This window comes from Streptomyces sp. NPDC047869 (assembly GCF_040704065.1).
Lineage (GTDB): Bacteria > Actinomycetota > Actinomycetes > Streptomycetales > Streptomycetaceae > Streptomyces.
Genome location: NZ_JBEYRK010000002.1, coordinates 200,486 through 255,770 on the forward strand (window position 1 = coordinate 200,486; position 55,285 = coordinate 255,770).

Sequence of the window (55,285 nt, forward strand, 5' to 3'; positions counted from 1 at the left end):
CAGCAGCTCGACGACCATGTGGCTGAAGTCCTTGCCGGCCACCCGGCCCTCCGCGACCGCCCAGGCGCCGGAGGCCAGCAGGCCGTACAGCGCCTCGGTGAGCCAGGCCGGGGTGAGGTCGATGCGGAACTCGCCGCTCTCCTGACCGCGCCGGAACAGGTCCGTGAGGCGCTCGTCGAGGCGGGTCCAGCCCTCGTTCTGCTCCTCGCCCTCGAAGAGCTGGTTCTCGGTGTAGAGGAAGGCGAGCAGGCCGGCCGCGGGCTCGATGGCGCGGACCAGGCGGCGGACCGCCTCGCCCGCCGGGCCCTCGTCCAGGCGGGCCGCGTCCAGGGCGGCCTCGCACTCCGCGATGCCGAGCGCCTCCAGGGCCCGGACGAGGGCGTCGCGTCCCGCGAAGTGGCGGTGCAGGGTGGCCCGGCTGATCCCGGCGGCCCTGGCCACCTCGTCCATGGTCGCGGTGGACTTGCGGGTCAGCAGGGCGGCCGCGCTGCGCAGCACCTGGTCACGATCGAGGGCCATGAGACAAGGATAGCCCAAGTGAGACACTAATGTCTCACTGTGGGCATGCGTGACTCATGACCGCTGGTCGGAGCCGGTTCGGGGCGGGTGTCGGTCAGTGCCAGGGGAGCTGTCCGCGCCGCTCCCAGTAGGCGTGCGGGTCCTCCACCAGCGTGGCGAGCCGGGTGAGCTGGTCCACGTCGAGGTCCACGACTGCCGCGTGCAGGTTGGAGGCGAGCTGGTTGAGTGTCGCGGCGCCGGAGAGGACGACCCCGGCCCAGGGCTGGCGCAGGATCACGGCGAGGGCCACCGCGTCGCAGCCGAGGCCGGTCTCCTCGGCCACCGACTTCAGCATGTCCGGAGCGTGCGGCGCGGCGAGCCGGCCGTTGGCCATGCCCTCCTTGACGATCACGGTCAGCCCGGCGTCGTGCGCCTCGGCCAGCGCGGGTCCGGCCGAGGTCTCGAGGGCGTTGTACGTCGACTGGACGGTGCGGAAGAGGGGCTCGCCCTCGACCGTCACCTCGAGCGCGGCGCGGATGGCGTCGGCCTGGGCGGGGCCGCTGGTGGAGAAGCCGACGGTGAGTCCGCCGGCGGCGGCCTCGGCGAGTCGGGCGTGGAGTTCCTTGTCGGTGAGGGCCGGGCTGTCCGGGGTCACCGAGTGGATCTGGTAGAGGTCCAGCCGGCCGCCGAGCAGTTCTCCGGTCTCGGCGCGCTGGCGCTCGTATGTCGCCAGACTGTGGTCCTTCACCTCGTGCCGTTCGGCGTCGGTGGACCAGCCGGCGGTATAGGTGTAGCCCCACTTGCTGCCGACGACCACGTCGTCGATCTCGGGGCGGGCGGCCAGCCAGCCGGCGAGGAACTCCTCGGAGCGGCCGTAGGAGCGGGCCACGTCGAAGTAGCGCACACCCTGCGCGTAGGCGGCGTCGAGGAGTTCGTGGGTGCGCTCGCGCAGTGCCTCGACGCTGCGGTTCTCCCCGAGGTCCTGCTCGCGGCCGAGGTTGATGTAGCCGGGGCGGCCCACCGCGGCCAGGCCGAGCCCGATGTGGCTCGTCGGCGTGGTCGCTGTCGCGAGGCGGGCGAAAGGCATCGCAGGCTCCGTTCGGTCGGCTCCGGTACGGCTTCGACGACCAACGTAACCCGCGATGACCTCCGGGTCCGCCCGGCAACTCGGCCGGATAGCTGCTCAGGTGAGGGCGGGGTGCCCTACGACGCGGCGCTCGGCCGTCCGTACGCCTTGCGGGGCTCCGCCGCCCACGCGTGCTGCGCCGCGACGTCCGTCTTGAGCTCGGCGAGCTGGACGGCGACCGCGCTGGGCGCCGTACCGCCGCGGCCGCTGCGGGAGGCGAGGGCGCCGGGGACGTCGAGGACCGAGCGGACCTCTGGGGTGAGGTGGGCGGAGATCTTCGCGAACTGCTCGTCCGTGAGCTCGTCCAGCTCCTTGCCCTCGGCTTCGGCGACCTTCACGCACTCCCCCGCGACCTCGTGGGCCACGCGGAACGGCACGCCCTGCTTGACCAGCCACTCGGCGATGTCGGTGGCGAGCGAGAAGCCGGCCGGGGCCAGTTCCTCCATGCGCTCGCGGTTGACCGTGAGGGTGGCCATCATGCCGGTGAAGGCCGGGAGCAGGACCTCGAGCTGGTCGCAGGAGTCGAAGACCGGCTCCTTGTCCTCCTGGAGGTCGCGGTTGTAGGCGAGGGGCAGGGCCTTCAGCGTCGCCATGAGACCCGTCAGGTTGCCGATCAGCCGGCCCGACTTGCCGCGCGCCAGCTCGGCGATGTCCGGGTTCTTCTTCTGCGGCATGATCGACGAGCCGGTGGAGAACGCGTCGTGCAGGGTCACGAAGGAGAACTCCTTCGTGTTCCAGATGATGATCTCCTCGGCGATCCGGGACAGGTTGACCCCGATCATCGCGGTGACGAAGGCGAACTCCGCCACGAAGTCGCGGGAGGCCGTGCCGTCGATCGAGTTGCCGGCGCTGCCGCGCTCGAAGCCGAGGTCCTTCGCCACCGCCTCCGGGTCCAGGCCCAGCGAGGAGCCCGCCAGGGCGCCCGAGCCGTACGGCGAGACGGCCGTGCGCTCGTCCCACTGGCGCAGCCGCTCGGCGTCCCGGGACAGGGACTGCACATGCGCGAGCACGTGATGGGCGAAGAGCACCGGCTGGGCGTGCTGGAGGTGGGTGCGGCCGGGCATCGCCACGTCCGGGTGGGCCTCGGCGAGGCCGATCAGCGCGTCCTGGAGTTCGGCGATCAGGCCGCCGATGATCCGGGCGTGGTCCCGCAGGTACATCCGGAAGAGCGTCGCGACCTGGTCGTTCCTGGAGCGGCCGGCGCGCAGCTTGCCGCCGAGGTCGGGGCCGAGGCGCTCCAGCAGGCCGCGCTCGAGGGCGGTGTGGACGTCCTCGTCGGCGATGGTGCCGACGAAGGAGCCGTCCGCCACGTCCGCCTCCAGCCGGTCGAGACCGGCGATCATGCGCGTCAGCTCGTCCTCGGTGAGGAGCCCCGCCTGGTGCAGCACGCGCGCGTGGGCGCGGGAGCCGGCGATGTCGTAGGGCGCGAGCCGCCAGTCGAAGTGGACGGACGCGGACAGCTTCGCCAGGGCCTCGGCGGGACCGTCGGCGAAACGGCCGCCCCAGAGCCGTACGTCACCGCTGTTGCTGCTCACTTGCGTTGCTCCTCGGAAGTCGTCTCTGTGCGACCGCCTCCCCACCCTTGCAGGCGAGGAGGCGGCTGTCAGGCGATGCGTGCGAGGTGACCCGTACGAGGTCCCCCGCTCCGGCTCAGGCCAGGTCGCGCTTGGCGGCGATCTTGGACGACAGGCTGTAGATGTCGATGAAGCCCTTGGCCGCGGCCTGGTCGAAGGTGTCGCCGGTGTCGTAGGTGGCGAGGTTGAAGTCGTACAGCGACGACTCCGAGCGCCGGCCGGTGACGACGGCGCGGCCGCCGTGCAGGGTCATCCGGATGTCGCCGGAGACGTGCTGGTTGGCCTCGTTGATGAAGCCGTCCAGGGCGCGCTTGAGCGGGGAGAACCACTGGCCGTCGTAGACCAGCTCGCCCCAGCGCTGCTCGACCTGCCGCTTGTAGCGGGCCAGCTCGCGCTCGACGGTGACGTTCTCCAGCTCCTGGTGGGCGGTGATCAGGGCGATCGCGCCGGGGGCCTCGTACACCTCGCGGGACTTGATGCCGACCAGGCGGTCCTCGACCATGTCGATCCGGCCGATGCCCTGGGCGCCGGCCCGCTCGTTGAGCTGCTGGATGGCCTGGAGCACACTGACGGGCTTGCCGTCGATGGCGACCGGGACGCCCTCCTTGAAGGTGATGACCACCTCGTCGGCCTCACGCTGGACGGCCGGGTTGGAGGTGTACTCGTAGATGTCCTCGATCGGGGCGTTCCAGATGTCCTCCAGGAAGCCCGTCTCGACGGCGCGCCCGAAGACGTTCTGGTCGATGGAGTACGGGGACTTCTTGGTGGTGGCGATCGGGAGCTGCTTGGCCTCGCAGAAGGCGATCGCCTTGTCCCGGGTCATCGCGTAGTCGCGGACCGGGGCGATGCACTTCAGGTCGGGGGCGAGGGCGACGATGCCGGCCTCGAAGCGGACCTGGTCGTTGCCCTTGCCGGTGCAGCCGTGGGCGACCGTGGTGGCGCCGTGCTTCTTGGCGGCGGCGACCAGGTGCTTCACGATCGTAGGCCGGGACAGGGCGGAGACCAGCGGGTAGCGGTCCATGTAGAGGGCGTTGGCCTTGATCGCCGGGAGGCAGTACTCGTCGGCGAACTCGTCCTTGGCATCGGCGACCTCGGCCTCGACGGCACCGCACGCGAGGGCGCGCTTGCGGATGACGTCCAGGTCCTCGCCGCCCTGGCCGACGTCGACCGCAACGGCGATGACCTCGGCGCCCGTCTCCTCGGCGATCCAGCCGATGGCGACGGAGGTGTCCAGACCGCCTGAGTAGGCGAGTACGACGCGCTCGGTCACGGGTTTCTCCTCACAGTGCATTCGCTGATATGCATGAGTATGCAGAACCCCGCATGATTCGTCAATCGCCGGTCCGGCGAGCCGGGAGTTCCGGGGAGTCCGGGCACCCCGTTGAACGAATGAAACCGCTTTCCCGTGATCCCCTCCGAACGCAGGCGCCGCGTTGCCCGATCCGGTCGCCGCGACCCGCTTCCACCATCGACCGCATCGCCATCGCCATCGCCTTAGGCCGCACCTCCACCAGACCCACCCGCCTCGGCACCCTCGCGGCCCGCACGCTCACGTAGTGAGGCGACAGGCGGCCGCGGCCACCCCGCAGACGCCGGCCGGGGTGGCCGCTGCCGGGCGAAAGCCCGTACCACGAACGGCAATTAGTTAGACAAGCGAAGGAATCGCGTCGATAATCGACGGACATGGGAAAGACCTACGAACGCATAGACGGCAGGCTCCGGACGTTCATCGAGGAGCAGCCCCTCTTCTTCACGGCCACCGCTCCCCTCTCCGGCGACGGCACGATCAACCTCTCCCCCAAGGGGCTGCGCGGCTCCTTCGCGGTGCTGGACGAACTCACCGTCGCCTACCTCGACTTCGCCGGTTCCAACGCGGAGACGATCGCGCACCTGCGGGAGAACGGCCGCATCACCCTCATGTGGTGCGCCTTCCAGGGACCGCCGAACATCGTCCGGGTGCACGGCCGGGGCGAGCCGGTCTTCCGCGACGACCCGCGCTTCGCCGCTCTGCTCGCCCGCTTCCCGGACATCGACCCGAGCACGCACGGACTGCGCGCCATCGTCGTCGTGCACGCGGAGCTGATCCGGGACACGTGCGGCTACGCCGTTCCCCACATGGCGTACGAGGAGGACCGCGACCTGCACGGGAAGCGGTTCGCGCGGGAGGACGACGCCTCGCTGAGCGCGTACTTCACCAAGAAGGAGCACGTGGCGACGAGCCTGGACGGACTACCCGGGCTGCCGTTGCCGCTCCCCCCGTCTAGCGTCTGAACCATGCGCCAAGGTGTCGTCCTCGCCCTCGTGTCCGCGTCCGTCTGCGTACTCGGTCTCTCCCCCGGCCACGGCCCGGAGCCGCTGCCCGCGCGGATGGCGGACACCGGCGGCGGCACCCAGCTGATCACCGCGTCGGCACCGGGCACCGGCTCGACGTCGGGGACGGTGACGTGGTGGGACCTGCGGGACGGGCAGTGGACGCAGGCCGGTTCCGCTCCCGCCCGGTTCGGGGCGAACGGGCTGGTGGAGGGCGGCACGCGCGAGCAGGGCACGAACACCACGCCGACCGGGCTGTACGGCATCCCGTTCGGCTTCGGCATCAAGGCCGCCCCGGCCGGGACCCGCGTCGAGTACCGGCCGGTGACGGCCGCTTCCTGGTGGTGCCAGGACAACGACTCCACGTCGTACAACCGCTGGGCCGAGCCGCTGCCCGCCGACTGCCGGGCCTCGCAGTCCGAGAAACTGAGCTCCTACGATCCCCAGTACGGGTACGCGCTCGTCATCGGCTTCAACTACGACCGGCCGGTGCGCGGGCGCGGCGCCGGGATCTTCCTGCACGTGAACGGCAAGGCCGCGACGGCGGGTTGTGTGTCCGTGCCCGAGGACGCGATGCGGAAGATCCTGAGCTGGGCGGACCCTGCGCGCAAGCCGCATGTCGCGATCGGGACGGCGGACGGCGCCACGGCCGTCACGCGGTACTGAGCAGCACCGTGAAGGTCGTCGATCCCGGCTCGCTGTCCAGCTCCACACTCCCGCCGTGCGCCTCGACCACGGCCGCCACGATCGACAGCCCGAGCCCCGCGCCGCCGCCGGATGCGTCCGCGCGGCGGCGGTGCTCGGCGCGGGTGAACCGTTCGAAGACGCCCGGCTGCACGTCCTCGGGGACGCCGGGGCCGTCGTCGTGGACCGAGAGGCGGGCCGTGCCGTCCCCGGCCGTCAGGGTCACCGTCACCTCGGTGCCGTCGGGGGTGTGCAGCCGGGCGTTGGCCAGCAGGTTGGCCAGCACCTGGTGAAGCCGGTGGGCGTCGCCCGTCACCGTCAGCGGTTCCTCGGGCAGGTCCAGTGTCCAGCGGTGGCCGGGTCCCGCGGCCCGGGCGTCCGTCACCGAGTCCAGCACCAGCCGGGTCAGGTCGACCGGGCGGCGCTCCAGGGGGCGGCCGGCGTCGAGGCGGGCCAGCAGGAGCAGGTCGTCGACCATCTCGCCCATGCGGGAGGACTCGGCGGCGATGCGCTCCAGGGCCCGGTGCACCTCCGCCGGCACCGGGCCGGGGTGCAGCAGGGCCAGTTCGGCGTGGCCGCGGACCGAGGCGACCGGGGTGCGCAGCTCGTGGCTGGCGTCGGCGGCGAAGCGGCGCAGCCGCTCCTCGCTGGCGTGCCGTTTGGTCAGGGCGCCCTCGACATGGCCCAGCATGCGGTCGAAGGCGGCCGCCACCTGTCCCACCTCGCTGCGCGGGTCGGATACCGGGGCGCGGGGCGGCAGGGCGACCTCGCCGCTGGCGAGCGGGAGTTCGCTGACCCGGGTGGCGGTGGCGGCGACCCGGCTGAGCGGGCGCAGCGACCAGCGGACCCAGAGCGCCCCGGCCACGCCGGTGATCACGAGGGCGAGGCCGAAGACGACGCCCGCCACCCGTTCCAGGCGGTGGACGGTCGCCTCGACGGGCTCCAGCGGGAGGCCGACGATCAGGACGTCCCCGTCCCGGCCCGGGAAGGCGGTCACCCGGTAGTCGTGCAGGGCGGACAGCTCGATGGTGTGGGGGCGGCCGTCGGCCGGTACCCGGGCCAGCCGCCGCTGGTCCTCGGCCGTCAGATCGACGTTCAGGTCGGCGGACGGGTCGCCGGAGCGGATGAGGCCCTTGTTGGTGACCTCGCCGTTCAGGAGGCGGGCGCCGAAGGTTCCGGTGGCCTGGCGGCGGGTGTCGCCGTGCTCGTCGCCGTCGTGGTCCGGGAGCGGCGCGTCGTGCTCCATGCTCTCCGGGAACCGGGTGCCGACCTGGACGAGCTGTTCGTCCAGGCGCTGGGTCAGGAAGCCGTTCAGCTCGACGACCGCGGCGAGTCCCACGGCGGCGCAGCTCACCGCGAGCAGGACCACGAGGCCGACGGTGAGCCGGGCGCGCAGCGTGCGGGGGCGGGGCAGCCGGCGTACGGCCCTCACCGGGTCACCGGCTTCAGTACGTAGCCGGCCCCGCGCACCGTGTGGATCATGGGTTCGCGGCCCGCGTCCACCTTTTTGCGCAGGTAGGAGATGTACAGCTCGACCACATGGGCCCGGCCGCCGAAGTCGTAGGACCAGACCCGGTCGAGGATCTGGGCCTTGCTGAGCACCCGGCGCGGGTTGCGCATGAGGAAGCGCAGCAGCTCGAACTCGGTCGGGGAGAGTTCGACCAGCTCACCGGTCCGGGTCACCTCGCGGGCCTCCTCGTCCATGACCAGGTCGCCCACGACCAGCCGGGGCCCGTCCTCCAGCTGGCGGGCCATGCCGGCCCGGCGCAGCAGGCCGCGCAGCCGGGCGACGACCTCTTCGAGGCTGAAGGGCTTGGTGACGTAGTCGTCGCCGCCCGCGGTGATGCCCGCGATGCGGTCCTCGACCGCGTCGCGGGCGGTGAGGAACAGCACGCAGACCTCGGGCTTGACCTCGTGCAGACGGCGCAGCACGGCGAAGCCGTCGGTGTCGGGCAGCATCACGTCGAGGACGACGGCGTCGGGCAGCAGTTCGCGTGCGGCGCTGACCGCGGCGGCGCCGTCGCCGGCCGCGCGCACCTCCCAGCCCTCGTAGCGCAGGGCGCCGGTCAGCACCTCCGCGAGGTCGGGATCGTCGTCGACGACGAGGACGCGCAGCGGGGTGCCGTCGGGCCGGGTGAGGGCGGGGCGGCCGGAGCGAGTGGTGTTCATGGCGTCTACCAGCATCACCCCTCGGGGGGCCGGCTGTCCGCCCCGCCCGCTCTGAGTTTCCTCTGAGCGGGCGGGCAGCTCCCTGAGATTCCTCTGAGAAAGCCCTCCGGGACCCCTGCGAAGCGGGTTTTCAGAGGTGCCCCAGAACTTCGGCCCGCACAGTGGCATGGCTGACGGACGAAGGGAACGGCACTGATGACCACCGTGGATACGAGGCGGGCGGCCCCGCCCCTGCCGGGGACCGCGCGGCGTTCCCCGGCGGGCTGGGTGCTCGCCGCGCTGTGGGCAGGGGTGGCGGCCGTGATCGCGCTCTGGTGGGCGGACACCGGGTCCGTGGTCGGCACGGCCGGCCGGCTGACCGGGGCCGGGCGGATCGCCGGGCTGCTGTGCGGGTACGCCTGCGCGGTGCTGGTCGGGCTGATGGCCCGGGTGCCGCTGCTGGAGGTGCGGATCGGCTCGGACCGGGTGGCGCGCTGGCACGCGATGGCCGGCCGCTACACGATCTGCCTGCTGCTCGCGCACGTGGTGTTCATCCTCGCCGGGTACGCGGCGCAGGACCGGGCCTCACTGTGGCACGAGACGGTGACGGTGGTCCTGGACTACCCGGACATGCTGAAGGCGACCGCCGGCACGGTGATCCTCCTCGCGGTCGGCATCACCTCGGCACGGGCCGCGCGGCGCCGCACCGGTTACGAGTTCTGGTACTACGTCCACCTGCTGACGTACGCGGCCGTGTTCCTGGCCTTCTTCCACCAGCTCGCGCTGGGCGACCAGTTCAACGGCAGGCCGGTGGCGACCGCCCTCTGGTACGCGCTGTACCTCGGGGTGGCGGCCCTGGTGGTGTGGTTCCGGATCCTCGCGCCCGTGCGGCTCAACCGGCGGCACCGGCTGCGGCTGGACTCGGTGCACCAGGAGGCGCCGGGCGTGTACTCGGTCGTCGTGCGCGGCCGGCACCTGGACGAACTCGGCGCACGGCCGGGGCAGTTCTTCCGCTGGCGGTTCCTGGGACAGGGTATGGGCTGGACGTCCACGCCGTACTCGCTGTCGGCGCCGCCGCGCCCGGACCTGCTGCGGATCACGGTCAAGGCGCTCGGCGACCACAGCGCCGCCGTGCCGCTGCTGCGGCCGGGCACCCGGGTGTGGGCGGAGGGCCCGTACGGCTCCCTGACCGCCGACCGGGCCACCTCGCACCGGTCCCTGCTGATCGCCGCCGGCGTCGGCATCACCCCGCTGCGGGCGCTGTTCGAGACGCTGCCCGGCGAGGTCACCCTGCTGTACCGGGCCCGCGGTGTCGAGGACCTGGCGCTCGGCGGCGAACTGGAGGCGATCGCCCGCTGGCGCGGCGCCCGGGTGCTGTACGCGCTCAACGGGCCGCACGGGCAGCGCCCGGACCTCACGGCCGAGTCGCTGCGGGCGGCCTTCCCGGACCTGGCCGGGCACGACGTCTACATATGCGGCCCGCACGGTTTCGCGCAGGACGTGTACCGGGCGCTGCGGGCGGCCCGGGTGCCGGACCGCCGTATCCACCACGAGTCGTTCGAGCTGTGAGGTCTCCTTCCGTGCACGCGCTGAACAAGAACCGCCCCTTCCGCCGCATCGTGCTGGCGAGCGCGGCCACCGTCTCCGGGATGGTGCTGCTGCTGTCGCTGAAGCCGCACGCGGCCCCGGCGCCGGCCGCCGGCACCCCCGCGCCCGCCCCGACGAGCAGCAGCGCCGGCGCCTCCCCGGGGACCACGAAGGCGCCCGCCACCGGGACGAGAACGGTCACCGGTGACTCCGTCCAGACCCGCTGGGGTCCCGTCCAGGTGCGTGTGACGATCAAGGGCGGCAAGCTCACCGACGTCACCGCGGTCGTCTACCCGACGGAGAACCCGCGCGACCGAGAGATCAACAGCTACGCCATCCCGCAGTTGCGGCGCAAGGCGCTGGACGCGCAGAGCGCGCGGATCGACTCGGTCTCGGGAGCCACGTACACCAGCGACGGCTACCGCCAGTCGCTCCAGTCCGCGCTGGACTCGGCGGGCCTCTGAACACTCGGCGCACGGGGCGCGTATCTCTGGGCCAAGGGTCAAGTCCCCACGGAGGAACCGTGACCACCACGCTCGCAGGCGGACGTGCCGCCCGCCGCCAGACGATGCGCCGCATCCGCCCGCGCCGCTCCCCGGCCGTTCCGCTGCTGATCGCGGTCTGGGCGGGCGCGGCCGCCGTGCTGTGGCTCTGGTGGCACAACACCCCGGCCATCGCGGACAACAACGGCAGGATCCTGAACGCGGGCCGCATCACCGGTCTGCTGGCCGGCTATCTGATGGCACTGGTCGTGCTCCAGATGGCGCGGGTACCGGCGCTGGAACGGCGGGTCGGCTCCGACCGGGTGGCCCGCTGGCACGCGATGAGCGGCCGTTACACGCTCTGCCTCATCGTGGCGCACGTGTTCCTCACCATGTGGGGCTACGCGCTGCAGGCGGGCAAGTCGCTCGGTGACGTGGTGCAGCAGACCGTCGACTCCGTCAACCAGCTCCCCGACATGGGCAAGGCCGCCATCGGCACGGGTCTGTTCGTGCTGATCGGGGTCAGCTCGGTGGGCGGGATCCGCCGCCGGCTGCCGTACGACGCCTGGTACCACGTGCATCTGCTGACGTACGCGGCGGTGTTCCTGACGTTCTGGCACCAGATCAGCACCGGCAACGACTTCGCGGTCGAGCCGGTCGCCAAGACCTTCTGGTACGGGCTGTACGGCGCCGTCACGGCGCTGGTGCTCTGGTACCGCGTCATCACCCCGGTCCGGCTGAACGTCCGTCACCGGATGCGTGTGGAGGCGGTGATCGAGGAGACGCCGGGCATCGTGTCGGTGCTGATCGGCGGGCGGAAGCTGCACCGGATGGGCGCGGAGGCGGGGCAGTTCTTCCGCTGGCGGTTCCTGGCCCCCGGGATGCGGTTCAGCTCGCACCCGTACTCGCTGTCGGCGGCGCCCCGGCCCGAAATGCTGCGGATCACGGTGAAGGCGATCGGCGACCACAGCTCCCGGCTGCGCGAGCTGGCGCCCGGCACCCGGGTGTGGGCGGAGGGCCCGTACGGGGCGCTCACCGCGCAGCGGCGCAGCCGGGGCAAGGTGCTGCTGGTGGCGGGCGGGGTCGGCATCACGCCGATGCGGGCGCTGTTCGAGACGCTGCCCGGGGCGGCCGGTGACATCACCCTGCTCTACCGGGCCAACACCACCCAGGACCTGGCACTGTGGGACGAGCTGGCCGCGATCGCCGAGGAGCGGGGCGCCCGCCTGATGTACGCGGTCAACAGCCCGGACGGTGAGCGGCCGGACATCTCCGCGGAGAACCTCCAGCGGAAGATCCCGGACGTCGAACGCCACGACGTCTTCATGTGCGGGCCGCCCGGGTTCGCGCAGTCCGTGTACGAGGCACTGCGCGGCGCGGGAGTCCCCGCGCGCCGTATCCACCACGAGTCGTTCGAGATGTGAGCGGGAGCTGCGAAGCGATGAGGAAGAGCCACCCCATTCGGCGCGTCGTGCTGGCCACCGCGGCCACCGTGTCCGGAGTCGTGCTGCTGCTGTCGCTGAAGCCCGCGTCGGACCCGGCCGCGGCGCCGGCCGCCGGTGCCGCCGCGCAGGCGGGCGGGGCCGCGCAGCAGGCACCGCAGGGCGGGCAGCAGGGCGGTGGCGCGGCGGCGGGCACCGTCACCGGTGACGCGGCGCAGACCCAGTACGGGGCCGTGCAGGTGCGGCTGACCGTCGCGGGCGGGAAGATCACCAAGGCGGAGGCGGTGCAGGCCCCCAAGGGCGGGGTCAGCGACCAGAAGACCGCGCTCGCCGTGCCGAAGCTCAACCAGGAGGCCGTGGCAGCAGGCAACGCCGACATCGACGCGGTCTCCGGGGCGACCTACACCAGCGCGGGGTACAAGAAGTCGCTGCAGTCGGCGCTGGACAAGGTGAAGGCGTCGTCCTCCGGGGCCGGTTCCGGCGCTGGTACCGGTGCGGGTTCGGGTGCCGGATCGGGTGCCGGTTCCTCGGGTGCTTCGGGGTCCGCGCAGGCGCGGACCGTCACCGGCCGGGTCGCGCAGACGCAGTACGGCCCGGTGCAGGTCAGGATCACCGTCAGCGGGGGCAGGATCACCCGGGCGGAGGCGGTGCAGGCGCCCAAGGGCGGGGTCAGCGGCCAGAAGACCGCGCTCGCCGTGCCGAAGCTCAACCAGGAGGCCGTGGCCGCCAGCAACGCCGACATCGACGCGGTGTCCGGGGCGACCTACACCAGCACCGGCTACAAGCAGTCGCTGCAGTCGGCGCTCGACCAGGCCGGTGGCTGACCCGGTGACCGGGCCGGACGACGCCCCCGCCGCGGTACGGCACGCGGAGGAGGTCATGGGCACCGTCTTCTCCTTCGACATCCGCGGCGGGCGGACCGACGCGGTGCGCGAGGCGCTGGCCGGGGCGGTCGCGGTACTGCACCGGGCCGACGCGCTGTTCTCCACCTACCGTGAGGACAGCGAGCTGTCCCGGCTGGCCCGGGGCGAGCTGACCGTGGCGCGGTGCGCGCCCGAGGTGGCCGAGGTGCTGGAGCTGGCGGCCGAGGCGGAGCGGGTCAGCGAGGGCTGGTTCAGTCCCCGGTACCGGGGCGACCTGGACCCGACCGGAATCGTGAAGGGCTGGGCGGCGGAACGGGCCGCCCAGCTGCTGGCGGCGGTGGACGGGGTGTGCGGGGTCAGCGTGAACGGCGGCGGCGACGTCCAGATGCTGGGCGCGCCGGAGGCGCATCGGCCGTGGCGGGTGGGAGTGGCCGACCCGCTCCGGCCGGGCGGGCTGGCCGCGGTGATCTCGGCGGCGGGCGTGGACGAGCTGTCCGTGGCCACGTCCGGCACGGCGGAGCGGGGCGCGCACATCCTGGATCCGCGCACCGGCCGCCCTGCGGTCACCGACCTGGTCTCGGTGACGGTGGTGGGCCCCAGGCTGACCTGGGTGGACTGCTGGGCCACGGCCGCGTTCGCGATGGGGTCGCGGGCGGGGCTGGCATGGCTGGAGTCGCTGCCCGGCGTGGAGGCCCTGCTGATCACGGCCGGGGACGAGGTGCGCTGCACCGGGGGTCTGGCGGACCGACTGGGCTGAAAGTTCAATTTTGGTCTTTTTACCTCCGAATGCCATCCGGCTCCAGCCATGGACCGTATCCCCTGTGAAGCAAGATTCAGGAGGAACGCATGGCCATCTTCAGCAATCTCATGCCGGCCAACGGCCATGACAACGGCGACGACACGTCGTTCGACGGCGGCTCGCGGAACGGCTTCGGCCACGACCACGGCGACCGTCACGACTTCGGCGACCGCCACGGACATGGTCACGGCCACGGCCACGGTGAAGGCCACGGGCACGGCCATGGCCACGGCGGCCACGGCGGCCACGGCGGCCACGGCGGCTACTGATCGCATCCCGAGGCGGGGCGGACCGGTGACCGGAGGACCCGGTCCGTCCCGCCGCCGACTTCCGAGGAACGCATGCCATGGCGCACCTCCTGCGGCGTCTGCTGTCGGTGGGCGAGACCTCCGACGCCGTGGTCGCCGCCGCGCCCCCGGTGCCCCTGCGTGAGGTGTTCCGGCGGTTCTGGCCGTACACCCGGGGCGGCCGGCGCTGGCTCGTTCCCCTGACCCTCTTCAGCCTGGCCGGGCCGGCCGTGGACGCGGCCGAGATCTGGCTCTTCAAGATCGTCGTGGACGATGTGCTCGTCCCCCGGGACCTGCGCCCCTTCCTCTGGATCGCGCCGGTCTATCTGGGGCTCATCCTCTGCTCCGGGATCCTGGGCTTCGGCGACAGCGTGACGTCCACCTGGGTCAGCGAACGCTTCCTGCTCTCCCTGCGCTCCGACGTCTTCCGGCACGTCCAGGGGCTGTCGCTCGGCTTCTTCGAGCGCCGGCGGCTCGGCGACGTGCTGTCCCGGGTCACCGGTGACGTCGACGCCGTCGAGACGTTCCTGCTCTCCGGGGTCGCGGACGTCCTCTACTACGTGATCCGCCTGGGCGTCTTCCTCGGACTGCTCTTCTACCTGCGCTGGGACCTGACCCTGCTCGCCCTCGCCATCGTGCCGCTGTTCTGGGGTGCCGCCCGGCACTTCTCGCGGCTGATCAAGGCGGCGTCGCGGGAACGCAGGCGGCGCAGCGGCTCGATCAGCGCGATCGCCGAGGAGTCGCTGGGCAACGTCGCCCTGGTGCAGGCGTACAACCGGCAGGGGTGGGAGGAGCGCCGGTTCGAGAAGGAGAACCTCGGCAGGTTCCGGGCGGCGATGACGTCGGCCCGGATCCGTGCCGTCTACGGACCCGTCGTGGAGATCATCGAGGTGGCCGGCGGTATCGCGGTGATGGGCCTCGGCACCTGGAAACTGGCCCAGGGACAGCTCACGCTGGGCGGCCTGCTGGTCTTCCTGGCCCTGATCGGCAAGCTCTACGGCCCGGTCCGCGGCCTGTCCCACCTGGGCACCACCTTCTACGCGGCCTCCGCCTCGGCCGAGCGGATCATCGAACTGCTGGACCAGCGGCCGCAGGTCGTCGAGGCCGCGCACCCCCGGCGCACCGGCCGGGCGCGCGGCGAGGTGGAGTTCGACGGCGTCTGCTTCCGCTACCCCGGGACCGGGTCCTGGGCCCTGTCGGACGTGTCCTTCGAGGCGGCGCCCGGTGAGACGCTGGCGCTGGTCGGGGCCAGCGGGGCCGGCAAGTCGACGATCGCCAAGCTGCAACTGCGCTTCTACGACCCCGACCGAGGAGCGGTCCGCCTCGACGGCAGGGACCTGCGGGAGCTCAGCCTGACCGACGTGCGGGACAGCGTCGCCGTGGTGCTGCAGGAGACGCTCGTCTTCCACGGCACCGTGCGGGAGAACATCGCCTACGGCCGCCCGGAGGCGACGGACGCGGAGATCGTCGCGGCGGCGCGCGCGGCGGACGCGCACGAGTTCGTCGAGCTGCTCCCGGAGGGGTACGACACGCTGGTCGGCCAGCGGGGCCGGACGCTGTCCGGCGGACAGTGCCAGCGGCTGGCCATCGCCCGGGCGATGATCCGGGACGCGCCCGTCCTGGTGCTGGACGAGCCGACCACCGGCCTCGACGTCCGCTCGGGACGGCGGATCATGGACCCGCTGCGCCGGCTCATGGCCGGGCGGACGACCGTGGTGATCTCGCACAACCTGCTGACCGTCCAGGACGCCACCCGCATCGTGGTCCTGGACCACGGCCGGGTCGTCGAGCAGGGCGCCCACGGCGAACTGCTCGGCCGCGACGGCGCCTACGCTCGGCTCCACCGGCTGAACGCCCTGAACGGCGTACCGTCCCCGGGACGGGTGCCCTCATGAGCGCCCCCGCCGCCCGGGAAGCGGCCCCGGCCGCGGCGCCGGCCCCGGCCCTGGCACCGGGCACGCGGCCGGTCCCCGGCTACGAGATCCTGGGCCATCTGACCCGCACCCGCTGCCTGGACGTCCACGACGCCTGGAGCGAGGAGCGGGACTGCCGGTGCGTGATCAAGGTGCTGCGTCCGGACCGGCGGGGCGAGGCCGGGCTGGGCGAGCGGCTGCTGCGGGAGGGACGGTGGCTGCGGGAGTTCAGCCATCCGCATCTGGTCCGCGGCTACGAGACCTTCGAGTCGCCCGAGCCGCTCGTGGTCCTGGAGACGCTGACCGGGGAGACGCTGTCCCACCTGGTGCGCCGGCTGCGGCACCGGGCGTCCGCCGCCGACGTGGCGCTCCTCGGGGTCCAGCTGTGCTCCGCCGTCCACTACCTGCACCGCCGTGGCCTGCTGCACCTGGACCTCAAGCCGTCCAACGTGGTGGTGGACCGCGGGTTCGCGAAGGTGCTGGACCTGAGTGTCGCGCGGCCTCCCGGCCCGGCCCCCGCGGGCGTGGGCACACTCCGCTACCTGGCCCCGGAGCAGGCCCGCGGGGGCCCGCTCACGACCGCCGCCGACGTGTGGGGCATCGGCGTCACCCTGTTCGAAGTGGCCTGCGGCGAGCCGCCGTTCGGCCGCGACGACAGCACGGGGGACCCGGACGGAAGGTGCTGCCCCCAACTGGAGCGGACAGCCCCGCCGGTGGCCTCCCGCCGGCGCCTGCCGCCCGCCCTCGCCGCCGCCGTCGACGCCTGCCTGCGTCCCGGTCCGCCGGCCCGGCCCACGCTCACCGACCTGTCCGCCGCCCTCGGCTCCGCCCGGCCCGGCGCCCGCGGCTGAGGCGGGTACTCAGGGCGGTACGGTCGCCCGGGTTCACGCCTCGCCGGTGCGGACCTGGCCGGTCTGCAGCGGGGCCGTGGCGAGGACGGTGCCGTCCGGGGCGGTCAGGCGGGCGCCCGACACCGCTCCCGGATCGATGGAAGCCGCCACGCCCCAGGCGCCGCGCCCCTCGTGCACCGGGAACTCGCCGAGCCGGACCGTCGTGCCGTCGGAGCGCTCCAGGAGACAGGTGACCTTGCCGTCGTACACGGCGCCGGGGGCCGTCAGATCGACGGACATGAACACCCAGCCGGGGCTCCCGGGGTGGGCGTAGACCTCGCCGGCGGGCCGGGCACCGGACCCGGCCGAGGTCAGATCGCCGACCAGCATGGTCTCGGTCCCGGCGGGCGCCGCGGGCGCGGCCGTGACCTCCTCGATGGCGGTGCCGATCCCCCAGCCGGCGAACCCGAAGGCGACGGCGAACGCGACCGCCACCGACGCGAGCCGCAGCCGGACCCGCCGGGCCCGGCCGCGCAGCCCCTCACGAGCGGACGCCCGCATGGGCGGGCGCCCCTCGTACGCGGTGACGTCCTGGGTCAGGGCGCGCGCCACCCGGGTCTCGAAGCCCAGCGGCGGTTCACGGTCCGGCAGCAGGCCGATCAGCCGGTCGCCGACCAGGGTCAGGTGCTCGACGTACTCGCGGCACTCCGCGCAGCCGTCCAGATGCGCGACGGCCGCGGCGCGCTCGCGGCCGTCGAGCACGCCCAGCGCCAGCTCGGCACCGAGCTCCCGCAGTCGCCCGCAGGTCACCTCACTGGACATGGTCGCCTCGCTTCGGAGCCGCGAGGGTGGTCCGCAGTTTGCCCATGGCCGCCCTGATCCGCGTCTTGGCGGTGCCCAGCGGGATCTTCTCCCGGTCGGCGATCTGCTGGGCCGTCATTCCGTAGACACCCGCCATCACCAGGGCACGCGCCTGTTCCCGCGGCAGCCGCGCCAGGGCGGCCCGGAGCTGGGACGAGGCCTCGTCGGCCAGCGCCCACCGCTCGGGGGTCTCGGTGACGACGCCCAGGAGCGCCTCGAGGTCCTCGGGCGCCACCGCCTGCGTCCGCCGGGCGCGGACGGCGTCGATGGCGAGGTTGTGCGCGATGGTCGTCAGCCAGGTCGTGACCGACCCGCGGCGCGAGTCGTAGATCTGGGCGTGACGCCACGCGCGCTCGAACGTCTGCTGGGCGATGTCCTCGGCGAGCTGCGGATCACCGGTGACGGCCATCGCGACACCGAAGACCCTGTGCTGGAACCTCCGTACGAAGGCGACGGCGAGTTCCTGGTCACCGGTGGACAGCCCGGACAGCAGAGCCTCGTCCGGAAGGCGGTCCACCGGTGTCCCGTAACCCGACACACCTCTGTATACGGCCGGCCGACGCCTGGGGATTGCGCCCCGGCTCCGGAAGATCACACGGCCATTGTCCGCCGGTCGGCCGGGGCCCGCACGCGGGTCACACCCCGTTCTGCGCCAGCCGCAGCAGATGGTCCGCGAGCGCCTGGCCGCCGTCCGGATTCCGGCTGATCAGCAGCAGTGTGTCGTCGCCCGCGATGGTGCCGAGGATGTCGTGCAGCTCGGCCTGGTCGATCGCCGAGGCGAGGAACTGGGCCGCGCCCGGCGGGGTGCGCAGCACCACGAGGTTGGCGGAGGCCTCGGCGGAGATCAGCAGCTCCTGGGAGAGCCGCCGCATCCGCTCCTCCTTCGCCGACTCCCCCAGCGGGGCGCGCGGAGTGCGGAAACCGCCCTCGCTGGGCACCGCGTAGATCAGGTCGCCGTCGTTGTTGCGGATCTTCACCGCGTTCAGCTCGTCGAGGTCCCGGGAGAGCGTCGCCTGGGTGACGCTCAGCCCGTCGTCGGCGAGCAGCTTGGCGAGCTGGCTCTGGGACCGCACCGGCTGCCGGTTGAGGATGTCCACGATCCGGCGGTGGCGGGCGGTGCGGGTCTGCGGGACGGCGGGTCCGGCACCCGCCGCCTGCTCGTGGTCCTGCGCCTGGCTCATCGTCTTCTCATTCCCCGGATCGTCCGTCCCCGTCGGCTGCGTCGAGGATGCCGGGCAGTGCCCGCAGCAAGGCACCCGTCTCGTCGTCGCGCAGGTTCAGCGGCGGCATGAGCCGTACGACGTCGGGAGCGGGCGCGTTCACCAGGAACCCGGCCTCCTGGGCCGCCTGCTGCACCTGTGGCGCGTGCGGCCCGGTGAGCACGATACCCAGGAGCAGGCCCGCGCCCCGGACACAATCGATCAGCGGGTGGCCCAGGGCCTCGATTCCGTCCCGCAGCTTCTCGCTCTGCCGCTTGACGTTCTCCAGCAGTCCCTCGTCCGCGATGGTGTCCAGGACGGCGAGTCCGGCGGCGCAGGCGACCGGGTTCCCGCCGAAGGTGGTGCCGTGCTGACCGGGCTGGAGCAGTTCGGCGGCGCGCCCGAAGGCCACGGTGGCACCGAGCGGCAGCCCGCCGCCGAGCCCCTTGGCGAGCGTGACGACGTCCGGCAGGACGCCTTCGTGGGCCTGGTACTCGAACCAGTTGCCGGTCCGTCCGACGCCGGTCTGCACCTCGTCCAGCACCAGCAGCGCGCCGGTGGCGGCGGTGATGGCGCGGGCCGCTTTGAGGTAGCCGGCCGGGGGCACCACGACCCCGTTCTCGCCCTGGATCGGCTCGATGACGACGAGGGCCGTCTCCTCGGTCACCGCGGCGGCCAGCGCCTGCGCGTCGCCGTACGGGACGTGGGTGACGTCGCCGGGCAGCGGCAGGAAGGGCTGCTGCTTGCCGGGCTGGCCGGTGAGCGCGAGGGCGCCCATCGTCCGGCCGTGGAAGCCGCCCTGCGTGGCGACCATGTGGGTCCGCCCGGTGAGCCGGCCGATCTTGAAGGCGCCCTCGTTGGCCTCGGCCCCCGAGTTGCAGAAGTAGACCTTGCCGTCCCGGCCGAAGAGCTGCAGCAGGCGCTCGGCGAGGGCCACCGGCGGCTCGGCGACGAACAGGTTGGAGACGTGGCCGAGGGAGCCGATCTGCCGGCTGACGGCCTCGACCACGGCCGGGTGGGCGTGGCCGAGCGCGTTGACGGCGATGCCGCCGACGAAGTCGAGGTACTCCTTGCCGTCGGCGTCCCACAGCCGGGCGCCCGCACCGCGCACGAGGGGCAGCCGGGGGGTGCCGTAGTTGTTCATGAGCGCGCCCTGCCACCGCGCGGTCAGCTCCTGGTTGCCCGTCATGACTGCTCCCCCTCGGTCTCGTCGGGCACGACCATCGTGCCGATGCCCTCGTCGGTGAAGATCTCCAGCAGGATCGAGTGCTGCACCCGGCCGTCGATGACGCGGGCGGTGCGCACACCGCCCCGCACCGCGTGCAGGCAGCCCTCCATCTTCGGGACCATGCCCGCGGACAGCTCCGGCAGCAGTTTCTCCAGCTGGGAGGCGGTGAGGCGGCTGATCACCTCGTCGGAGTTCGGCCAGTCCTCGTAGAGGCCCTCGACGTCGGTGAGGACCATGAGGGTCTCGGCCCCCAGTGCCGCAGCGAGTGCCGCAGCCGCCGTATCAGCATTGACGTTGTAGACATGTCCGTCGTCCTGTGACCTGGCGATCGAGGACACGACCGGGATGCGGCCGTCGGCGAGCAGTGCCTCGATGGCGCCGGTGTCGATCTCGGTGATCTCGCCGACCCGCCCGATGTCGACCAGCTCGCCGTCGATCTCGGGCTGGTGCTTGGTGGCGGTGATGGTGTGGGCGTCCTCGCCGGTCAGGCCGACGGCGAGGGGCCCGTGCTGGTTGAGCAGGCCGACCAGCTCGCGCTGCACCTGCCCGGCGAGCACCATCCGTACGACGTCCATGGCGTCCTCGGTGGTGACCCGGAGGCCGGCCTTGAACTCGCTGACGATGCCGTGCCGGTCGAGGGCGGCGCTGATCTGCGGACCGCCGCCGTGCACCACGACCGGCTTGAGACCGGCGTGGCGCAGGAAGACGACGTCCTGGGCGAAGGCGGCCTTCAGGTCCTCGTCCACCATGGCGTTGCCGCCGAACTTGATGACGACGGTTCTGCCGTGGTGCCGGGTCAGCCAGGGCAGGGCCTCGATGAGGATCTGGGCCTTGGGCAGTGCCGTGTGTTTCCGCGTCGTGGTCATGAGGAGTAGGCGCTGTTCTCGTGGACGTAGTCGGCGGTCAGGTCGTTGGTCCAGATGGTCGCGGTCTCGCCGCCCGCGGCGAGGTCGGCGACGATGTGCACCTCGCGGTAGCGCATGTCGACCAGCTCGCGGTCCTCGCCCACGGAACCGTTCTTGCAGACCCAGACGCCGTTGATGGCGACGTTCAGCCGGTCCGGTTCGAAGGCGGCCTTGGTGGTGCCGATGGCGGACAGGACGCGGCCCCAGTTGGGGTCCTCGCCGTGGATCGCGCACTTGAGCAGGTTGTTGCGGGCGATGGAGCGGCCGACCTCGACGGCGTCGTCCTCCGTCTCGGCGTTGATCACCTCGACCTTGATGTCCTTGCCCGCGCCCTCGGCGTCGCCGATGAGCTGCCGGCCGAGGTCGTCGCAGACCTGCCGGACGGCCTCGGCGAACTCGTCGTACCCGGGGGTGATGCCGGAGGAGCCGGAGGCGAGCAGCAGCACGGTGTCGTTGGTGGACATGCAGCCGTCGGAGTCGACGCGGTCGAAGGTGACCCGGGTCGCGGCGCGCAGGGCCTTGTCCAGCACCTCGCCGCCGAGGTCGGCGTCGGTGGTGAGGACGACCAGCATGGTGGCGAGGCCCGGCGCGAGCATGCCGGCGCCCTTGGCCATGCCGCCGACGGTCCATCCTCGCCCAGACTCCGTCCGGGGGGACCCCCTGGTGACCACGGACGTCTTGTGGACGGTGTCGGTGGTCTTGATGGCGATGGCGGCCTTCTCGCCGCCGTGCTCGCTGAGCGCGCCCGCGGCCGTCTCCACCCCCTTCAGGAGCTTGTCCATCGGGAGCAGCACGCCGATCAGTCCGGTGGAGCAGACGGCGACCTCGATGGCGCCCCGGCCGAGCACCTCGGCCGCCTTCTCGGCGGTGGCGTGGGTGTCCTGGAAGCCCTTGGGGCCCGTACAGGCGTTGGCGCCGCCGGAGTTCAGCACCACGGCCGACACCTGGCCGCTCTTGAGGACCTGCTCGGACCACAGCACCGGGGCGGCCTTCACACGGTTGGAGGTGAAGACGCCGGCGGCGGCACGGCGGGGCCCCTCGTTGACCACGAGGGCCAGATCCGGGTTGCCGTTCTCCTTGATCCCGGCGGCGATGCCCGCCGCCGTGAATCCCTTGGCTGCCGTGACGCTCACTGCATCTCCTTGTTCGCCCCGCCGCGGTAGCGGCTGATGTCACTGTCGCCCGCGCGGCGCGGCGGTGCGGCCATCGTCGTCGTCTGCGGCCCGGCGGCTGCACGTGCGTCGCTCACGGTGCGACTCCGATCGTGGAAAGTCCCGTGGTCTCGGGGAGACCCAGGGCGATGTTCATGCTCTGCAGGGCGCCGCCCGCGGTGCCCTTCGTCAGGTTGTCGATGGCGCTGATCGCGATGACGCGGCCCGCGGCGGCGTCGTACGCGACCTGCACCTGCACGGCGTTGGAACCGTACACGGACGCCGTGGCCGGCCACTGCCCCTCGGGGAGGAGGTGGACGAATGGCTCGTCGGCGTAGGCCTTCTCGTAGGCGGCGCGGACGGACTCGGCCGTCACCCCGGCGACGGCCCTGGCGCTGCACGTGGCGAGGATGCCGCGCGGCATCGGCGCGAGGGTCGGGGTGAAGGAGACCGAGATCCGCTCCCCCGCCACCCCGCTGAGGTTCTGGATCATCTCGGGGGTGTGCCGGTGGCCGCCGCCGACGCCGTACGGCGTCATGGAGCCCATGACCTCGCTGCCGAGCAGGTGCGGCTTGGGCGCCTTGCCCGCGCCGGAGGTGCCGGACGCGGCGACGACCACGGCCTCGGGCTCGGCGAGGTGGGCGGCGTAGGCCGGGTACAGGGCGAGGGAGACGGCGGTCGGGTAGCAACCGGGTACCGCGATGCGCTTGGACCCCTCCAGCGCGGCGCGGGCACCCGGCAGTTCGGGGAGGCCGTAGGGCCAGGTGCCGGCGTGCGGGGAGCCGTAGAACCGCTCCCAGTCGGCCGGGTCCTTCAGCCGGAAGTCGGCGCCCATGTCGACCACGAGGACGTCGGGGCCGAGCCGCTCGGCGACGGCGGCGGACTGCCCGTGGGGCAGGGCCAGGAAGACGACGTCGTGCCCGGCGAGGTTCTCCGGCGTGGTCTCGGCCAGCACCCGGTCGGCCAGCGGCAGCAGGTGCGGCTGGAGCGCGCCGAGCCGCCGGCCGGCGTTGGAGCTTCCGGTCAGGGCACCGATCTCGACCTCGGGGTGCGCGAGGAGCAGCCGCAGGACCTCACCGCCCGCGTAGCCGCTCGCTCCGGCCACCGCCGCACGTACCGCCATGTCCACCCTCCTCTGGATGGCATGACTATACGTATCGCTGCACGTTTATGCAATCGTCTTCCGCGTTCCGGGGACCGTCACCGGACGCGAGGAGCCACCCCCGCCGGGACGCACCGCCAGGCGAGGGCGGCCGCGGACAGGTAGGCGAGGGCGCCGATGGCCATGGCGGTGCGCAGGCCGGTGCCGTAGTCGGGGCTGGTGGCCAGCAGGCTGCCGCCCAGGGCGACCCCGGTGGCGCTGCCGATCTGGCGGGTGGTGTTGAAGAGGGCGGAGGCGGCGCCCGCGTAGGCCGGGGGCGCGGCGCCCATCACGGTGGCGGTCGAGCCGGTGAGCGCGAAGGACGTGCCGAATCCGGTGGCCATCATCGGGGCCACCAGCAGCGGGTAAGCCGGGTCGGGTCCAGCCGCGGCCCAGCCGGCCAGTCCGAGGGCGCCCAGGAGCATGCCGGTGACCACCAGCGGGCGGTCGCCGGTGCGGCGGGTCAGCCGGGCGGACAGCACGGAGGCGAACATCGTCATCGCCACCGCGGGGAAGAGGGCCAGCCCGGTCCGCAGGGCGCTGAAGCCGCGCTGGTGCTGGAAGTACAGGCTGGCGGTGAAGACCATGCCGTAGAAGCCGAAGTTGAACAGCAGTCCGACGGCGGCACCGCCGCTCATCGCGCGGGAGCGCAGCAGCCCCAGCGGCAGGGCGGGAGAGCGGGCGAGCCGCTCGCGCAACGCGAACGCCGCGACGGCGAGCACGGCCAGGGCCAGACCGGCGAGCACGGCGGGGTCGCTCCAGCCGCGCCGTCCCGCCTCGTTCAGCGCGGCGGTGAGCAGGGCCACCGCCGCCACGACGGCGCACTGCGCCGGCCAGTCCAGGGCCCGGTCCGGGTGCCGCGGTGACGGCGCGACGAACCGCGACGTGAGCACCAGGCAGACCAGGCCGACCGGCAGGTTGATCAGGAAGACCCAGCGCCAGCCTGCCGTGGACACCAGCAGCCCGCCCAGCAGCGGCCCGGCGGAGGCCGCGATGCCGGCCATCGACCCCCAGAGCCCGAAGGCGCGTGAGCGGGCCGCCGGCACCGGATAGGCCTCCTGGAGCAGCGCGAGGGAGCCGGGCACGATCAGGGCCGCGCCGAGTCCCTCCACCAGCCGGGCCGCGACCAGGAAGGGGGCGTCCGGCGCGAACGCGCACGCCGCCGAGGCCGCCGTGAACACGCCGACGCCCGCGCGGAAGACGCGCCGGTTGCCCAGCCGGTCGCCCAGCGCGCCCCCGGTCATCAGGAATCCGGCGAAGACCAGGGTGTACCCGTCCGTGATCCACTGGATGCCGGTGAGCGAGGCGCGCAGTTCCCGGCCCACCACGGGCACCGCCACGTTGATGATCGTGACGTCCAGGATGACCATGAAGTACCCGGCGCACACGGCCAGCAGCGGTGCCGAGGAGCGCGGCGCGGCCGCCGGGCCCGGGGCGCCGGGCTCACCGCCACCGGCGGACTCCGCGAAGGGCATGTCGCCGACCCCGTCCTGTCCGGAATCCCTGGGCGCTGAGCATGCTAGGCGGCGGCGGCAGGCGGTCCGGGGAACCCGGGCCGCCGGGCGGCCCGGGTTCCCCGGACGGGCCAACCGGACGCGGTCGGCCGCGGGCCCGGCGCGCGGCCGCCGCGGGTTCCTCACCGCCGCCCGCCGAACTCCCAGTCGTGGACCTCCACGGCGGCGTACTCGCCCGCGGCCAGGACGGCACGGGCGTCGTCCGGGTCCTGGGCCCGGACCAGCGCGGCCGTACCCAGCCAGGTGGCACCGTCGTCGGACAGCAGCGGCCCGAACGCGATCAGGTCGTCCCGGCCGGGCGGCACCGCGGGCCCGGTGGCCCGCCCGGGGCCGAGCCCGAGCACCAGGTACCGGTTGCCGCCGGCCGGGCCACCGGGGAAGTCCCACATGGTGCGCCCCAGCAGGTTGCGCCACCGGCGCAGCAGTACATCCCGGTACACGCCGGCCTGGTGGTTCGGCTCGTCGAAGGCGAACGCGCGGGCGGCGGCGGGATCGGGCAGGTCGACGATGTGCACGCTGCCGGTGGGCGTCTCGCCGTCGGCGCCGAAGGTCGGGCCGCGCGCGATCAGTTCCTTCGCGTACCGGTCCATGTAGGACCAGTGCTCCTCCAGCAGTTCGTCGCGCAGTGCCTCGGAGCCGGGCCGGTCACGGTGGTGGCAGAAGAACTCCATGCCGCGGACCCTGGCGCAGCAAGGGCCAATGCCTCAACCGGATTACGTCACGCGGGTGTTCCCGGCCGCTCCCGGACCTTCCTGCCGCCGGGCAGCATGATGCGGCGGGAGACGACGAACGTCACCGGGATCGCCGCCGCGGAGGCGAGCAGGGGGGCGAAGCGGTTCCCGGCGTGGAGGACGTCCACGATCACGTACACACCGGCGGTGGTGACGAGGAAATTGGTGGCGTTCGTCAGCGGGAACAGCAGGAATTTCCGCCAGGTGGGCCGCGTCCGGTAGGTGAAACGCGCGTTGAGGAAAAAGGATCCGACCATGCTGAGCAGAAATGCCAGAACGTGCGCGCCGAGATAGGGAATCCAGTGCAGGAACAACAGATAGAGGCCGTAGTACACGGCCGTGTTGACGGCACCGACCACGGCGAAGGTGACGATCTGTCTCGACGTCGCGGTCTGGCTCGACGTCGCGGTCCGTCTCGACGTCACGGTCTGGCTCGGTCCCACGGTCCGCTTCGGCATCAAGGAATGAGGTCTTTCGTTCGTTCCACGTTGGTCGCCTTCACCAGGAAGTGCGGACGCCCCTTCACCTCGTAGTAGATGCGGCCGGTGTACTCCCCGATGACTCCCAGCATGACCATCTGCACGCCGGCGAGGGCCGTGACGGCGGTGATGATGGTCACATAGCCGGGCGTGTCGACGCCGTGGACGAGGGCGGCGCCCACGATCCAGGCGGTGTACAGGCCCGCGCACAGCAGCAGTCCGGTGCCGAGCCAGAGGGCGGCGCGCAGCGGCCGGTTGTTGAAGGACAGCAGGCCGTCGAGGCCGTAGTTGAGCAGGCTGCGCAGGTTCCAGGAACTGCGGCCCGCCTCGCGCGTCGCGTTCTCGTACTCGAAGGTGGTGCTCGGGAAGCCGACCCAGGCGAACAGGCCCTTGGAGAAGCGGTTGTACTCGGTGAGGGCCAGCACCGCGTCCACCACACGGCGCGACATCAGCCGGAAGTCGCCCACGCCGTCGACCAGTTCGACGTCGACCAGGCGGTTGACGAGCCGGTAGTACAGCCGGGCGGTGAGGGTGCGGGTGAGACGGTCGCCGGTGCGGGTGCGCCGGGCGATGACCTGGTCGTGGCCCTGCTCGCGCAGCCGGACCATGCGCTCGATCAGGCCGGGCGGGTGCTGGAGGTCGGCGTCCATCACTACGACCGAGTCGCCGGAGGCGTGCCGGAGACCGGCGAGGAGGGCCGCCTCCTTGCCGAAGTTGCGGCTGAAGGAGACGTACCGCACCCGGGAGTCGCGCCCTGCGAGGTGCTTCAGCACGGCGAGGGTGCGGTCGCGGCTGCCGTCGTCGACGTAGACGAACTCCATGTCGTGCCCGAGTGGTAGCAGCGCGTCGGCGATCCGCTGGACCTCCTCGTGGAACCGCTCCAGGACGGCTTCCTCGTTGTAGCAGGGCGCGACGATCGATATCAGCATGACGGGTCTCCCCCAGGACGCGTTCGGAGTGCGGCGGTCACGCGCTCGAGTGGCGGTGTGGTCGGGTGCGGTGCCGGGACGCGCCGGCGGCGCACGGTCCCGAGCGTGCCGAGCAGGGCGAGCGTCAGGAGCGAGGCGGCCCCGACGGCCGTGCCCAGGCGCAGGCCGGGCGGGTGGAAGGTACAGGTGAGTGAGGTGGCGGTGCCGTCCAGGGGGACGGCGATCAGCCCGTGGAAGGACTCGGCGGGCCGGGGCCGGCCGCCGCCCGCTGCGCACCGCCAGCCGGCGGTCCGGGGTGCCGCCACGACGGCGACCCCCCGGCTGTGGGCGGGCAGTTCGGCGCGCAGGGTGCCGTCGGAGACGGTGACCTCCTTGGCGCCGGTGGCCTTCAGCCGGGCGGCCGCGGCACGCAGGCGGCCGGTGTCCAGGCAGCCGATGGCGCCGCCGGGGACGCGGCCGGGCCGGTCCGGGGTCAGCGTGACGCGCAGCGGCCCGGACAGCGGGGCCGGTCCGAGCGGCTCCATGGCGGCGCGGCTGCGCGGGTACGCGGACCGGAAGCGCGCGCCGGCGCGGGCGCCGTCCAGGCGCGCCGTGCCCGAGAAGCGCGGGGCCCACAGGTAGACCTGGCTGCCGGCCGGGCAGACGGCCGTGACCGTCGGACGGGCCAGGGCGTTCCCGACGCCGACCCGGCCGCCCCGGACGGCCCGCCCGGCGTCGCCGCGCACGGCGGTCCGGGGCACGGTGTAGACGCGGCTGCCGAGCAGCAGTTCCTGGTTGCGGTACGGCGACGGCCCGAAGCCCGTCCGGGCGGGGGCGCCGCGCACGGTCACCAGGGGCGGCACGTCCCGGCGGGTGACGGTCACCGGGCCGCCGTCGCCGTCCTGCGGCGGCTTCGACTGGTGCGGGTCCGGCGGGGAGTGCACCCGGGCGCCGACGGAGAGGACGACGTCGGTGACGGGGTTGTCCAGGCTCTGCACGCTCCGTCCGCGCGAGGTCCAGCCGCCGCCGAGCGCGGTGAGGGTACGGCTGAGCACGTCGGAGGTCAGGCTGCTGTAGTACTGGGCGCCCTGGCCACCGACCAGCATCGGGTCATTGGCGACGGTCTGCTCGCGGCCGGGGTCGGTGCGGTACCGGGGCCAGCCGTCGGCCCGGGCGGTCGCCGCCGCCTGTCGCTCCTGCCGCTGCCCCCAGGGCGCGTAGTCGTCCAGGTGGGCGAGGCGCGTCCGGGTGGCCACGGCGGAGGTGGCGGCGCTCTCACCGAGCTGGGATCCGATGAGGAGTACGGCGGCCAGGCCGGCCAGGGCCCGCGCGCGCCGTCCGGCGTCCGCGCGGCGCAGCAGGGCGAGGCCGCCGAGCGCGCCGGCGGTGGCGAGCAGCAGCACCGGCCAGGTGTGCGGGCGCACCATGTGGCTGCGGCTCGCGAGGGCCGTGATCAGGGCGAGCAGCCCGGCGGCCGCGGCCAGGACGCGCGGGGGCGGTGGGCCGTGCGACAGGGTCTGCCAGGCGGCGATGACCAGCAGCCCGCACAGCACGAAGGCCTGCCGGTAAGGGCTGCCTTGCGGAGTGGCGAGGGCGTGCCAGACGAGATGGGTGGGCGCCCACTGCAGCGACAGGGCCACCGCGAGCACGAGCAGGGTCCAGCCGGTGCGCACCCGGGCCGGGACCGCGCGGTGGAACGGCAGGGCGAGGGCGAGCAGCAGGGCGGTCATGCCGACGTAGAGGGCCGGGGAGCCGAAGCCGTAGGTGGCCGGCAGCAGCCGTGCCGACAGGTCCTCGGCGGGCACCGGGGCGAAATCGCGGATCCGGCCCGGGTAGGCGTGTGCGGTGCCGAAGTAGACGACCGTGACCAGCGGGGCGGCGAGGCCCACGCCGAGTGCGGCCGTGAGGGTGGCGCGGCCGGCGGCCGCGAGCGCCCGCCGGCGGGGCAGGTCCGCGAGCAGCATGCGGAGCAGCAGGACCAGGGCGGCGCCGAGGGTGGCCATGTAGGCGGTGTAGAAGTTGGCGGTCCAGGCGAGGGCCACGACGACGGCGCCGAGTACCCGGTGCCGGCCGGCGAGGGCCCATTCGCCGGCCAGGCAGAGCAGGGGCAGGGCGATGAGGCCGTCGAGCCACATGGGGTTGTACGAGGCGTCGGCCAGGCTCCAGCCGCACAGGGCGTAGGAGGCGCCGAGCAGGCCGGCCGCCCACCGGCGTCCGGGCCCGAGGGCCAGGAGCAGGCAGGCCATGGCGGCACCGGCCGACGCGGTCTTCAGCGCGGTGATCACGTACACCGCGAGGTCGATCTCGTGCCGGGGGAAGACGGCGACGAGCGGGGCGAACGGGCTGCCCAGGTAGGTGCCGAGGTCGGGCAGGAAGCCGGCGCCGTATCCGGACTGCCAGTTGACGAGGAGGCCGCCGTCGGCGTGGCCGTGCAGCAGGTCCCACAGGTGGGCGTGGAACGGCACGTACTGGTTGCCCAGGTCGTTGACGTTCCGGGTGCGGGGGCCGAACGGGTAGCTTCCCGCGAGGATGTCGGCGGCGCAGAAGGCGGTGAGGGCGACGGCCGCGGCGAGCAGGGCGGCTTGTGCCGTGGTACGCGGCCCAGGGGGCCGGGTGGAACGGTCCATTGATCGGCAGGCCCCCAGCGAATTCATTTCCTCGATTTCGCCGGATTAGACGGGGCGGATTTCCGGATGGTTGTGCGCTCACCGAAAAGTGATGACTCCCGCTCCGAATAGGGGAAACACGTTGTGAATTTCTCGGCGGGCAGGGAAACACCGGATTTCACAGAGGTGTTTTCAAGGTGAACCGGGTCAACGCGCGGCGCCACCGGGGCCGGGCTTGACCTGGAGTGCGCTCCAACTCCTAGCGTTCCGGCAACGGCGAACGGCCGCCGCGCCGAGCGGCGACCCGGAAGGGATGTACCGACATGAGCGAGAGCACCACCCGTGACGAGCGTTTCGCCCATGGCCTCGCGGTCCTGCGGAAGGTCGACGGCGAGGCCGGGCAGCGGGTCGTCGACTCGCTCGCGGACATCAGCCCCGAGCTGGGCCACCAGGTCGTGTCCTGGGCCTTCGGGGAGATCTACGACCGGCCCGGACTGGCGCCGCGCGACCGCCAGCTGGTCACGCTGGGCGTGCTCACCGCGCTCGGCGGCTGCGAGGCCCAGCTCGACGTGCACGTGGGCGCGGCCCTGAACGTGGGCCTCACCCCGGAGGAGATCACGGAGGCGCTGCTGCACTCCGCCGTCTACTGCGGCATGCCGAGGGCGCTGAACGCCACGTTCGCCGCGAAGAAGGTCTTCGCCGAGCGCGGGCTGCTGCCAGTGGGAGAGCGGCCCGCGCCCGGGGCACCCTCCGCCTGACCCCACGGGCCATCGGCGTGGGCCGTCCCGACGCCAAGGCCTCTCGCTCGGAGCGCGCCGGGCTCGCGAGCCCTGGCACCGCCCCTGATCCGGCCTGATCCGCACGACAGACCCCAACCGCGTCCGGCGCGGGGGCCGGTACGGGCACCCATGCCGCGGCCGTGTGCCCGCTCGTAGACTCGGGGCATGCATGCGCTGACGCCGTATCTGATCGTGCTCGGCTGCCTCGCCGTGGTGCCGCTGGTCCTGATGAGACTCGCGGGTGCGATCCGGCGCCGCGGCTCGGTCGGCGGCGGTGTGGGCGCCGCGCTTGCCGCCTGTGAGGAGGCCTTCCGGGCGACGGGTCACGCCGCGCACCACGAGATCCGGGCCCAGGCCGACCGGAAGTCGCCCACCGGGTCGCCGGACGGTCCGCGCCCGGGGTCCTGGAAGGGCCGGCGGTGAGCGGGGTGCTGCCCGTGCCCGATGTGCTGGCCCATCTGGCCGGGCGCTGGCGGGTGGAGCGGAGCGTGCGGGATCTGGCGGGCGGGGACGAGGGGCGCTTCGCGGGGGTCACCGTGTTCAGCCCGCTCGACGGCGGCGGGCTGCTGCACGAGGAGTCCGGGGAGTTCACCTGGCGCGGAGTGACACGGCCGGCGACGCGGACGCTGCGGTTCCTGCCGGGGCGGGAGCCGGGCACGGCGGACGTGCGGTTCGCGGACGGCAGGCCCTTCCACGGGCTGGACCTGACCTCGGGGCGGTACGTCGCCGGCCACCCCTGCGCGGCCGACTTCTACCGGGGCGAGTTCACCGTGACCGACGCCGACCACTGGCGCACGGTGTGGCACGTCGGCGGGCCGGCCAAGGACCTGGTGCTCACCACGGACTACGTGCGCGAGGGCTGAGCGAGGACGCCGTCGAGACGTAGGTTCCAGCGGCCCGAGCGGCCGGTGACGGTGGTCACCGACAGCGGGCGGACGTCGATGTTCCAGTACGCGGCGGGCGGTGCCTTCAGGGCGTACACCAGGGCCGCGCGGATCACGGAGGGCTCCGCGACCGCGACGATCCGGCCGCCGTCGTCGGCGGGACGCGTGTCGAGCCAGCCGCCGACCCGGGAGATGAAGGCGAGCAGCGACTCGCCGCCGTGCGGGGTGGAGCGCGGGTCGGCGAGCCAGGCGTCCACGGACTCCGGCTCGCGGGCCATCGCCTCGCCCAGCGTCAGCCCGCGCCAGCGGCCCATGCCGCAGTCGCGCAGGGCGAGCTGGACCAGCGGGGCGTAGCCGAGGGCGTCGCCGGTGGCACGACTGCGCGGGGTCGGTGAGCAGTAGCGCAGTTCGGCCGCCGACAGCGGCAGCAGGTCCCCGGCGGCGCGCTGCACCTCGTCCCAGCCGGCCAGGTCAAGCGGCCGGTCGTCCTCGAAGCGCTCCGCGAGCAGCGGGGAACTGCGCGCGGCGGCGACGAACGTCACCCGAAGTGGCATGCGGTGATGGTGGGCCTCGCGGGTACGCAGGTCAAGAGGCGCCGCCCCGTGGTTACCGAGGGTACGGGCGCGCTCACTCGAAGGTGTGCACCATCCACCGCTCCGGGTGGTCGACCGCCCGGAACCCGAGCCTGGCGTACACCGCCTGTGCGTCCTCGGTGGCCAGCAGGACGCGGCGCAGCCCGTACGGCCGCAGGTGCTCGCGGATCCGCCCGACGAACGCCGTGCCGACCCCCTTGCCGCGCACGGCGGGGTCGACGTACACGTCGGCGAGCCAGGCGAACAGCGCCCGGTCGGTCACCACCCGCGCGTACGCCACCTGCTCGCCCGAGGCCGCGTCGTACACCCCGAAGTTGATCGACTCCGCCATCGCGCGCTCGTGCATCTCGCGGGGCCGGCCGATCGCCCAGTAGGCGTCGGAGGACAGCCAGCCGTGGACGCGGTCCACGTCCACACGGCCGGTCTCGGCGGAGAACTCGTAGCCTTCGGGCAGCTCGGGTGCGTCGCTCATGCCGGAATCCTCACAGCCCGCCGCGACCGGCGTCGACTCGATTTCCCCGGCCGGACAAGGATGTCCGGGCCATGGCGTCCGGTCAGCGGGGTCCGGTCCCGAACACCTCGTCGCAGGCGGCCCGCAGCCGGCGCACCCCCTCCGTGATCTCCCCCGTGCCCGCGACCGCCGCGAAGCTCAGGCGGAGGTGGCCGGCGGGGGGCTCGGCGCTGAAGTAGGGGCGGCCGGGGGCGACGGCGACGCCCGCGCGCAGGGCGGCGGCGGTGAGCGCGGACTCCGCCTCGGGGCCCGGGCCGCCGGTGCCCGCCATGCCCTCGGGGAGGCGCGCCCACAGGTGGTAGCCGCCGGACGGGATGTGGGGCAGGGCGAGTTCGGGCAGACGGCGGGCGAGCTCGGCGGTCATGACGTCGCGGCGGGCCTTCAGCTCGGCCGACAGGGTCCGCAGATGGCGCGGCCAGGCCGGGGAGCCGACGAGTTCCAGCGCGGCCTCCTGGAGCGGCCGGGGCACGAAGAAGCTGTCCACCACCTGGATGGCGCGCAGCCGTTCCAGTACCGGCCCCCGGGCGGCCAGCGCGCTCACCCGGAAGCTGGGCGAGGTCGCCTTGGTCAGCGAGCCGACGTGGACGACGACGCCGTCGGGGTCGTCGGCGGCCAGCGGGCGGGGCAGCGGCCCGGCGTCGGCGTGCACCAGGCGGCGCACGAAGTCGTCCTCGACCACGAACGCGCCCGCCGACCGGGCGATACCCAGCACCTCGGCGCGGCGGCCGGGGGCGAGGACGGCGCCGGTCGGGTTCTGGAAGAGCGGCTGGCAGACGAAGACCCGGGCGCCGGTCGCCCGGAAGGCGTCGGCGAGCAGGCCGGGCCGGACCCCGTCGGGGTCGACCGGCACCGGGACCGGGCGCAGCCCGGCGGCGCGGGCCAGGGCGAGCATGCCCGGATAGGTGGGCGACTCGACGAGCACCGGGGCGCCGGGCGGAGCGAGCGCCCGCAGGGCGGTGGCCAGCGCGGACTGGCCGCCGGCGGCGACGAGCACCTCGGCGGCGGTGACGGCCCCGCCGATGCCGCGCGCGAACCACTCCCGCAGCTCCGGCAGCCCCTCCAGCGGAGGCCTGCCCCAGGCGCCGGGACGCCGCCCGGCCCGGGCCAGGGCGGCGGACATCGCCCGCTCGGGCTGCAGGGAGGGGTGCGGATAGCCACCGTTGAACTCCAGGACGCCCGGCGGCGGCGCGGCCAGCGAGACGGTGACCCCGGACGCGTCCACGGTGCGCGGGACCAGTTCGGCTCCGTCGGCGCTCAGCGCGACCTCCTGCCAGGAGGTGTCCCCGGCGGGCGCGGTGGCGGCGCGCGGTCCGGCCCGGAAGGCGCCGGCGCCGGGCCGGGTCACCACCAGCCCCTCGGCGGCGAGCTGGGCGAGAGCCCGGGAGACGGTCACCGGGCTCACCCGGAACCGTTCGACCAGGGCCCGGCTGGACGGGAGTTTTTCACCGTGGGAGTAGCGGTCCAGTTCCCGGCGCAGCCGTTCTGCCAGTTCACCCACACTGCTACTCTGTTCCATGAGAGCACAGAGTAGCGCTACTGCCACCACCCCGATAGCAGTCACCGCCCCCGCCGCCGAGCGCCGGGGCTTCGGCACCGGTCAGGCCGCGCTCGGTGTCCTCGCCTTCTCCCTCACCTTCCCGGCCACCGCCTGGGGGCTGGAGGGCTTCGGGCCCTGGACCCTGGTGGCCGTCCGCAGCGTGCTCGCGGCGCTCGTCGCCGGCGGCTGCCTGCTGGCCCTGCGCGTGCCGCTGCCCGAGCGGCGGCATCTGCCGGGTCTCGCGGTCGTCGCCGCCGGAGTGGTGTTCGGCTTCCCGCTGCTGACCACGCTGGCCCTGCAGACCTCCACCACCGCGCACGCCGCCGTGGTGGTGGGCCTGCTGCCGCTGACCACCGCCGTCTGCTCGCTCCTGCGCACGGGCCACCGCCCCGCACGGCGGTTCTGGCCGGCGGCGCTGGCGGGTGCGGCGGCCGTGGTCGCCTTCACCGTCGGCCAGAGCGGCGGCACGCTCACCATCGCCGACGGCTATCTGTTCGGCGCGCTGCTGGTGTGCGCGGCCGGGTACACCGAGGGCGGCAGGCTGGCCCGGGTGATGCCCGGCTGGCAGGTCATCGGCTGGGCGCTGGTGCTGTGCCTGCCGCTGAGCGTCCCGGCCGCCGCGCTGGCGCTGTCCTACGAGCCGGTGCGGCTGACCGCGCACGGCGTGACCGGTCTGCTGTGGGTGGCGCTGGGCTCGCAGTTCCTCGGGCTGGTGGTCTGGTACCGGGGCATGGCGGCCATCGGCATCCCGAAGGCCAGCCAGTTGCAGTTGGCCCAGCCGCTGCTCACACTGGTGTGGTCGGCGCTGCTGCTGGGCGAGAACCTCACGGCGGCCGCTCCCCTGACCGCCGTCGCCGTACTCGTGTGCATCGCCGTCACCCAGCGGTCGTGACGTGAGGAGGAGGGCTCCGATGCATGCATCCGTGGGAGACCAGCTTGTCCAGCACGGCCGGGTTGTCGGCCAGCACGACCACGTGTCGGTAGTCGTCGAGGTGATGGGCAGGGAGGGCAACCCGCCCTACCGCGTCCGCTTCGCCGACGGACACGAGGCCGTGATGTCCCCCGGCCCGGACTGCCAGATCAAGCACAAGGAGAAGGAACAGCGGCTGTAACTCAGCGCGGGGGCCTCGCCGGCTGCCGGTAGTGGTCGGCGACCACCCGTGCCATCGCCCCGATCGGGTCCGCCGCCACCTCCTTGGCGGCGAAGAAGACGTGCCCGCGCACCTGCGGGTACCGGGCGGCGAGTGTGAGGTGCCGGGACAGCTCGACGGGGTCCTGCCACTGCGAGGGCTGCCCCGCGGCCCCCGCCTTGTACAGCGCCTCCCCGATGTACAGCCGGGTGCCGGTGCCCCGCGCCACCTCGGCCCACCAGTCGACCAGGGCCGCGTAGTCGGCGGCGGCGAAGCCGATGTTCCAGTAGAGCTGCGGGACGATGTAGTCGATCCAGTGGTTGCGCACCCAGGCGCGGGTGTCCGCGTGCAGGTCGTCGTACGTCTGCACGCCGGCCCGGGTGTCCGAGCCGAGCGGGTCGGTCGTGGCGTTGCGCCACACCCCGAAGGGGCTGATCCCGAACCGGGTGCCGGGCCGGACCCGCCGGATGCCGGCCGCCGTCTCCCGCACCAGCCGGTCGATGTTGTCCCGGCGCCAGTCCGCCCGGGCGGCGAAGTCGCCGCCGTACCGGTCGTAGGAGGCGTCGTCGTCGAAGGTCTGCCCGGCGACCGGGTAGGGGTAGAAGTAGTCGTCGAAGTGGACGGCGTCGACGGGGTACCTGGCGACCGCGTCCAGCATCGCGCGCCGCACGAAGGCCCGGACCTCGGGCAGCCCCGGGTCGTAGTAGAGCTTGCCGCCGTAGGGCACCACCCAGTCCGGGTGCAGCCGGGCCGGGTGCGAGGCGGCCAGCCGGCCGAGGTCGGTGTGGTTGGCGACGCGGTACGGGTTGAACCAGGCGTGCAGTTCCAGGCCGCGGGCGTGGGCCTCGCGCACGGCGGTGCCCAGCGGGTCCCAGCCGGGGTCCTGGCCCTGGGTGCCGGTGAGGTACTGGGACCAGGGCTCGTACGGCGAGGGCCACAGCGCGTCCGCCGTCGGCCGCACCTGGAGGATCACCGTGTTGAGCCGGTTCCGGACCGCCCGGTCCAGATGGGCGATCAGCTCGGCGCGCTGCTCGGCGGCGGTGAGGCCCGGCTTCGAGGGCCAGTCCCGGTTGGCCACGGTCGCGACCCACACGCCCCGCATCTCGGCGGGCGCGCGGTGCCCGCCCGCCGCGCCCCGCCCGGCGTCGGCGGCCCGTCGCCCTGGGGCCGCCGACGCGTCCTGGGCCCCGGCCGCCTGGGCCGCCGCCAGTGTCGACAGCGCCGCCGCGGCGAACGCCCGGCGTGAGATCCGCCCCATTCCGCACCCCCATACGCTCCGGATCCGCGCCCTCACGGATCGTTCCGCGCCCCAGGATGCCCGCACCCGCGCGATCGATCATCGATACCTGGCGGTAACGTGCACGATCGGAGCAGGGGCCGACCCGGAGTCCCGCACACACCCGGACAAAGCCGGAGAACCAGCGAAGGGGACGATGTGACCGACATCGAGCGCGTCGGAGTCGTGGGCTGCGGCCAGATGGGCGCGGGCATTGCCGAGGTGTGCGCCCGCGCGGGACTGGACGTGAAGGTCGCCGAGACCACCGGCGAGGCCCTGGAGATCGGCCGTACCCGGCTGCTCAACTCCCTGACCAAGGCCGCCGAGCGCGGCAAGATCTCCGAGGAGGAGCGGGACGCCACGCTCGCGCGGCTGAGCTTCACCACGGACCTCGGCGAGTTCGCCGACCGGGACCTGGTGATCGAGGCCGTGGTGGAGAACGAGCAGGTGAAGACGGAGATCTTCCAGGTGCTCGACCAGGTGGTGACCCGCCCGGACGCGATCCTCGCCTCCAACACCTCCTCCATCCCGCTGGTGAAGCTGGCGGTCTCCACCTCGCGGCCCGACCACGTCGTCGGCGTCCACTTCTTCAACCCGGCCCCGGTGCAGAAGCTGGTGGAGCTGATCCCGGCGCTCACCACCTCCGAGGGCACCCTCAGCCGGGCGCAGGCCTTCGCCGAGAAACTGCTCGGCAAGCACGCGATCCGCGCCCAGGACCGCTCCGGCTTCGTGGTCAACGCGCTGCTGGTGCCCTACCTGCTGTCGGCGATCCGCATGTTCGAGTCCGGCATCGCCAGCCGCGAGGACATCGACAACGGCATGGAGATGGGCTGCGCCCACCCGATGGGCCCGCTGAAGCTGTCGGACCTGATCGGCCTGGACACCATCGTCTCCATCGCCAACTCCATGTACGCCGAGTACAAGGAGCCGCTGTACGCCGCTCCCCCGCTGCTCCAGCGGATGGTCGAGGCGGGCCGGCTCGGCCGGAAGACGGGGTCGGGCTTCTACAGCTACTGATTACCGTCCGCTACACCCGTGGGCCCGGCACCGGATTCGGTGCCGGGCCCATCCGTTTCACACACCGTGTGCGCGCCGGGCCCGCATATGCCCGTCACACACGCTCCCCATGCGCTTACCAGCGGAGTTGACTCTGCATGCGCATGCAAGTGGTGCGGAACCACCACGTCCGACTACGGAAAGGAGTGGACCCGTGAGCGCCGAACCGGAGCATCCCGTGGTCCATGGAGAACTCGCAGAGTTACGGCGCCGCCTCGACGTGGCGTACGCCCGCGTCGAGGGAGGACTCGCCCTGCTCAGTCACCGCGCCGAGGAGACCGCCAAGGAGGTGGACGACCTGGTCACGCGCATGAGCTCACTGGAGCACGCGCGCTGGCCCCTGCCCTCGCTGGCCGTCCTCACCGCCCTCGGCGCACTCGTCGTGACGGTCTGGCAGGCACTGGGCCGCTAGGCGGCCCGGTCGTCGGCGAGCCTCATGTGGTGCAGCAGGAGTAACGCGGCCGCCATGTTGGCGGCCGGGACCTCCCCCCGGGCGATGAGGTCGGGGACGATCTTGAGCGGGACCCACTCCCGGCGGTCCGACTCGAAGTCGTCCACGGGGTGCCCTACGTACTCGCCGTGGTCGGACCAGTAGATGTGGTGCCGGGCGTCGGTGAGGCCGTTGGACGGCTCCACGCTCATCAGGTGGTGCAGCGGTCCCGGCCGCCAGCCGGTCTCCTCCTCCAGTTCCCTGGCGGCCGCGCTCGCGATGTCCTCGCCGTCCTCCACCACGCCGGCGGCCAGTTCCCAGCCCCAGCTGTCGGTGATGAAGCGGTGCCGCCACAGCAGCAGGACCTCATTGGCCTCGTTGACGACCGTGGCGACGGCGACCGGCCGCAGCCGGATGAGGAAGTGGTCGAGGTGCCGGCCGTCCGGCAGCTCCACATCTGCGAGATTGACGCTGAACCAGCGGTTTTCATACACAGTTTGTTCGTTCTGTTTCGTCCACTGCACGGTTCTGCCACCTTCCACCGAGTAAGGGGCAATATCGCAGCAGGGGCTGTGTAACTGCAGTGCGCCTACAGCGGTACGCGCAGTGCGCCGTCGATGAGTTCGGCGGCTTCGGCGGTCCCGGCCGAGCCGCAGCGCACCAGGTGCTCGCGCACCGCGCGGAGTCTGTCACGCAGCCGCTGGGACTCCATCCCGCGCGCCTGCTCGGCCATCTGCACGGCCGTGGCCACCGCGTTGTCGGCGTTGCCCTGGCGCAGCTCGATGGTGCTGAGCATGGCGAGCCGGTGCACCCGGCCGCGGTCGTGCGCGGGGTTGTCCACCGCCGCGGCCGCGTGCTCCCGGGCGGCGGCCAGCTCCCCGAGGCTCAGCAGCGCCTCGGCCACCTGCACGTTGACCAGGCCGGGCTGTACGTAGCCGGTCTCGTCGGGCTCGTACCCCCGCCGGATGCGGTCGGCGGCCGTCTCGGCCCGGCGGATGCAGGACAGGGCGCTGCCGGAGTCGCCGAGGTGGGCGTACGCCTTCGCCTGCATCGCGTAGAGGTCGGAGGCGAGGGCCGGGGTGATGTGCCTGCCGGCCGCGCGCAGGGCGGCCTCGGCGAACGCCACCGCCTGCCGGTACTCCCGCATGAACACCGCCTGGTTGACCAGCAGCGCGATCACGTAGGCGCCAAGTCCCCAGTCCCCGCTGGCCTTCGCCAGCCGGAGCGCCTGGTGGAAGTAGCGCTGGGCCAGGCCGTGCGCGTCGGAGTCGTAGGCGCAGATACCGGCGATCGCCACCAACCCGCCCGTCGCACGGTGCAGTTGGCGTCCGGTGGCGTCGGTGTAGCTGCCCCGCAGCAGCGGGGCCGCCTCGGCGTTGAGGAAGCCGACGATCCGCGCCCGGGTCGCGACGCCGCCGGCCTTCCGGTACATCTGCTCGTAGTGGGTGCGGGCGGCGCGCAGCAGTTCGAGGTCGGCCGCGGTGACCCGGTGCCGGCCGCCCCGGGAGACGTCCACGTCCTCGGGCGGGTTCTCCCACTCCCACACCGGCATGACGGCCGGGGTGCCGGTGACCGCGGGCGCGCCGAGCACATGCGGGCGCTGCTGTTCGTCCGAACGCCACAGCGCGGTGGCCCGTTCCACGAAGCCGGACAGCGAGCCGGTGTGCGGGGTACTGGGCTCGCCGGGCACGCCGAGGCCGATGTCGTCCAGGGTCACCGGCCGGTGCAGTCGTCCGGCGAGCACCTCGCAGATCAGGTCGGGCACCTGGCCGCGTGGCCGCTGACCCTTCAACCACCGTGCCACGGCGGTGTGTTCGTAGCGGAGCGCGAGGCCCCGTCCGCGGCCGGCCTGGTTCACATGGGCGGCGAGGCCGGCGTGCGAGATCCCCGCCTCGTCCAGGATCGCGTCGAGCAGAGTGTTGGGCTGCATGAATGCCCCCCGAATGGCCTGGTGTCCGTCAGCGTAGTGGCTCGGCCTTCACACGGGGTGTGAACGGAGTACGCGCATCCGGACCGTGCGCGCACTGTCGCGGAGCGTCGCGCTGCCGGTTGACTGGTCACCCGGCCAAGCCGCCGGCTCCCCCTCAAAAAGCGGTGGCTTGGCCGGGTCGGCCTCCGGCGTCCGGGGCGGCGGACAATACGAACGGACCGGCCCCTCAGGGGCCGGTCCGTCGCCGCCGACCGGCGGACGAGCCGGGTCGGCGGGCCGCTTCGACGCGGATCAGCCGCGCAGCACGGCTCCGGTCCGCTCGCCCGCGAGGGCCACCGCCGCGTCCCGGGCAGCGGACGCCTCGTCCACGGTCAGCGTCCGGTCACCCGCGCGGAAGCGCAGCGCGTAGGCCAGGGACTTGCGGCCGTCGCCGAGCTGCTCCGCGTTCTCGTACACGTCGAACAGCCGGATGGACTCGAGCAGTTCGCCCGCGCCCTCACGCAGCGCGGCCTCCACCTCGGCGGCGGGGACCGGCCTGTCGACCACGAGGGCGACGTCCTGGGTGGCCACCGGGAACGTGGAGATGCTCGGCGCCTGCGGAACGCCGTCGCCGGCCGCCTCCAGGGCGTCCAGGTCCAGCTCCATCGCGCAGGTGCGCTCGGGCAGACCGAGCGCCTTGAGGACCCGCGGGTGGAGTTCGCCCGCGTGTCCCACGACCCGCTCCGTGCCGTCGGCGGCCACGACCAGTTCGGCGCAGCGGCCCGGGTGCCAGGGGCCGTACTGGCCCTTGCGCACGATCAGGTCGGCACCGGCCTCCCGGGCGACGGCGCGGCCGGCCTCGATCGCGTCGGCCCAGTTCGCCGGGCGGCCCTTGCCCCACCAGCCGGCCTGCTCACGAGCGCCCGCGAGCACCACGGCGACGTGCCGGGGCTGCTCGGGCAGCGCGTCGTTCAGCGACTCGATCTCCTCGTCGGTCGGGCGGCGGTCGACGGACAGGTGCACGCCCGCGCGCTGCTCCTCGCGCGGCTGGAACACCAGGCCGGTCTCGAACAGGGCCAGGTCGTGCGAGCCGCGGCCGTCGTTGCGCCGCAGCGCGCCCAGCAGGCCCGGCAGCAGCGTCGTACGGAGCGCGGGCTCCTCGTCGTTGAGCGGGTTGACCAGCTTCACCACGCGGCGGGCCGGGTCACCGGACTCCAGGCCGAGCTGGTCGAAGACCTGCTCGCCGACGAAGGGGTAGTTCGGCGCCTCGACGTAGCCGGCGCCGGCCAGCGCGCGGCCGACCCGGCGGTGCAGCCGCTGGCGGTGGGTCAGGCCGCGGCCGGAGGGCGGCTTCGGCAGCGTGGAGGGCAGGTTCTCGTAGCCCTCCAGGCGGATGACCTCCTCGGCGAGGTCGTTGGCCTCGGTGAGGTCGGGCCGCCAGGACGGCACCGTGACGACCAGCTCGTCCTGGCCCCGGACGTCGCAGCCGATCTCCTGCAGCCGGCGCACCACGGTCTCGCGGCCGTAGTCCACGCCCGCGACCCGGTCCGGGTGGTTCGCGGGGACCGCGACGGTCCGCGGGGCGGTGGGCGCGACGACCTCGGTGACACCGGCCTCGGCCGTGCCGCCCGCGAGCAGCACCAGCAGGTCCACGGTGCGCTGCGCGGCGGCCGCGGCGGCCTGCGGGTCGACGCCGCGCTCGAAGCGGCGGGAGGCCTCGGAGGACAGCTTGTGACGGCGGGCCGTACGGGCGATCGAGACGGCGTCGAAGTGGGCGGCCTCGATGACCACGTCGGTCGAGGCGTTCACCCCGTTCCCGGTGTCCTCGTGGTCCGCGATCTCCGTGTTGGCGCCGCCCATGACGCCGGCCAGACCGATCGGGCCGCGCTCGTCGGTGATGACCAGGTCCTCGGAGTGCAGCTTGCGCTCAACGCCGTCGAGGGTGACGAGCTTCTCGCCCTCCTCGGCCCGGCGCACGCCGATCGTGCCCTGGACCAGGTTCCGGTCGTAGGCGTGCAGCGGCTGGCCCAGCTCCATCATCACGTAGTTCGTGACGTCGACGGCGAGCGAGATCGGGCGCATGCCGACCTTCTGCAGCCGGCGCCGCAGCCAGATCGGGGAGCGTGCCTCAGGGCTCAGGCCGGTGACCGTGCGGGCGGTGAAGCGGTCGCAGCCGACCGGGTCCGCGACCTTGACCGGGTAGCCGAAGGCGTTCGGCGCGGGCACGTCGAGCAGCGCCGGGTCGCTGAGCGGCAGGCCGTAGGCGATGGCGGTCTCGCGGGCGACGCCGCGGATGGACAGGCAGTCGCCGCGGTTGGCGGTGACGGCGATGTCCAGCACCTCGTCGACGAGCTGGAGCAGCTCGATGGCGTCCTTGCCGACCTCGGTCTCCGGCGGCAGCACGATGATGCCGTGGGTGCCGTCGTCGCCCATGCCCAGCTCGTCGCTGGAGCAGATCATGCCGTGGGACGTCTTGCCGTAGGTCTTGCGGGCGGCGATGGAGAAGCCGCCGGGCAGCGTGGCGCCGGGCAGGACCACGACGACCTTGTCGCCGACGGCGAAGTTCCGGGCTCCGCAGACGATCTCCTGCGGCTCGCCGGTGCCGTTGGCCCGGCCGACGTCGACGGTGCAGAAGCGGATCGGCTTCTTGAAGCCCTCCAGCTCCTCGATGGTCAGCACCTGGCCGACGACCAGCGGCCCCTTGAGGTCGGCGCCGAGCTGCTCGACGGTCTCGACCTCCAGGCCGGCCGAAATGAGCTTGGCCTGGACGTCACGGCCGGTTTCGCTCGCCGGCAGGTCGACGTACTCCCGCAGCCAAGAAAGCGGGACCCGCATCAGATCTCCATCCCGAACGGCCGGGTGAACCGGACGTCACCCTCGACCATGTCTCGCATGTCTTCGACGTTGTGGCGGAACATCAGCATCCGCTCGATGCCGAACCCGAAGGCGAACCCGCTGTACTTCTCCGGGTCGACACCGCAGGCGGCCAGCACCTTGGGGTTGACCATGCCGCAGCCGCCCAGCTCGATCCAGCCCTCGCTGGAGCAGGTGCGGCAGGGCCGGTCGGGGTTGCCGACGGACTCGCCGCGGCAGACGTAGCACACCATGTCCATCTCGGCGGACGGCTCGGTGAACGGGAAGAAGTTCGGCCGCAGCCGGGTCTTCATGCCCTCGCCGAACAGCGACTGGACCATGTGGTCCAGGGTGCCCTTGAGGTCGGCCATGGTCAGGCCCTCGTCGACGGCGAGCAGCTCGACCTGGTGGAAGACCGGGGTGTGGGTGGCGTCCAGCTCGTCGGTGCGGTACACGCGGCCGGGGCAGATCACGTAGACCGGCAGCTCACGGCTGAGCAGCGAGCGGATCTGCACGGGCGAGGTGTGGGTGCGCAGCACGACGCCGGAGTCGGCGGTGCCGTCCGGGCCGGTCACGAAGAAGGTGTCCGCCTCGCCGCGGGCCGGGTGGTCCGGGCCGATGTTCAGGGCGTCGAAGTTGAACCACTCGGCCTCGACCTCGGGGCCCTCGGCGACCTCGTAGCCCATGGCCACGAAGACGTCCTCGATGCGCTCCGAGAGCGTGGTCAGCGGGTGCCGGGCGCCCGCGGGGACGCGGTCGTGGGGCAGCGTGACGTCGACGTCCTCCTCGACCAGCACGCGGGCGTCCCGCTCGGCCTCGAGTTCGCCCTGGCGGCGGGCGAGGGCCTTGTTCACGGCACCGCGGGCCATGCCGACGCGCTTGCCGGCGTCGGCCTTGGCGTGCGGGGGCAGGGCGCCGATCTCGCGGTTGGCGAGGGCCAGCGGGGAGGCGGGGCCGGTGTGGGCGACCTTGGCCTCGTGGAGCGCCTCGAGGGAGTCCGCGGCGGCGAAGGCGGCGAGCGCCTCGTCCCGCATGCGCTCGATCTCTTCCGGTTTCAACGCCTCGACCTCGACAGGGTCGTACGACTTATTCGGTGCCGACATCTCTTCCCGTGCTTCCGATTGGCTGGCGGACGGTCCCCGTCACCGACTTCGAGCCGGCTGTGGCTCTCGGCGGGCCGTGTGCAGGACACAAAGGTGCCAAAGGCCGATTCTAACGGGGTGGGGGTGGACGAATGGCCCGTGGGCCGCTAGGCGAGATACGCCGGCGTGCACACGGGCAACGTAAATCGGAACTCGGCGCCCCCGCCGGGGGCGCGGCCGACCGTGATGGTGCCGCCGTGAGCCTCGACGATGCCCTTGACGATGTACAGCCCGAGGCCCGTCCCGCCGCGCTTGCTGCCCCGCCAGAAGCGGGTGAAGACGCGGTTCATGGACTCCTCCGGGATGCCGGGCCCCTCGTCGCTCACCGTGACCGACGTGGCCGTTTCCTCGCCCTCGCGCGGGGACGGCGCGGGCGTGATGTCAATGGTGACGGTTCCCTCGCCGTGCCGCACCGCATTTTCCAGCAGGTTGCTCAGCACCTGGTCGACCTTGTCGGGGTCGGCCCACAGGGCGGGCAGCGGCTGCTCGACGCGCAGCAGGAAGCGGTCGGCCTGCTGGCCGGCGGCGACGTAGGCCTGGATGTGCCGGCCGACGGCCGCGCCGATGTCGACGGGCTGCCGGCGCACCTCGAGCCGCCCGCTGTCGATCCTGGAGATGTCCAGCAGCTCGGCGATGAGGCGGGTGACGCGGTCGGCGTCGGCGTCGACGGTCTCCAGCATCAGCCGCTTCTGGTCGTCGGTGAAGCGTTCCCACTTGGCGAGGAGCGTGGCGGTGAAGCCCTTCACCGAGGTGAGCGGGGAGCGCAGCTCGTGCGCGACCGTCGCTATCAGCTCGGCGTGGCTGCGCTCGGTGCGGTGGCGGGCCTCGGTGTCCCGCAGGGAGACGACCACCCCGCGCACGGGACCGAGGGGCTCGTCGCGCACGTACCGCGCGGAGACCAGCACCTCCCGCCCGCCGGGCAGCAGCAGATTGCGCTCGGGCTGCCGCACCCGGATGGCGAGGCCGCCGTAGGGGTCGGTGAGCTGCCACCAGCGCCGGCCCTCCAGGTCCTCCAGCGGCAGCGCCTTCTCCAGGTGCCGGCCGAGGGCGTCCTCGGCGCGGAGGGCGGTGATGCGTTCGGCGGCCGCGTTGAAGCAGGTCACGCGGCCGTTTTCGTCGGCGGTCACCAGGCCGTCGGGCAGCTCGTCGGGGTCGATGGCGGGGCCGGTGCCGACGCGGTCGGCTTGCGGTGGCGCGGGTGTGCGGCGCGCGTCCCGCCCGTCCGGCGCGGTGCTGCTGCTGCCGACCACCCTCATCCCCGTACCCCACCTCTCAGACGGCGCAGGGCCCCGAGCCGGACACCCTACTAGCTCTGGGTGACGGAGCGGCACCCTGCGGAGGCGCGCTGGGCGCGCGCCGACGCGTAGAGACATACGGCGGCGGCGGTGGCGAGGTTCAGGCTCTCGGCCTTCCCGTGGATGGGGACGCGCACGACGGCGTCGGCCAGCGCGCGGGTCTCCTCCGGGAGCCCCCAGGCCTCGTTGCCGAACACCCAGGCGGTGGGGCCGCCCATGGTGCCCTTGTCCAGTTCCTCGTCCAGGTCGCGGTCGCCCGCTCCGTCGGCGGCGAGGATGCGCACTCCGGCGTCCTTCAGCCCCTCGACGGCCCGCTCGACGGGCACGCCGACGGCGACCGGCAGGTGGAAGAGGGAGCCGACGGAGGCGCGTACCGCCTTGGGGTTGTACAGGTCGACGGAGGCGTCGGTGAGTACGACGGCCTCGGCGCCGGCGGCGTCGGCGCAGCGCAGCACGGTGCCGGCGTTGCCCGGGTCGCGCACGTGGGCGAGCACGGCGACCAGCCGGGGCCGGGCGGCGAGGACGTCCTCGAAGGGGGTGTCCAGGAACCGGCAGACGCCGACCAGGCCCTGCGGGGTGACGGTGGTGGAGATGTCCGCGATGACGTCCTCGGAGGCGAGGTGCACCCGGGCACCGGCCTCGCGCGCCGCCCCGACGATGTCGGCGTACCGCTCCGCGGCCTCGACCGTGGCGAACAGCTCGACGAGCGTGGGCGTCCCGTCCACCCGGTGCCCGGCGGCCTCCCGGACGGCCTGCGGCCCCTCCGCGAGGAACAGCCGGTCCTTCCCCCGGAAGTTCCGCCTGCCGAGCCGCCGGGCAGCGGCGACACGACCGGACCGGGAAGAGATCAACTCGGGGCTGACGGGGGGCATCTTCTTCTTCACCTTCGAGAGAACTCCGAGGGGCAGCGGCCGGCCGGCGACCCCAATGACAGGACCCGCAAGCCACAACGGCTTGCGGGTCCATGAGCCGGCCTACAGCCGGCGCAGCGTCACGCGGCCTTGGGCGCGTTGACGTCGCTCGGCAGAGCCTTCTGGGCGACCTCGACCAGCGCGGCGAACGCGTTGGCGTCGTTGACGGCCAGCTCGGCCAGGATCTTGCGGTCGACCTCGACGTTCGCGGCCTTCAGACCCTGGATGAAGCGGTTGTAGGTCATGCCGTTGGCGCGGGCAGCGGCGTTGATGCGCTGGATCCACAGCTGACGGAAGTCGCCCTTGCGCTTCTTGCGGTCGTTGTAGTTGTAGACCAGCGAGTGGGTGACCTGCTCCTTGGCCTTGCGGTACAGGCGCGAACGCTGACCGCGGTAGCCGGAGGCCTGCTCGAGGATCGCCCGGCGCTTCTTGTGGGCGTTGACTGCCCGCTTGACGCGTGCCACTTCTTAACTCCTTGTAGCGGGGCCGCGGGGATACTCACGCGGCCCGGAAACGAATGGGTCCCGGTCCAGACGTACGGCGTCGCTCAGGCGACGCCGGGCGTCACTTGCCGAGAAGCTTCTTGATCTTCGCGGCGTCGCCCGGGGCCATCTCGGCGTTGCCGGTGAGGCGACGCGTCACACGGGACGACTTGTGCTCGAGCAGGTGGCGCTTGCCGGCGCGCTCACGGAGCACCTTGCCGGAGCCGGTGATCTTGAAGCGCTTGCTGGCACCGCTGTGCGACTTGTTCTTCGGCATAGCGCCGTTCTCTCCTCGTCGGTGGCGCTCCGGTGCCCGGTCGTGAGAACCGGGCACGGTGGAGCGTCGCTCTTGTTTCGGTTACATCCTCGGGGACTCGCGTCCCCCGGGATCACGCCTCGGCAGGTTCCTCGGACGGCGCCTCGGCCTCGAGTCCGGCCTCGGCGGCGTTCTGCGACTTGCCGGGGTTGGCCTTCGCGTCAGCCTTGCGGGCTTCCTGCGCCTGGCGAGCCTCGGCCATCGCCTCGGTCTTCTTCTTGTGCGGACCGAGGACCATGATCATGTTGCGGCCGTCCTGCTTCGGGTTCGACTCCACGAAACCGAGGTCCTGGACGTCTTCCGCGAGACGCTGCAGCAGTCGGTAGCCCAGCTCGGGGCGGGACTGCTCGCGGCCACGGAACATGATCGTGATCTTGACCTTGTCGCCCTGCTTGAGGAACCGGACGACGTGACCCTTCTTGGTGTCATAGTCGTGCGGGTCGATCTTCGGCCGGAGCTTCATCTCCTTGATGACCGTGTGCGCCTGGTTCTTGCGCGCCTCACGGGCCTTCATGGCCGACTCGTACTTGAACTTCCCGTAGTCCATGAGCTTGCACACGGGCGGACGGGCGTTCGCCGCGACCTCGACCAGGTCCAGGTCGTACTCCTGCGCAAGCTCCAGTGCCTTGGCCAGCGGGACGATGCCCACCTGCTCGCCACTGGGACCGACGAGTCGCACCTCGGGAACGCGAATCCGGTCGTTGATGCGGGGCTCGGCGCTGATGGATCCTCCTCGGTAGCACCACGCGACCGCCTGGCGGACAGCCGCGTATTGTCTGTTTCGACAGACCTAACCGCGCCGAGACACAAAAAATGCCCCGGACGATCACAGGCGGGGCTCCCATAGCTACCGGAGCACCGCCGCGGAGACCGCGGGGCGCGATTCGGACGGCTCCATCGTCCGTACGGAACGATGGTGGCCGTCTGACCGGAGACCCGCCGTCCCGGGGGGCGGTCAGGTGGGAGATCGGAGCCTCCACTTGTGGGCCGGGCACAGCATGTCCGGCCGGTCGTGAACAAGGTTAGCAGGATCGCTTGACAAGGGCTAATTGAGAAGGCGCAACGCGGAACGCATATCGTGTGGGGCATGAGTGACACCCCTCCTGAGTCCCCCGACTTCGACGCGATGACCCGGGACATCGCCGAGGTCCCCGCCGTCGAGGTGATCGTGACGGTCGCCGTCAACCTGATGAGCGCCGCCGCCGTGAAGCTCGGGCTGAGCGAGGAGGGCGAGAAGTTCAAGGACCTCGACGAGGCCCGCAAGCTGATCAGCGCGCTCGCCGGTCTGCTGGACGCGAGCGCCACCGAGGTCAGCTCCTTCCACGCGGCCCCGCTGCGGGACGGCCTGAAGTCGCTGCAGCTCGCGTTCCGCGAAGCCTCGATCGTGCCGGACGAGCCGGGCCAGGGTCCGGGCGAGAAGTACACCGGCCCGATCTACGGCTGACCCGGTCCCCGTACGCGACCCGCGTACTCATTCCCGCACGAACAAGGGCTCGCCCGGAGGCGTCGTCCCGGCCGGCAGCAGTGCCAGGTCGAGGCCGCGTACCAGGCGGGCCCTCAGTGTCTCGTCGGCGGCCAGCCGCCCGGCGACCGCGCGGGCGGCCTCGGCGGGCGCGGCGGCCGGGTCGAGGACGAGGACGAGGGTGCCGTCGGCCTGCCCGGGACCGAGGTGGGCGCGCAGGACCGCGGGCTCGGCGGCGACGGCGCCGCGCACGGCTCCGAGAACGGCCGGGTCGGTGAGCGGGTCGGTGCTGGTACGGCCCTCGGCCAGGGCGAGCAGCGCGGGACCGGTCAGCTCGAAGGGCACCGGTCCGGCGAGGTCGAGTACGACCGTGTCCGCCTTCTCGTGCGCGGCGGCCTCCAGCGCCTGGTGCAGGGGAACGGCGACGGGCCGGGCCGAGGGGTCCCAGCGGGCCAGGGACTCGGTGGAGGTGAAGGCGGGCAGGGCGGTGCGGTCACCCGCCTTCAGCGTCGGCACCGCCATGTCGCTGGTCTTCTCACGGCGCAGTCCGTTCTCGTCCTCCTCGACCTCCCCGAGCACGGCCACGACCGGAACCAGCAGCCGGGCGCCCTTCAGCGCCGTGAGGACCGGCCCGACGGCCGTGCGGTCCCCCGCCCAGGCGGCGAGCGCGGCGCTCAGCCGGGGGTCGGCGGAGCCGTCGTCGTCGGAGTAGCCGGAGTCGGGAATGTTCTTCTTCGCCACGGTCCCGACCCTATAGGGAGGCCGGCGCCGTGCCCGTCCCGGCCCGGAGCCGGATTCACCGGGGGCTCCGGGATTCGCTGACGTGGTTCTCAGGTCCGTCCTACGGAGCCCACAGCGACCGCCCCGAGCATCGCGGCCATGGAGTCCTCCGGATCCGGCCGCCGTGCCGCCCGCCGCGCCCGCCGCTCTCGCCCCCCGCTGCTGCTCGCCGCCCTGGCGGTCGTGGCGATGGGCGGGGTCACGGCGGGCGGCACGGCCTATGTGACGGCGCGCGCGCACTCCGGTGCCGGGACCGTATCGTCGGCCTCGTCGCCGTCGGCCTCCTCCTCGGCCGCGGCGGGTGAGGAGGCGTCGGTGGAGAGCACGGCACAGCCGGTGACGGTGAACCGTGAGGCGTTGCTGGCGCGGTCCATGGCATCGGTGACCGTGCCGTCGGGGGCCCGGGTGTCGGCGGCGGTGCTGGAGACGGGCTCGGGAGAGAGCGCCACGTTCGGGACGGACGCCTTCGACACGGCCAGCATCGTCAAGGTGGACATCCTGGCCGCGCTGCTGCTCCAGGCGCAGGACGCCGGCCGGGGGCTGACCGCGGCGGAGCGGGCGGACGCCACGAAGATGATCGAGAACAGCGACAACGCGTCCGCCACCGCGCTGTGGCGCGCGATCGGCCGGGCCGGGGGGCTGGACGCGGCGAACGAGCGGTTCGGGCTCACGCACACCTCGGGCGGCGACGGTGAGCTGTGGGGGCTGACGCAGACCACCGCGGCCGACCAGCTTCTGCTGCTGCGGCAGGTGTTCGGGGAGGACTCGGAGCTGAGCGCCGCCTCGCGCGCGTACGTGCGGAAGCTGATGGGGGCAGTGGAGGCCGATCAGCAGTGGGGGGTGTCGGCCGCCGGTTCCTCGTGGGCGCTGAAGAACGGGTGGCTGGCGCGCAGTACGACCGGGCTGTGGGACGTGAACAGCGTCGGGCGGGTGACGGTGGACGGCACCGCGTACCTGGTGGCGGTGCTGTCGCGGGGAACCGCCACGAAAGCTGAAGGGATCTCCCTGGTGGAGGCGGCCGCGAAGGCGGCGGTGTCGGCCTTCACGCGGGACGGCTCCACCGCGTCCCCGGGGACGGGCTCCGCCGCCTCGGGCACGGGCTCCGCCGCCTCGGGGACGGAGCCCGCCGCCGGTTCGTGAGGCCGGTCAGCCGTAGGCCAGGCTCAGTGCCAGGTAGCAGGCGAAGGTGGACAGGACGTAGTAGGCGGCGGAAGCGGCCGGCCAGCGCGGGGCGTGGGCCCGGAAGAACCGCCAGCCGGCCCGGGCGGGCAGCAGCAGCGGCAGCAGGGCGAGCGGCACCAGCAGCGCCTCCGGGCGGGCCTGCGTGACCAGCAGCAGCACCGACAGCACGGGGGCGGCGAGCGCCACGGCGACGGTGCCGCCGAGGCCGAGGGTGCTGACGTAGCTGCGCTCACCCGGCTCGAGCCTGCGGGTGATCTTCTTGGCGAACTCCAGGTGGACGGTGACCAGCACGGTGATCACGATGGCCAGCACTCCCCCGCGGCCGGCGCTCTGCCCGGTGTCGCCCAGGTAGCGGGTGTACAGGTAGATGTGCAGCAGCAGTTGGGCGGGGAAGCTGATCAGGAGGCTGAGCAGCAGCCGGTCGCCCGGCGGCCAGTCCAGGACCCGGTCGGCGGCCAGCACCAGGGCGCAGTAGAGGAGTTGCCCGGCGAGCACCGCGAGGGCGGCCGGGCGGCCCGTGTTCAGGGCGAGGACGAGGACCGCGCCGGCCGCGCACAGCACGAGCAGGTCGCGTTCGCGCACGGCGCCGGAGGCCAGCGGCCGACGGGGGTTGAACGCGCGGTCGTAGGCGAGGTCGCGGATGTCGTCCACGGCCCGCATCAGCAGCAGTGTGACGGTGAGCGTGAGCGCCGCGGTGAGCGTGCCGGGGCCGGGGCGCCAGGCGGGGTGCGCGGGCTGGACGACCGCGAACAGCCCGGAGACGCCGTAGGCCCACAGGAACGCGAACGCCACGGACGGCAGCGGTGGGTAGCTGCCCGCCACGAAGCGGGCCCAGCGGCTCAGCACGGCCGTACCTGACCCGACGGGCGGACGCGCACGGGGAGTTCCCACACGCCGCGCATGAACATCCGGTCCCGCCAGCTCAGTTCGGCCGGGTCGACGGCGAGCTCCAGTCCGTCGAGCCGTGCGAGCACGGCGGTGAGGCCCTCCTGGAGCTCCACGCGCGCGTGGGCCGCGCCGAGGCACAGGTGGCGGCCGTGGCCGAACCCGATGTGCGGGTTGGGCGCGCGGTCGGCGCGGAAGACGTCCGGGTCGGGGAAGACGTCCGGGTCGCGGTTGGCCGCGTCGGTGAGCGGGACGACCACCTGGCCGGCGGGCAGGACGCGGCCCGCCAGGAGCACCTCCTCGGTGGTGACGTGCGGCTGGCCGCCGGTGCCGGCGAACCAGACCCAGCGCACCAGTTCCTCCACGGCGGCCGGGACCGCCGAAGGGTCGCGGCGCAGCCGGTCGGCGAGGCCGGGCGTGCCGAGCACGTGCAGCACGCACATGGCGAGGTGGGAGGCGGTGGTCTCGCCGCCCGCCATCATCAGGCCGAAGCCGAAGACGGCGATCTCCTCGTCGCTGAGCCTGGTGTCCGGCGGCGCGGTCAGCAGCTGGGTGAGCAGGTCGTCGCCGGGCCGGCCGGCCTCGACGGCCGCGCGGCGCCCGGTGAGCTGCCCGAAGAAGTAGTCGTACATGAAGGCGTGGGCCCGGGCGCTCTCCTCGGGGGTGAAGCGCCCGGCGGACATCATGACGGTGACCTCGGGCAGCAGCCGGTCCAGGTCGGCCACGGGCACGCCGAGCATCTCGCAGATCACCCGGTACGGGAACGGGGTGGTGAACTCGGCGATCAGGTCGACGGGGCCGTCGGCGGCGCGCAGCCGGTCCAGCAGTTCGGCGGCGATCGCGGCGATGCGGGGCCGGTCCTCCTCGGCCCTGCGGTGGGTGAAGCGGGCCTGGACCCGGCTGCGGCGCCGGGTGTGGGTGGGCGCGTCGCTGGTGACCAGGGCCAGGGCGCTGGACTTCCGGGCGAACAGGGTGCCGCCGGCCCAGGCCTCGCGGCTGAAGCGGTCGTCGGACAGCACGGTCCTGACGTCCTCGTGACGGGTCACGAGCAGCGCGTCCCGGCCGTTCCCGAGCCGCACCGGCACCAGCGGCTCCTCGCGGAGGCGGGCGAGCCGGCCGGGGTCGAGGCTGATGCCGGGCAGGTCCGGGAAGGGGTAGGCGGGCGGCTGCCGGTCCGGGCCGGCCCCGGTGACCGGGCACCGCACGGTGGGCGCCCCGGTCATCGCAGCCACCCCTCGGCGGGCTCGAGCTCCTGGTCCGGGGCGCCGTGCCAGTACTCGTGGAAGGAGGCGCAGCGGCCGTCGGCGGCGAAGCGGAGCACCAGGCAGCCGGCCGCGTTGCGGGGCGCGCCGGTGGCCGGGTCGTACAGGACGCACCACCATTCCACGGCGGCCCGCTCCCCGGAGACCACGGGCTCGCCGAACCACATGCGGGCGTCCTTCTGCCGGGACAGGGTGGTGCGCCAGTGCGCGGCGACTGCCTCGCGGCCGGTGTGCGGGGCGCCGTAGGGGCCCTGGTGGTAGACGGCGTCGTCGGTGAAGAGGGCGGCGATGGCGTCCGCGTCGCGGGCCCGCCAGCCGTCCTTCAGGGCGTCGATCCACCGGTCCACGGCGGTCGTGGCCCCGGGTGCCGGGGCGAGGGTCTGCTGCTGGGTCATGTCCGTTCCTTGTACGGGGAGGGCGTCCCGGTGGCCCAGGACGGGGTGGCGGTGATCTCGACGACGGCGGCGAACAGGGAGACCCCGAAGCTGTTGTTGAGCATCAGCACCCGGTCGCCGGGGCCGACTTCGCGGGTCTCCACGAGGTGGTGCAGGGCGGCGAAGTGGTCGCTGGTGGTCATGTGACCGAGGGCGCGGCCGAACTCGAGGACGCCGCGGGCCGGGTCGATGCCCAGGGGTTCGAGGACCGAGCGGATGTACTCGGGGCCGCCGGACAGGACGTGGGTGACGCGGGTGATGTCTCCGGGCCGCAGTCCGGCGTCCTCGATGGCGCGCAGTCCGGTCTCGGTGCGGGCCGCGTCCACGGCCTTGCGGGCCAGGGTGGCGGCGCCGGGGTCGCTGCGGGCGTAGTCGATCATCCGGGCGACCAGGTCGATCCGGCCGGTGCGGGTGCGCCGGGGCGGGAAGAGGGGGCCGCGCGGCCGGTTCATCTCCTCCAGTTCGGGCAGCGAGCCGGAGACGAGGGACAGGACGCGGGCGAAGCCGCCCCGGGTGGACAGCACGGCGGCGGTGGCCGCGTCGCCGAGGATGGAGGGGCGTTTCATCCGGGCGCCGCTCTGGTAGCGCCAGCGGTCGACGCGTTCGGTGCCGAAGTTCTCGGCGGCGGTCACCAGCGCGGCCGTGCGGGACGGGTCGGCGCTCAGGTGGCCGTGGGCCAGTTCCATGGCACCGAGGGCCGCGTTGCAGCCCTGCCGGACCTCCATGGCCGGGACCCGGGTGCCGACCGCGTGCCGGAGCACGTACTGGTGCGGGGTCCACAGTTCGGGTCCCTGCTCGTGCAGCGAGGCGTGCAGCACGAGCGCGATGTCGGCGGCCGGGTGCGCGGAGCGTTCGAGTGCGGTGCAGGCGGCCTCCACCGCCATCTCGGGCGGTGATATGGCGCCCGCGACGGCGGCGCCGGTCCAGCCGCCGGCCCGCCACTCGTCCTCGGCGTAGCGGCCCTCGGCGACCGCGCGGTCGGCCGGGTGGGGCCGGGGCAGGTAGCAGCCGAGACCGTCGATGAACAGGTTGGTCACGCGCACGGTCCGTCCTCCCCCGCCGCGGTGCCGTCGTCGGGCAGCAGCCGTACGGTGCCGTTGGTGCCGTCGAGCTCGATCCAGGCGCCGTCCTCGATGGCCGTCATGGCCTCGCGGACCGCGACGACCGTGGGGACGCCGAGCAGCCGGCCGCTGATGGCGGTGTGCGAGACGAGGCTGCCGCGCTCGACGACGATGCCCTTGGCGGCCATCATCAGCGCCAGCCAGCCGGGGTCGGTCTCCTTGGCGACGAGGATCCGGCCCACGCAACGCTCGGGCGGTACGTCGGTGTCCCGGACGACGAGGGCGCGGCCGCGTGCCGTGCCGCTGCTGGAGGCGATGCCGCGCAGTACGCCGTCCGCGTCGGGTCCTCCGGCCGCCGCGGTGTCCTGGCGGGAGACCAGCGCGACCGGCACGGGCAGGTCACCGGGGACGGTGAAGTAGGCGGGCGGGTCGGCGGCGGCCGCGCTCCCGGCGAACCGGGCGGCGCGCCGGCGCACCAGCGCGCGCAGGTCGGTGTCGGGCAGGGTGCCGTCGAAGGCGCCGAGCACCTCCTCGGTCTGGAGGTGGACGATGTCCTCGGCCCGGTCCAGCAGTCCCGCGTCGACGAGTCGGCGGGCGAGCCCGCGCATGACCTCGCGGGAGACGCCGTAGAGCTGGCTGCGGCAGAACCGGGTGTCCTCACGGGCCTTGACGCTGAAGCGCAGCGAGGCCAGCACCGCGCCGAGCGCGGCCCGCTGGAGCGGGGCGGGGCAGGCCTCGCGCAGGGCATTACGGGCGGCGTCGCGGGCGGCGGCCTCATCGGCCTCGTTGGCGGCGACGGTCAGCCCCTGGCCGATGTAGGGGCGCAGCGCGGTGACGATCTGCCAGGGTTCCTGGCGCGGGGTGAGGACCTCCAGTTTCAGGTCGTGCAGCGCGCGGTCGCCGTAGGTCCGCAGGTGCCGGGCGAAGGCGTCGGCGGTGGCGGTGCCGTACTTCCCCTCGGTGATCTCCCGCCAGACCTCGGGCGCGGGGCGTTCCAGGACGGCGGTGCGCAGGGCCGGGTCGGCGGCCGCGCGTTCGGCGAGGGCGAGCGCCGAGCGGACGGAGGCGAGGGTGCGGTTGGGGCGGCCGCCGCCCATCAGCCGGGGCAGCAGCGCGCGGCCGTCCGGCACCCAGCGCTCCAGGAGGGCGTCGGCGCAGGTCAGGGAGACCAGGGCGAAGTAGCTGGCGACCATGGTGACGCCCCAGCGGTGCTCGGCCTCGGCCCACATGGTGCGGTAGCGGGCGATGAGTTCGTCGGCGGTGCAGTCCTCGAAGGACGGCCAGCGCGCCATCAGCTCGTCCCACCAGCGCAGGAACTCGCGCAGCCGGCGCGGCTGGGCCACGTAGGCGCGGGTGAGGCGGGGGGCGGCGCGCAGGACCTGCTTCCAGGCACGGCGGCGGGCCGCCCGGTCCGGGGCGGTGTCCTGGTCGTGTTCGGTGAGGCCGAGGGAGCGCTGCCACATGGGGCGGATGAGGTCGAAGCCGGGGATCTGGCCGTGCAGCGCGAACCAGGCGTCGAGGCGGTAGTAGACCCGCCCGTCGAGGTGCCCGATCATCCGGCTGAGGTGGTGCCGGCTGCGGCGCAGGGAGTCCTCGGGCACGCCGAGCCGCCGGTAGAAGTCGGCGAAGCCGGTCCGGTAGAAGACGCGGGCCTGGGAGTAGGTCAGCGTGGAGGTGACGCCGGGGAAGGACTCGGTGAGGTTGTGGTTGGTCCACGGCACCGGCGGCGCGCTCTCCTCGCGCGGGGCCGCGGCACGGACCACGGGCCGGGCCTGGACGAGGTGGATCCGGCCGTCGGCGGTGAGGGTGCCCTCGATGTCCTGGGGGCCGCCGAAGAGTTCCTCGGCGC

General features: G+C 73.2%; 57 protein-coding genes (2 of these 57 cut by a window edge). 20 read left to right on the forward strand and 37 right to left on the reverse strand.

All coding sequences use genetic code 11. From position 1 onward, the window contains the following. The 4 genes from AB0924_RS03460 to AB0924_RS03475 form a co-directional block, all read right to left on the reverse strand. A protein-coding gene (locus AB0924_RS03460) for a helix-turn-helix domain-containing protein (protein WP_358932211.1) crosses the window boundary here: on the reverse strand, window positions 1–519 show its 5' portion. It extends 48 nt beyond the left edge of the window; the window shows 519 of its 567 coding nt (coding positions 1–519); its start codon is at window positions 517–519; its stop codon lies beyond the left edge, outside the window. 94 nt (window positions 520–613) lie between these two features. Next, window positions 614–1,585 carry an aldo/keto reductase gene (locus tag AB0924_RS03465; protein WP_358932209.1) on the reverse strand — a complete coding sequence of 324 codons (972 nt, stop codon included), beginning with the start codon at window positions 1,583–1,585 and terminating at the stop codon, window positions 614–616. A 116-nt stretch (window positions 1,586–1,701) separates the two neighbouring features. Next, window positions 1,702–3,159: an argininosuccinate lyase gene (argH, locus tag AB0924_RS03470; protein WP_358932207.1), complete on the reverse strand. Its 1,458-nt coding sequence runs from the start codon at window positions 3,157–3,159 to the stop codon at window positions 1,702–1,704. Between the two features lie 115 nt (window positions 3,160–3,274). Beyond that, window positions 3,275–4,468, reverse strand: coding sequence for an argininosuccinate synthase (locus AB0924_RS03475; protein WP_358932205.1), 1,194 nt, complete (start codon window positions 4,466–4,468; stop codon window positions 3,275–3,277). Window positions 4,469–4,881: 413 nt separating this feature from the next. Here AB0924_RS03475 and AB0924_RS03480 point away from each other — a divergent pair, with 413 nt between their 5' ends. Continuing rightward, window positions 4,882–5,469 carry a pyridoxamine 5'-phosphate oxidase family protein gene (locus AB0924_RS03480; RefSeq protein WP_366910538.1) on the forward strand — a complete coding sequence of 196 codons (588 nt, stop codon included), beginning with the start codon at window positions 4,882–4,884 and terminating at the stop codon, window positions 5,467–5,469. Between the two features lie 3 nt (window positions 5,470–5,472). Beyond that, complete coding sequence (locus tag AB0924_RS03485; RefSeq protein ID WP_366910539.1) at window positions 5,473–6,174, forward strand: L,D-transpeptidase family protein; 702 nt, start codon at window positions 5,473–5,475, stop codon at window positions 6,172–6,174. On the opposite strand, the gene AB0924_RS03490 is transcribed toward AB0924_RS03485, so the two are convergent. Then, a complete protein-coding gene (locus AB0924_RS03490; RefSeq protein ID WP_366910540.1) occupies window positions 6,161–7,624 on the reverse strand; it encodes a HAMP domain-containing sensor histidine kinase in 1,464 nt (487 codons plus the stop codon). The two genes, AB0924_RS03485 and AB0924_RS03490, sit on opposite strands and share 14 nt — an antisense overlap. Further along, the gene (locus tag AB0924_RS03495) at window positions 7,621–8,361 is read right to left on the reverse strand and encodes a response regulator transcription factor (RefSeq protein ID WP_358932197.1); all 741 of its coding nucleotides are present in this window, start codon (window positions 8,359–8,361) and stop codon (window positions 7,621–7,623) included. Before AB0924_RS03495 ends, AB0924_RS03490 begins: the two co-directional genes overlap by 4 nt. 195 nt (window positions 8,362–8,556) lie before the next feature. Between AB0924_RS03495 and AB0924_RS03500 the strand changes: the two genes are divergently transcribed. From AB0924_RS03500 to AB0924_RS03535, 8 genes are all read left to right on the forward strand, one after another. Next, window positions 8,557–9,909, forward strand: a complete 1,353-nt coding sequence (locus tag AB0924_RS03500; RefSeq protein ID WP_366910541.1) for a ferredoxin reductase family protein — start codon at window positions 8,557–8,559, stop codon at window positions 9,907–9,909. An 11-nt stretch (window positions 9,910–9,920) separates the two neighbouring features. Continuing rightward, on the forward strand, window positions 9,921–10,391 hold the full coding sequence (locus AB0924_RS03505) for an FMN-binding protein (protein WP_366910542.1): 471 nt from the start codon (window positions 9,921–9,923) through the stop codon (window positions 10,389–10,391). Window positions 10,392–10,450: 59 nt separating this feature from the next. Next, window positions 10,451–11,833: a ferredoxin reductase family protein gene (locus AB0924_RS03510; protein ID WP_358932191.1), complete on the forward strand. Its 1,383-nt coding sequence runs from the start codon at window positions 10,451–10,453 to the stop codon at window positions 11,831–11,833. A 17-nt stretch (window positions 11,834–11,850) separates the two neighbouring features. After that, entirely contained in the window at window positions 11,851–12,675 is an 825-nt protein-coding gene (locus AB0924_RS03515) for an FMN-binding protein (protein WP_366910543.1), read from the forward strand. A gap of 55 nt (window positions 12,676–12,730) precedes the next feature. Beyond that, complete coding sequence (locus tag AB0924_RS03520; protein WP_358932269.1) at window positions 12,731–13,471, forward strand: FAD:protein FMN transferase; 741 nt, start codon at window positions 12,731–12,733, stop codon at window positions 13,469–13,471. Window positions 13,472–13,560: 89 nt separating this feature from the next. After that, window positions 13,561–13,782, forward strand: a complete 222-nt coding sequence (locus AB0924_RS03525; RefSeq protein WP_358932187.1) for a hypothetical protein — start codon at window positions 13,561–13,563, stop codon at window positions 13,780–13,782. A 77-nt stretch (window positions 13,783–13,859) separates the two neighbouring features. After that, the gene (locus tag AB0924_RS03530) at window positions 13,860–15,695 is read left to right on the forward strand and encodes an ABC transporter ATP-binding protein (protein WP_358932185.1); all 1,836 of its coding nucleotides are present in this window, start codon (window positions 13,860–13,862) and stop codon (window positions 15,693–15,695) included. Next, window positions 15,692–16,564 carry a serine/threonine-protein kinase gene (locus AB0924_RS03535; RefSeq protein ID WP_366910545.1) on the forward strand — a complete coding sequence of 291 codons (873 nt, stop codon included), beginning with the start codon at window positions 15,692–15,694 and terminating at the stop codon, window positions 16,562–16,564. The genes AB0924_RS03530 and AB0924_RS03535 overlap by 4 nt, the downstream gene beginning before the upstream one ends. 33 nt (window positions 16,565–16,597) lie before the next feature. Here AB0924_RS03535 and AB0924_RS03540 read toward each other — a convergent pair whose 3' ends face one another. The 10 genes from AB0924_RS03540 to AB0924_RS03585 all read right to left on the reverse strand — a co-directional run bounded on the left by AB0924_RS03540 (window position 16,598) and on the right by AB0924_RS03585 (window position 25,647). Then, window positions 16,598–17,365 (reverse strand): zf-HC2 domain-containing protein, encoded by a 768-nt coding sequence (locus AB0924_RS03540; RefSeq protein WP_358932181.1) that lies wholly within the window; start codon window positions 17,363–17,365, stop codon window positions 16,598–16,600. Further along, the gene (locus tag AB0924_RS03545) at window positions 17,355–17,942 is read right to left on the reverse strand and encodes an RNA polymerase sigma factor (protein ID WP_358932179.1); all 588 of its coding nucleotides are present in this window, start codon (window positions 17,940–17,942) and stop codon (window positions 17,355–17,357) included. Before AB0924_RS03545 ends, AB0924_RS03540 begins: the two co-directional genes overlap by 11 nt. Window positions 17,943–18,039: 97 nt before the next feature. Next, window positions 18,040–18,585: an arginine repressor gene (locus AB0924_RS03550; protein ID WP_358932177.1), complete on the reverse strand. Its 546-nt coding sequence runs from the start codon at window positions 18,583–18,585 to the stop codon at window positions 18,040–18,042. A 7-nt stretch (window positions 18,586–18,592) separates the two neighbouring features. Further along, a complete protein-coding gene (locus AB0924_RS03555) occupies window positions 18,593–19,792 on the reverse strand; it encodes an acetylornithine transaminase (RefSeq protein ID WP_358932175.1) in 1,200 nt (399 codons plus the stop codon). After that, window positions 19,789–20,697: an acetylglutamate kinase gene (argB, locus tag AB0924_RS03560; protein ID WP_358932173.1), complete on the reverse strand. Its 909-nt coding sequence runs from the start codon at window positions 20,695–20,697 to the stop codon at window positions 19,789–19,791. The genes AB0924_RS03555 and argB overlap by 4 nt, the downstream gene beginning before the upstream one ends. After that, window positions 20,694–21,869: a bifunctional glutamate N-acetyltransferase/amino-acid acetyltransferase ArgJ gene (gene argJ, locus AB0924_RS03565; RefSeq protein WP_366910546.1), complete on the reverse strand. Its 1,176-nt coding sequence runs from the start codon at window positions 21,867–21,869 to the stop codon at window positions 20,694–20,696. Before argJ ends, argB begins: the two co-directional genes overlap by 4 nt. Before the next feature lie 112 nt (window positions 21,870–21,981). Further along, window positions 21,982–23,010 (reverse strand): N-acetyl-gamma-glutamyl-phosphate reductase, encoded by a 1,029-nt coding sequence (gene argC, locus AB0924_RS03570; RefSeq protein ID WP_366910547.1) that lies wholly within the window; start codon window positions 23,008–23,010, stop codon window positions 21,982–21,984. A 77-nt stretch (window positions 23,011–23,087) separates the two neighbouring features. Beyond that, a complete protein-coding gene (locus AB0924_RS03575; protein WP_366910548.1) occupies window positions 23,088–24,503 on the reverse strand; it encodes an MFS transporter in 1,416 nt (471 codons plus the stop codon). A 161-nt stretch (window positions 24,504–24,664) separates the two neighbouring features. After that, window positions 24,665–25,213 (reverse strand): YciI family protein, encoded by a 549-nt coding sequence (locus AB0924_RS03580; protein ID WP_358932168.1) that lies wholly within the window; start codon window positions 25,211–25,213, stop codon window positions 24,665–24,667. A gap of 47 nt (window positions 25,214–25,260) precedes the next feature. After that, on the reverse strand, window positions 25,261–25,647 hold the full coding sequence (locus AB0924_RS03585; protein WP_358932267.1) for a GtrA family protein: 387 nt from the start codon (window positions 25,645–25,647) through the stop codon (window positions 25,261–25,263). Between AB0924_RS03585 and AB0924_RS03590 the strand changes: the two genes are divergently transcribed. Further along, a complete protein-coding gene (locus AB0924_RS03590; protein WP_358932277.1) occupies window positions 25,616–25,741 on the forward strand; it encodes a hypothetical protein in 126 nt (41 codons plus the stop codon). The two genes, AB0924_RS03585 and AB0924_RS03590, sit on opposite strands and share 32 nt — an antisense overlap. Here AB0924_RS03590 and AB0924_RS03595 read toward each other — a convergent pair. Then, the gene (locus AB0924_RS03595; RefSeq protein ID WP_366910549.1) at window positions 25,731–26,681 is read right to left on the reverse strand and encodes a glycosyltransferase family 2 protein; all 951 of its coding nucleotides are present in this window, start codon (window positions 26,679–26,681) and stop codon (window positions 25,731–25,733) included. The two genes, AB0924_RS03590 and AB0924_RS03595, sit on opposite strands and share 11 nt — an antisense overlap. Further along, window positions 26,675–29,287 (reverse strand): YfhO family protein, encoded by a 2,613-nt coding sequence (locus AB0924_RS03600; RefSeq protein ID WP_366910550.1) that lies wholly within the window; start codon window positions 29,285–29,287, stop codon window positions 26,675–26,677. Before AB0924_RS03600 ends, AB0924_RS03595 begins: the two co-directional genes overlap by 7 nt. A gap of 302 nt (window positions 29,288–29,589) precedes the next feature. On the opposite strand from AB0924_RS03600, the gene AB0924_RS03605 reads away from it, so the two are divergent. From AB0924_RS03605 to AB0924_RS03615, 3 genes are all read left to right on the forward strand, one after another. Then, window positions 29,590–30,024 carry a carboxymuconolactone decarboxylase family protein gene (locus AB0924_RS03605; RefSeq protein WP_358932162.1) on the forward strand — a complete coding sequence of 145 codons (435 nt, stop codon included), beginning with the start codon at window positions 29,590–29,592 and terminating at the stop codon, window positions 30,022–30,024. A gap of 186 nt (window positions 30,025–30,210) precedes the next feature. Beyond that, window positions 30,211–30,468 (forward strand): hypothetical protein, encoded by a 258-nt coding sequence (locus AB0924_RS03610; protein WP_358932160.1) that lies wholly within the window; start codon window positions 30,211–30,213, stop codon window positions 30,466–30,468. Window positions 30,469–30,482: 14 nt separating this feature from the next. Further along, on the forward strand, window positions 30,483–30,908 hold the full coding sequence (locus tag AB0924_RS03615; RefSeq protein ID WP_366910551.1) for a DUF6314 family protein: 426 nt from the start codon (window positions 30,483–30,485) through the stop codon (window positions 30,906–30,908). On the opposite strand, the gene AB0924_RS03620 is transcribed toward AB0924_RS03615, so the two are convergent. From AB0924_RS03620 to AB0924_RS03630, 3 genes are all read right to left on the reverse strand, one after another. Beyond that, a complete protein-coding gene (locus AB0924_RS03620) occupies window positions 30,890–31,483 on the reverse strand; it encodes a histidine phosphatase family protein (RefSeq protein WP_358932156.1) in 594 nt (197 codons plus the stop codon). The two genes, AB0924_RS03615 and AB0924_RS03620, sit on opposite strands and share 19 nt — an antisense overlap. 73 nt (window positions 31,484–31,556) lie before the next feature. Beyond that, window positions 31,557–31,994, reverse strand: a complete 438-nt coding sequence (locus AB0924_RS03625; protein WP_358932154.1) for a GNAT family N-acetyltransferase — start codon at window positions 31,992–31,994, stop codon at window positions 31,557–31,559. An 82-nt stretch (window positions 31,995–32,076) separates the two neighbouring features. Further along, window positions 32,077–33,549, reverse strand: coding sequence for a PLP-dependent aminotransferase family protein (locus tag AB0924_RS03630; protein WP_358932152.1), 1,473 nt, complete (start codon window positions 33,547–33,549; stop codon window positions 32,077–32,079). Between AB0924_RS03630 and AB0924_RS03635 the strand changes: the two genes are divergently transcribed. Together AB0924_RS03635 and AB0924_RS03640 are read left to right on the forward strand one after the other, a co-directional pair. Beyond that, on the forward strand, window positions 33,548–34,462 hold the full coding sequence (locus tag AB0924_RS03635; RefSeq protein WP_366910552.1) for a DMT family transporter: 915 nt from the start codon (window positions 33,548–33,550) through the stop codon (window positions 34,460–34,462). The two genes, AB0924_RS03630 and AB0924_RS03635, sit on opposite strands and share 2 nt — an antisense overlap. Before the next feature lie 19 nt (window positions 34,463–34,481). Then, window positions 34,482–34,682: a DUF1918 domain-containing protein gene (locus AB0924_RS03640; protein ID WP_358932148.1), complete on the forward strand. Its 201-nt coding sequence runs from the start codon at window positions 34,482–34,484 to the stop codon at window positions 34,680–34,682. Between the two features lies 1 nt (window position 34,683). Here the strand turns inward: AB0924_RS03640 and AB0924_RS03645 are convergent, their stop codons facing one another. Continuing rightward, complete coding sequence (locus AB0924_RS03645; RefSeq protein WP_366910553.1) at window positions 34,684–35,958, reverse strand: family 10 glycosylhydrolase; 1,275 nt, start codon at window positions 35,956–35,958, stop codon at window positions 34,684–34,686. 177 nt (window positions 35,959–36,135) lie between these two features. On the opposite strand from AB0924_RS03645, the gene AB0924_RS03650 reads away from it, so the two are divergent. Together AB0924_RS03650 and AB0924_RS03655 are read left to right on the forward strand one after the other, a co-directional pair. Further along, window positions 36,136–36,993 (forward strand): 3-hydroxybutyryl-CoA dehydrogenase, encoded by an 858-nt coding sequence (locus AB0924_RS03650; RefSeq protein ID WP_358932144.1) that lies wholly within the window; start codon window positions 36,136–36,138, stop codon window positions 36,991–36,993. Between the two features lie 193 nt (window positions 36,994–37,186). Further along, a complete protein-coding gene (locus AB0924_RS03655; protein WP_366910554.1) occupies window positions 37,187–37,444 on the forward strand; it encodes a hypothetical protein in 258 nt (85 codons plus the stop codon). On the opposite strand, the gene AB0924_RS03660 is transcribed toward AB0924_RS03655, so the two are convergent. The 9 genes from AB0924_RS03660 to infC form a co-directional block, all read right to left on the reverse strand. Continuing rightward, window positions 37,441–37,986, reverse strand: a complete 546-nt coding sequence (locus AB0924_RS03660) for an NUDIX hydrolase (RefSeq protein ID WP_358932140.1) — start codon at window positions 37,984–37,986, stop codon at window positions 37,441–37,443. The genes AB0924_RS03655 and AB0924_RS03660 overlap by 4 nt on opposite strands. A gap of 65 nt (window positions 37,987–38,051) precedes the next feature. Further along, the gene (locus AB0924_RS03665; protein WP_358932138.1) at window positions 38,052–39,392 is read right to left on the reverse strand and encodes a transcriptional regulator; all 1,341 of its coding nucleotides are present in this window, start codon (window positions 39,390–39,392) and stop codon (window positions 38,052–38,054) included. 291 nt (window positions 39,393–39,683) lie between these two features. Next, entirely contained in the window at window positions 39,684–42,206 is a 2,523-nt protein-coding gene (pheT, locus tag AB0924_RS03670; protein WP_366910555.1) for a phenylalanine--tRNA ligase subunit beta, read from the reverse strand. Further along, a complete protein-coding gene (pheS, locus tag AB0924_RS03675) occupies window positions 42,206–43,327 on the reverse strand; it encodes a phenylalanine--tRNA ligase subunit alpha (RefSeq protein WP_358932134.1) in 1,122 nt (373 codons plus the stop codon). Before pheS ends, pheT begins: the two co-directional genes overlap by 1 nt. A gap of 146 nt (window positions 43,328–43,473) precedes the next feature. Further along, complete coding sequence (locus AB0924_RS03680) at window positions 43,474–44,622, reverse strand: ATP-binding protein (protein WP_366910556.1); 1,149 nt, start codon at window positions 44,620–44,622, stop codon at window positions 43,474–43,476. Window positions 44,623–44,672: 50 nt separating this feature from the next. Further along, window positions 44,673–45,533 carry an RNA methyltransferase gene (locus tag AB0924_RS03685; RefSeq protein WP_358932130.1) on the reverse strand — a complete coding sequence of 287 codons (861 nt, stop codon included), beginning with the start codon at window positions 45,531–45,533 and terminating at the stop codon, window positions 44,673–44,675. A gap of 119 nt (window positions 45,534–45,652) precedes the next feature. Then, a complete protein-coding gene (rplT, locus tag AB0924_RS03690; RefSeq protein WP_030381833.1) occupies window positions 45,653–46,036 on the reverse strand; it encodes a 50S ribosomal protein L20 in 384 nt (127 codons plus the stop codon). Window positions 46,037–46,136: 100 nt separating this feature from the next. Further along, window positions 46,137–46,331: a 50S ribosomal protein L35 gene (gene rpmI, locus AB0924_RS03695; protein ID WP_003977225.1), complete on the reverse strand. Its 195-nt coding sequence runs from the start codon at window positions 46,329–46,331 to the stop codon at window positions 46,137–46,139. A 112-nt stretch (window positions 46,332–46,443) separates the two neighbouring features. Then, the gene (gene infC / locus AB0924_RS03700; protein WP_351664179.1) at window positions 46,444–47,094 is read right to left on the reverse strand and encodes a translation initiation factor IF-3; all 651 of its coding nucleotides are present in this window, start codon (window positions 47,092–47,094) and stop codon (window positions 46,444–46,446) included. A gap of 363 nt (window positions 47,095–47,457) precedes the next feature. Between infC and AB0924_RS03705 the strand changes: the two genes are divergently transcribed. Next, window positions 47,458–47,814, forward strand: a complete 357-nt coding sequence (locus AB0924_RS03705) for a DUF1844 domain-containing protein (RefSeq protein ID WP_358932128.1) — start codon at window positions 47,458–47,460, stop codon at window positions 47,812–47,814. Between the two features lie 27 nt (window positions 47,815–47,841). On the opposite strand, the gene AB0924_RS03710 is transcribed toward AB0924_RS03705, so the two are convergent. After that, complete coding sequence (locus AB0924_RS03710) at window positions 47,842–48,573, reverse strand: SseB family protein (RefSeq protein ID WP_366910557.1); 732 nt, start codon at window positions 48,571–48,573, stop codon at window positions 47,842–47,844. A 138-nt stretch (window positions 48,574–48,711) separates the two neighbouring features. On the opposite strand from AB0924_RS03710, the gene AB0924_RS03715 reads away from it, so the two are divergent. Further along, a complete protein-coding gene (locus tag AB0924_RS03715) occupies window positions 48,712–49,752 on the forward strand; it encodes a serine hydrolase (protein WP_358932124.1) in 1,041 nt (346 codons plus the stop codon). 6 nt (window positions 49,753–49,758) lie between these two features. Here AB0924_RS03715 and AB0924_RS03720 read toward each other — a convergent pair whose 3' ends face one another. The 5 genes in view from AB0924_RS03720 to AB0924_RS03740 are tightly spaced (each overlapping or abutting the next) and all read right to left on the reverse strand, a layout consistent with a single transcriptional unit that may run on beyond the window. Next, window positions 49,759–50,640: a hypothetical protein gene (locus tag AB0924_RS03720; RefSeq protein WP_366910558.1), complete on the reverse strand. Its 882-nt coding sequence runs from the start codon at window positions 50,638–50,640 to the stop codon at window positions 49,759–49,761. After that, the gene (locus AB0924_RS03725; protein WP_358932120.1) at window positions 50,634–51,902 is read right to left on the reverse strand and encodes a cytochrome P450; all 1,269 of its coding nucleotides are present in this window, start codon (window positions 51,900–51,902) and stop codon (window positions 50,634–50,636) included. The genes AB0924_RS03720 and AB0924_RS03725 overlap by 7 nt, the downstream gene beginning before the upstream one ends. Beyond that, window positions 51,899–52,336, reverse strand: coding sequence for a nuclear transport factor 2 family protein (locus AB0924_RS03730; RefSeq protein WP_366910559.1), 438 nt, complete (start codon window positions 52,334–52,336; stop codon window positions 51,899–51,901). Before AB0924_RS03730 ends, AB0924_RS03725 begins: the two co-directional genes overlap by 4 nt. After that, window positions 52,333–53,418: a ketoacyl-ACP synthase III family protein gene (locus AB0924_RS03735; protein ID WP_366910560.1), complete on the reverse strand. Its 1,086-nt coding sequence runs from the start codon at window positions 53,416–53,418 to the stop codon at window positions 52,333–52,335. Before AB0924_RS03735 ends, AB0924_RS03730 begins: the two co-directional genes overlap by 4 nt. Further along, window positions 53,409–55,285, reverse strand: the 3' portion of a protein-coding gene (locus AB0924_RS03740) for a PEP/pyruvate-binding domain-containing protein (protein ID WP_366910561.1). It continues 904 nt past the right edge of the window; only the last 1,877 of its 2,781 coding nucleotides appear in the window; its start codon lies beyond the right edge, outside the window; its stop codon occupies window positions 53,409–53,411. The genes AB0924_RS03735 and AB0924_RS03740 overlap by 10 nt, the downstream gene beginning before the upstream one ends.

Coding starts and splice junctions, on each gene's coding strand:
- AB0924_RS03465 (WP_358932209.1), bottom strand. CDS start 1,585: ATGCCTTTCGCCCGCCTCGCGACAGCGACCACGCCGACGAGCCACATC.
- AB0924_RS03630 (WP_358932152.1), bottom strand. CDS start 33,549: ATGGAACAGAGTAGCAGTGTGGGTGAACTGGCAGAACGGCTGCGCCGG.
- AB0924_RS03580 (WP_358932168.1), bottom strand. CDS start 25,213: ATGGAGTTCTTCTGCCACCACCGTGACCGGCCCGGCTCCGAGGCACTG.
- AB0924_RS03635 (WP_366910552.1), top strand. CDS start 33,548: ATGAGAGCACAGAGTAGCGCTACTGCCACCACCCCGATAGCAGTCACC.
- AB0924_RS03595 (WP_366910549.1), bottom strand. CDS start 26,681: ATGCTGATATCGATCGTCGCGCCCTGCTACAACGAGGAAGCCGTCCTG.
- AB0924_RS03500 (WP_366910541.1), top strand. CDS start 8,557: ATGACCACCGTGGATACGAGGCGGGCGGCCCCGCCCCTGCCGGGGACC.
- AB0924_RS03525 (WP_358932187.1), top strand. CDS start 13,561: ATGGCCATCTTCAGCAATCTCATGCCGGCCAACGGCCATGACAACGGC.
- AB0924_RS03620 (WP_358932156.1), bottom strand. CDS start 31,483: ATGCCACTTCGGGTGACGTTCGTCGCCGCCGCGCGCAGTTCCCCGCTG.
- AB0924_RS03540 (WP_358932181.1), bottom strand. CDS start 17,365: ATGTCCAGTGAGGTGACCTGCGGGCGACTGCGGGAGCTCGGTGCCGAG.
- AB0924_RS03480 (WP_366910538.1), top strand. CDS start 4,882: ATGGGAAAGACCTACGAACGCATAGACGGCAGGCTCCGGACGTTCATC.
- pheS (WP_358932134.1), bottom strand. CDS start 43,327: ATGTCGGCACCGAATAAGTCGTACGACCCTGTCGAGGTCGAGGCGTTG.
- AB0924_RS03715 (WP_358932124.1), top strand. CDS start 48,712: ATGGAGTCCTCCGGATCCGGCCGCCGTGCCGCCCGCCGCGCCCGCCGC.
- AB0924_RS03495 (WP_358932197.1), bottom strand. CDS start 8,361: ATGAACACCACTCGCTCCGGCCGCCCCGCCCTCACCCGGCCCGACGGC.
- pheT (WP_366910555.1), bottom strand. CDS start 42,206: ATGCGGGTCCCGCTTTCTTGGCTGCGGGAGTACGTCGACCTGCCGGCG.
- AB0924_RS03725 (WP_358932120.1), bottom strand. CDS start 51,902: ATGACCGGGGCGCCCACCGTGCGGTGCCCGGTCACCGGGGCCGGCCCG.
- AB0924_RS03705 (WP_358932128.1), top strand. CDS start 47,458: ATGAGTGACACCCCTCCTGAGTCCCCCGACTTCGACGCGATGACCCGG.
- AB0924_RS03550 (WP_358932177.1), bottom strand. CDS start 18,585: ATGAGCCAGGCGCAGGACCACGAGCAGGCGGCGGGTGCCGGACCCGCC.
- AB0924_RS03665 (WP_358932138.1), bottom strand. CDS start 39,392: ATGCAGCCCAACACTCTGCTCGACGCGATCCTGGACGAGGCGGGGATC.
- AB0924_RS03640 (WP_358932148.1), top strand. CDS start 34,482: ATGCATGCATCCGTGGGAGACCAGCTTGTCCAGCACGGCCGGGTTGTC.
- AB0924_RS03680 (WP_366910556.1), bottom strand. CDS start 44,622: ATGAGGGTGGTCGGCAGCAGCAGCACCGCGCCGGACGGGCGGGACGCG.
- AB0924_RS03555 (WP_358932175.1), bottom strand. CDS start 19,792: ATGACGGGCAACCAGGAGCTGACCGCGCGGTGGCAGGGCGCGCTCATG.
- AB0924_RS03625 (WP_358932154.1), bottom strand. CDS start 31,994: ATGAGCGACGCACCCGAGCTGCCCGAAGGCTACGAGTTCTCCGCCGAG.
- AB0924_RS03575 (WP_366910548.1), bottom strand. CDS start 24,503: ATGCCCTTCGCGGAGTCCGCCGGTGGCGGTGAGCCCGGCGCCCCGGGC.
- argC (WP_366910547.1), bottom strand. CDS start 23,010: ATGGCGGTACGTGCGGCGGTGGCCGGAGCGAGCGGCTACGCGGGCGGT.
- AB0924_RS03530 (WP_358932185.1), top strand. CDS start 13,860: ATGGCGCACCTCCTGCGGCGTCTGCTGTCGGTGGGCGAGACCTCCGAC.
- AB0924_RS03605 (WP_358932162.1), top strand. CDS start 29,590: ATGAGCGAGAGCACCACCCGTGACGAGCGTTTCGCCCATGGCCTCGCG.
- AB0924_RS03685 (WP_358932130.1), bottom strand. CDS start 45,533: ATGCCCCCCGTCAGCCCCGAGTTGATCTCTTCCCGGTCCGGTCGTGTC.
- AB0924_RS03515 (WP_366910543.1), top strand. CDS start 11,851: ATGAGGAAGAGCCACCCCATTCGGCGCGTCGTGCTGGCCACCGCGGCC.
- AB0924_RS03610 (WP_358932160.1), top strand. CDS start 30,211: ATGCATGCGCTGACGCCGTATCTGATCGTGCTCGGCTGCCTCGCCGTG.
- AB0924_RS03520 (WP_358932269.1), top strand. CDS start 12,731: ATGGGCACCGTCTTCTCCTTCGACATCCGCGGCGGGCGGACCGACGCG.
- AB0924_RS03600 (WP_366910550.1), bottom strand. CDS start 29,287: ATGGACCGTTCCACCCGGCCCCCTGGGCCGCGTACCACGGCACAAGCC.
- rpmI (WP_003977225.1), bottom strand. CDS start 46,331: ATGCCGAAGAACAAGTCGCACAGCGGTGCCAGCAAGCGCTTCAAGATC.
- AB0924_RS03485 (WP_366910539.1), top strand. CDS start 5,473: ATGCGCCAAGGTGTCGTCCTCGCCCTCGTGTCCGCGTCCGTCTGCGTA.
- AB0924_RS03535 (WP_366910545.1), top strand. CDS start 15,692: ATGAGCGCCCCCGCCGCCCGGGAAGCGGCCCCGGCCGCGGCGCCGGCC.
- argB (WP_358932173.1), bottom strand. CDS start 20,697: ATGACCACGACGCGGAAACACACGGCACTGCCCAAGGCCCAGATCCTC.
- AB0924_RS03645 (WP_366910553.1), bottom strand. CDS start 35,958: ATGGGGCGGATCTCACGCCGGGCGTTCGCCGCGGCGGCGCTGTCGACA.
- AB0924_RS03730 (WP_366910559.1), bottom strand. CDS start 52,336: ATGACCCAGCAGCAGACCCTCGCCCCGGCACCCGGGGCCACGACCGCC.